Origin of the sequence: Rhodococcus sp. NPDC059969, from assembly GCF_042738325.1 — a bacterium.
Classification (GTDB): Bacteria; Actinomycetota; Actinomycetes; order Mycobacteriales; family Mycobacteriaceae; genus Rhodococcus_F.
The window spans coordinates 1-56,496 of the sequence record NZ_JBHWUF010000005.1 but is presented as its reverse complement, the minus strand read 5'-3'; the positions used below and the strand labels follow the sequence as shown (position 1 = coordinate 56,496).

54 protein-coding genes (1 of these 54 only partly in view) are annotated in these 56,496 nt (G+C 63.0%); 24 read left to right on the top strand and 30 right to left on the bottom strand.

Annotation, left to right across the window (positions count from 1 at the left end):
• Together ACFWAD_RS16050 and ACFWAD_RS16045 are read right to left on the bottom strand one after the other, a co-directional pair.
• Nucleotides 1–159, bottom strand: the start of a protein-coding gene (locus ACFWAD_RS16050) for a carboxymuconolactone decarboxylase family protein (RefSeq protein WP_003942122.1). Its footprint begins 381 nt before the window's first position; only the first 159 of its 540 coding nucleotides appear in the window; its start codon is at nt 157–159; its stop codon lies off the left edge, out of view.
• 2 nt (nt 160–161) lie between these two features.
• On the bottom strand, nt 162–749 hold the full coding sequence (locus tag ACFWAD_RS16045) for a peroxiredoxin (protein WP_003942119.1): 588 nt from the start codon (nt 747–749) through the stop codon (nt 162–164).
• Nucleotides 750–977: 228 nt separating this feature from the next.
• Between ACFWAD_RS16045 and ACFWAD_RS16040 the strand changes: the two genes are divergently transcribed.
• Nucleotides 978–1,937 carry a hydrogen peroxide-inducible genes activator gene (locus ACFWAD_RS16040; protein WP_378445800.1) on the top strand — a complete coding sequence of 320 codons (960 nt, stop codon included), beginning with the start codon at nt 978–980 and terminating at the stop codon, nt 1,935–1,937.
• A gap of 49 nt (nt 1,938–1,986) precedes the next feature.
• Here ACFWAD_RS16040 and ACFWAD_RS16035 read toward each other — a convergent pair whose 3' ends face one another.
• Nucleotides 1,987–2,829 (bottom strand): NAD-dependent epimerase/dehydratase family protein, encoded by an 843-nt coding sequence (locus ACFWAD_RS16035; RefSeq protein ID WP_378545455.1) that lies wholly within the window; start codon nt 2,827–2,829, stop codon nt 1,987–1,989.
• 86 nt (nt 2,830–2,915) lie between these two features.
• Between ACFWAD_RS16035 and ACFWAD_RS16030 the strand changes: the two genes are divergently transcribed.
• Entirely contained in the window at nt 2,916–3,560 is a 645-nt protein-coding gene (locus ACFWAD_RS16030) for a ScbR family autoregulator-binding transcription factor (RefSeq protein ID WP_378545452.1), read from the top strand.
• A gap of 41 nt (nt 3,561–3,601) precedes the next feature.
• Here the strand turns inward: ACFWAD_RS16030 and ACFWAD_RS16025 are convergent, their stop codons facing one another.
• The 7 genes from ACFWAD_RS16025 to ACFWAD_RS15995 all read right to left on the bottom strand — a co-directional run bounded on the left by ACFWAD_RS16025 (nt 3,602) and on the right by ACFWAD_RS15995 (nt 11,523).
• Complete coding sequence (locus ACFWAD_RS16025) at nt 3,602–4,486, bottom strand: ScbA/BarX family gamma-butyrolactone biosynthesis protein (protein ID WP_378545449.1); 885 nt, start codon at nt 4,484–4,486, stop codon at nt 3,602–3,604.
• A gap of 181 nt (nt 4,487–4,667) precedes the next feature.
• The gene (locus ACFWAD_RS16020; protein WP_378545446.1) at nt 4,668–5,213 is read right to left on the bottom strand and encodes a response regulator transcription factor; all 546 of its coding nucleotides are present in this window, start codon (nt 5,211–5,213) and stop codon (nt 4,668–4,670) included.
• A gap of 389 nt (nt 5,214–5,602) precedes the next feature.
• Nucleotides 5,603–6,964, bottom strand: a complete 1,362-nt coding sequence (locus ACFWAD_RS16015; protein ID WP_378545443.1) for an FAD-binding oxidoreductase — start codon at nt 6,962–6,964, stop codon at nt 5,603–5,605.
• A 101-nt stretch (nt 6,965–7,065) separates the two neighbouring features.
• Nucleotides 7,066–7,893 carry a hypothetical protein gene (locus ACFWAD_RS16010; RefSeq protein WP_378545440.1) on the bottom strand — a complete coding sequence of 276 codons (828 nt, stop codon included), beginning with the start codon at nt 7,891–7,893 and terminating at the stop codon, nt 7,066–7,068.
• The gene (locus ACFWAD_RS16005) at nt 7,883–10,249 is read right to left on the bottom strand and encodes a hypothetical protein (RefSeq protein WP_378545437.1); all 2,367 of its coding nucleotides are present in this window, start codon (nt 10,247–10,249) and stop codon (nt 7,883–7,885) included. The genes ACFWAD_RS16010 and ACFWAD_RS16005 overlap by 11 nt, the downstream gene beginning before the upstream one ends.
• A complete protein-coding gene (locus ACFWAD_RS16000; RefSeq protein ID WP_378545434.1) occupies nt 10,246–10,554 on the bottom strand; it encodes a hypothetical protein in 309 nt (102 codons plus the stop codon). Before ACFWAD_RS16000 ends, ACFWAD_RS16005 begins: the two co-directional genes overlap by 4 nt.
• A 120-nt stretch (nt 10,555–10,674) precedes the next feature.
• The gene (locus ACFWAD_RS15995) at nt 10,675–11,523 is read right to left on the bottom strand and encodes a LysR substrate-binding domain-containing protein (RefSeq protein ID WP_378545431.1); all 849 of its coding nucleotides are present in this window, start codon (nt 11,521–11,523) and stop codon (nt 10,675–10,677) included.
• Nucleotides 11,524–11,579: 56 nt separating this feature from the next.
• Between ACFWAD_RS15995 and ACFWAD_RS15990 the strand changes: the two genes are divergently transcribed.
• The gene (locus ACFWAD_RS15990; RefSeq protein ID WP_317553060.1) at nt 11,580–11,987 is read left to right on the top strand and encodes a DUF5997 family protein; all 408 of its coding nucleotides are present in this window, start codon (nt 11,580–11,582) and stop codon (nt 11,985–11,987) included.
• 52 nt (nt 11,988–12,039) lie between these two features.
• On the opposite strand, the gene ACFWAD_RS15985 is transcribed toward ACFWAD_RS15990, so the two are convergent.
• From ACFWAD_RS15985 to ACFWAD_RS15975, 3 genes are all read right to left on the bottom strand, one after another.
• The gene (locus ACFWAD_RS15985; RefSeq protein WP_378545428.1) at nt 12,040–14,544 is read right to left on the bottom strand and encodes a DEAD/DEAH box helicase; all 2,505 of its coding nucleotides are present in this window, start codon (nt 14,542–14,544) and stop codon (nt 12,040–12,042) included.
• Between the two features lie 26 nt (nt 14,545–14,570).
• Entirely contained in the window at nt 14,571–15,608 is a 1,038-nt protein-coding gene (locus ACFWAD_RS15980) for an alpha/beta fold hydrolase (protein ID WP_019748230.1), read from the bottom strand.
• 181 nt (nt 15,609–15,789) lie between these two features.
• On the bottom strand, nt 15,790–16,749 hold the full coding sequence (locus ACFWAD_RS15975; RefSeq protein ID WP_378445810.1) for a proteasome assembly chaperone family protein: 960 nt from the start codon (nt 16,747–16,749) through the stop codon (nt 15,790–15,792).
• 361 nt (nt 16,750–17,110) lie between these two features.
• On the opposite strand from ACFWAD_RS15975, the gene ACFWAD_RS15970 reads away from it, so the two are divergent.
• Together ACFWAD_RS15970 and ACFWAD_RS15965 are read left to right on the top strand one after the other, a co-directional pair.
• Nucleotides 17,111–17,866, top strand: coding sequence for a sensor domain-containing protein (locus ACFWAD_RS15970; protein WP_378533389.1), 756 nt, complete (start codon nt 17,111–17,113; stop codon nt 17,864–17,866).
• Nucleotides 17,867–18,021: 155 nt separating this feature from the next.
• Entirely contained in the window at nt 18,022–19,152 is a 1,131-nt protein-coding gene (locus tag ACFWAD_RS15965; RefSeq protein WP_378545425.1) for a DUF4192 domain-containing protein, read from the top strand.
• Here the strand turns inward: ACFWAD_RS15965 and galE are convergent.
• Together galE and ACFWAD_RS15955 are read right to left on the bottom strand one after the other, a co-directional pair.
• A complete protein-coding gene (gene galE / locus ACFWAD_RS15960) occupies nt 19,149–20,138 on the bottom strand; it encodes a UDP-glucose 4-epimerase GalE (protein WP_378533385.1) in 990 nt (329 codons plus the stop codon). The two genes, ACFWAD_RS15965 and galE, sit on opposite strands and share 4 nt — an antisense overlap.
• Nucleotides 20,139–20,150: 12 nt before the next feature.
• The gene (locus tag ACFWAD_RS15955) at nt 20,151–20,837 is read right to left on the bottom strand and encodes a metal-dependent transcriptional regulator (protein WP_003942150.1); all 687 of its coding nucleotides are present in this window, start codon (nt 20,835–20,837) and stop codon (nt 20,151–20,153) included.
• A gap of 176 nt (nt 20,838–21,013) precedes the next feature.
• On the opposite strand from ACFWAD_RS15955, the gene ACFWAD_RS15950 reads away from it, so the two are divergent.
• Nucleotides 21,014–22,285, top strand: a complete 1,272-nt coding sequence (locus ACFWAD_RS15950; RefSeq protein WP_230817180.1) for an acetoin utilization protein AcuC — start codon at nt 21,014–21,016, stop codon at nt 22,283–22,285.
• Nucleotides 22,278–24,989, top strand: a complete 2,712-nt coding sequence (locus ACFWAD_RS15945) for a GNAT family N-acetyltransferase (RefSeq protein WP_378545422.1) — start codon at nt 22,278–22,280, stop codon at nt 24,987–24,989. The genes ACFWAD_RS15950 and ACFWAD_RS15945 overlap by 8 nt, the downstream gene beginning before the upstream one ends.
• A 140-nt stretch (nt 24,990–25,129) precedes the next feature.
• Here the strand turns inward: ACFWAD_RS15945 and ACFWAD_RS15940 are convergent, their stop codons facing one another.
• The 3 genes from ACFWAD_RS15940 to ACFWAD_RS15930 all read right to left on the bottom strand — a co-directional run bounded on the left by ACFWAD_RS15940 (nt 25,130) and on the right by ACFWAD_RS15930 (nt 28,146).
• On the bottom strand, nt 25,130–26,101 hold the full coding sequence (locus ACFWAD_RS15940; RefSeq protein WP_003942639.1) for a sigma-70 family RNA polymerase sigma factor: 972 nt from the start codon (nt 26,099–26,101) through the stop codon (nt 25,130–25,132).
• Between the two features lie 159 nt (nt 26,102–26,260).
• Nucleotides 26,261–27,760, bottom strand: a complete 1,500-nt coding sequence (locus ACFWAD_RS15935; RefSeq protein WP_378545419.1) for a methyltransferase — start codon at nt 27,758–27,760, stop codon at nt 26,261–26,263.
• A gap of 26 nt (nt 27,761–27,786) precedes the next feature.
• Nucleotides 27,787–28,146, bottom strand: coding sequence for a DUF3099 domain-containing protein (locus ACFWAD_RS15930; protein WP_019748237.1), 360 nt, complete (start codon nt 28,144–28,146; stop codon nt 27,787–27,789).
• 83 nt (nt 28,147–28,229) lie between these two features.
• On the opposite strand from ACFWAD_RS15930, the gene ACFWAD_RS15925 reads away from it, so the two are divergent.
• Nucleotides 28,230–28,466, top strand: a complete 237-nt coding sequence (locus ACFWAD_RS15925) for a DUF3039 domain-containing protein (protein WP_003942602.1) — start codon at nt 28,230–28,232, stop codon at nt 28,464–28,466.
• Here ACFWAD_RS15925 and ACFWAD_RS15920 read toward each other — a convergent pair.
• Complete coding sequence (locus ACFWAD_RS15920) at nt 28,439–29,701, bottom strand: YihY/virulence factor BrkB family protein (protein ID WP_378545412.1); 1,263 nt, start codon at nt 29,699–29,701, stop codon at nt 28,439–28,441. The genes ACFWAD_RS15925 and ACFWAD_RS15920 overlap by 28 nt on opposite strands.
• A gap of 256 nt (nt 29,702–29,957) precedes the next feature.
• On the opposite strand from ACFWAD_RS15920, the gene ACFWAD_RS15915 reads away from it, so the two are divergent.
• On the top strand, nt 29,958–31,736 hold the full coding sequence (locus ACFWAD_RS15915) for a DEAD/DEAH box helicase (protein ID WP_378545409.1): 1,779 nt from the start codon (nt 29,958–29,960) through the stop codon (nt 31,734–31,736).
• A 108-nt stretch (nt 31,737–31,844) separates the two neighbouring features.
• Here the strand turns inward: ACFWAD_RS15915 and ACFWAD_RS15910 are convergent, their stop codons facing one another.
• On the bottom strand, nt 31,845–32,036 hold the full coding sequence (locus ACFWAD_RS15910; protein WP_378533373.1) for a hypothetical protein: 192 nt from the start codon (nt 32,034–32,036) through the stop codon (nt 31,845–31,847).
• A 234-nt stretch (nt 32,037–32,270) separates the two neighbouring features.
• Here ACFWAD_RS15910 and ACFWAD_RS15905 point away from each other — a divergent pair, with 234 nt between their 5' ends.
• The 4 genes from ACFWAD_RS15905 (at nt 32,271) to ACFWAD_RS15890 (ending at nt 35,228) form a co-directional block, all read left to right on the top strand.
• Nucleotides 32,271–32,648: a DUF952 domain-containing protein gene (locus tag ACFWAD_RS15905; protein WP_378545405.1), complete on the top strand. Its 378-nt coding sequence runs from the start codon at nt 32,271–32,273 to the stop codon at nt 32,646–32,648.
• An 86-nt stretch (nt 32,649–32,734) separates the two neighbouring features.
• A complete protein-coding gene (locus ACFWAD_RS15900) occupies nt 32,735–33,217 on the top strand; it encodes a cation:proton antiporter regulatory subunit (protein WP_021344116.1) in 483 nt (160 codons plus the stop codon).
• A gap of 7 nt (nt 33,218–33,224) precedes the next feature.
• Nucleotides 33,225–34,397 (top strand): cation:proton antiporter, encoded by a 1,173-nt coding sequence (locus tag ACFWAD_RS15895; RefSeq protein ID WP_378445818.1) that lies wholly within the window; start codon nt 33,225–33,227, stop codon nt 34,395–34,397.
• Between the two features lie 21 nt (nt 34,398–34,418).
• Complete coding sequence (locus ACFWAD_RS15890; RefSeq protein ID WP_378545402.1) at nt 34,419–35,228, top strand: tyrosine-protein phosphatase; 810 nt, start codon at nt 34,419–34,421, stop codon at nt 35,226–35,228.
• A gap of 67 nt (nt 35,229–35,295) precedes the next feature.
• Here ACFWAD_RS15890 and ACFWAD_RS15885 read toward each other — a convergent pair whose 3' ends face one another.
• Nucleotides 35,296–36,654, bottom strand: a complete 1,359-nt coding sequence (locus ACFWAD_RS15885; protein WP_378545399.1) for an RNA polymerase sigma factor — start codon at nt 36,652–36,654, stop codon at nt 35,296–35,298.
• 178 nt (nt 36,655–36,832) lie between these two features.
• On the bottom strand, nt 36,833–37,600 hold the full coding sequence (gene ppgK, locus ACFWAD_RS15880) for a polyphosphate--glucose phosphotransferase (protein WP_378545396.1): 768 nt from the start codon (nt 37,598–37,600) through the stop codon (nt 36,833–36,835).
• A 170-nt stretch (nt 37,601–37,770) separates the two neighbouring features.
• Between ppgK and ACFWAD_RS15875 the strand changes: the two genes are divergently transcribed.
• Nucleotides 37,771–38,649, top strand: a complete 879-nt coding sequence (locus tag ACFWAD_RS15875) for an inositol monophosphatase family protein (RefSeq protein ID WP_378533364.1) — start codon at nt 37,771–37,773, stop codon at nt 38,647–38,649.
• Nucleotides 38,650–38,666: 17 nt separating this feature from the next.
• Here ACFWAD_RS15875 and cei read toward each other — a convergent pair whose 3' ends face one another.
• Nucleotides 38,667–39,350 carry an envelope integrity protein Cei gene (gene cei / locus ACFWAD_RS15870; RefSeq protein WP_378445822.1) on the bottom strand — a complete coding sequence of 228 codons (684 nt, stop codon included), beginning with the start codon at nt 39,348–39,350 and terminating at the stop codon, nt 38,667–38,669.
• A 533-nt stretch (nt 39,351–39,883) separates the two neighbouring features.
• On the opposite strand from cei, the gene ACFWAD_RS15865 reads away from it, so the two are divergent.
• Nucleotides 39,884–40,186 (top strand): DUF4193 domain-containing protein, encoded by a 303-nt coding sequence (locus ACFWAD_RS15865; RefSeq protein WP_003942593.1) that lies wholly within the window; start codon nt 39,884–39,886, stop codon nt 40,184–40,186.
• 80 nt (nt 40,187–40,266) lie between these two features.
• Here ACFWAD_RS15865 and ACFWAD_RS15860 read toward each other — a convergent pair whose 3' ends face one another.
• On the bottom strand, nt 40,267–40,764 hold the full coding sequence (locus ACFWAD_RS15860; protein WP_075833062.1) for a DUF3093 domain-containing protein: 498 nt from the start codon (nt 40,762–40,764) through the stop codon (nt 40,267–40,269).
• Between the two features lie 41 nt (nt 40,765–40,805).
• Between ACFWAD_RS15860 and dut the strand changes: the two genes are divergently transcribed.
• Both dut and ACFWAD_RS15850 read left to right on the top strand, forming a co-directional pair.
• Nucleotides 40,806–41,300 carry a dUTP diphosphatase gene (dut, locus tag ACFWAD_RS15855; RefSeq protein ID WP_003942635.1) on the top strand — a complete coding sequence of 165 codons (495 nt, stop codon included), beginning with the start codon at nt 40,806–40,808 and terminating at the stop codon, nt 41,298–41,300.
• 3 nt (nt 41,301–41,303) lie between these two features.
• Nucleotides 41,304–42,140 (top strand): DUF3710 domain-containing protein, encoded by an 837-nt coding sequence (locus tag ACFWAD_RS15850; protein ID WP_378545393.1) that lies wholly within the window; start codon nt 41,304–41,306, stop codon nt 42,138–42,140.
• A gap of 20 nt (nt 42,141–42,160) precedes the next feature.
• On the opposite strand, the gene ACFWAD_RS15845 is transcribed toward ACFWAD_RS15850, so the two are convergent.
• A complete protein-coding gene (locus ACFWAD_RS15845; RefSeq protein WP_378533360.1) occupies nt 42,161–42,886 on the bottom strand; it encodes an alpha/beta hydrolase in 726 nt (241 codons plus the stop codon).
• Nucleotides 42,887–43,024: 138 nt separating this feature from the next.
• Here ACFWAD_RS15845 and ACFWAD_RS15840 point away from each other — a divergent pair, with 138 nt between their 5' ends.
• On the top strand, nt 43,025–43,399 hold the full coding sequence (locus ACFWAD_RS15840) for an OB-fold nucleic acid binding domain-containing protein (protein WP_003942613.1): 375 nt from the start codon (nt 43,025–43,027) through the stop codon (nt 43,397–43,399).
• Nucleotides 43,400–43,451: 52 nt separating this feature from the next.
• A complete protein-coding gene (locus ACFWAD_RS15835) occupies nt 43,452–44,165 on the top strand; it encodes a DUF3159 domain-containing protein (protein ID WP_378533358.1) in 714 nt (237 codons plus the stop codon).
• On the opposite strand, the gene ACFWAD_RS15830 is transcribed toward ACFWAD_RS15835, so the two are convergent.
• The 3 genes from ACFWAD_RS15830 to ACFWAD_RS15820 all read right to left on the bottom strand — a co-directional run bounded on the left by ACFWAD_RS15830 (nt 44,158) and on the right by ACFWAD_RS15820 (nt 45,896).
• Nucleotides 44,158–44,451, bottom strand: coding sequence for a GNAT family N-acetyltransferase (locus tag ACFWAD_RS15830; protein ID WP_378533356.1), 294 nt, complete (start codon nt 44,449–44,451; stop codon nt 44,158–44,160). The two genes, ACFWAD_RS15835 and ACFWAD_RS15830, sit on opposite strands and share 8 nt — an antisense overlap.
• 30 nt (nt 44,452–44,481) lie before the next feature.
• Nucleotides 44,482–45,144, bottom strand: a complete 663-nt coding sequence (locus ACFWAD_RS15825; RefSeq protein ID WP_003942632.1) for a TrkA family potassium uptake protein — start codon at nt 45,142–45,144, stop codon at nt 44,482–44,484.
• Between the two features lie 86 nt (nt 45,145–45,230).
• Complete coding sequence (locus ACFWAD_RS15820) at nt 45,231–45,896, bottom strand: TrkA family potassium uptake protein (RefSeq protein WP_283304515.1); 666 nt, start codon at nt 45,894–45,896, stop codon at nt 45,231–45,233.
• A gap of 171 nt (nt 45,897–46,067) precedes the next feature.
• Here ACFWAD_RS15820 and ACFWAD_RS15815 point away from each other — a divergent pair, with 171 nt between their 5' ends.
• From ACFWAD_RS15815 to ACFWAD_RS15800, 4 genes are all read left to right on the top strand, one after another.
• Nucleotides 46,068–48,062, top strand: coding sequence for an APC family permease (locus ACFWAD_RS15815; protein WP_378533354.1), 1,995 nt, complete (start codon nt 46,068–46,070; stop codon nt 48,060–48,062).
• 65 nt (nt 48,063–48,127) lie between these two features.
• The gene (locus ACFWAD_RS15810) at nt 48,128–49,396 is read left to right on the top strand and encodes a class I SAM-dependent RNA methyltransferase (RefSeq protein WP_378545390.1); all 1,269 of its coding nucleotides are present in this window, start codon (nt 48,128–48,130) and stop codon (nt 49,394–49,396) included.
• A gap of 153 nt (nt 49,397–49,549) precedes the next feature.
• A complete protein-coding gene (locus ACFWAD_RS15805; protein ID WP_378533350.1) occupies nt 49,550–50,038 on the top strand; it encodes a MarR family winged helix-turn-helix transcriptional regulator in 489 nt (162 codons plus the stop codon).
• A 5-nt stretch (nt 50,039–50,043) separates the two neighbouring features.
• Nucleotides 50,044–51,690: an MDR family MFS transporter gene (locus ACFWAD_RS15800; protein ID WP_378545387.1), complete on the top strand. Its 1,647-nt coding sequence runs from the start codon at nt 50,044–50,046 to the stop codon at nt 51,688–51,690.
• Nucleotides 51,691–51,740: 50 nt separating this feature from the next.
• Here the strand turns inward: ACFWAD_RS15800 and ACFWAD_RS15795 are convergent, their stop codons facing one another.
• Both ACFWAD_RS15795 and glsA read right to left on the bottom strand, forming a co-directional pair.
• On the bottom strand, nt 51,741–52,406 hold the full coding sequence (locus tag ACFWAD_RS15795; RefSeq protein ID WP_378545384.1) for an SIMPL domain-containing protein: 666 nt from the start codon (nt 52,404–52,406) through the stop codon (nt 51,741–51,743).
• 9 nt (nt 52,407–52,415) lie between these two features.
• Nucleotides 52,416–54,242, bottom strand: a complete 1,827-nt coding sequence (gene glsA, locus ACFWAD_RS15790) for a glutaminase A (protein WP_378533344.1) — start codon at nt 54,240–54,242, stop codon at nt 52,416–52,418.
• A 252-nt stretch (nt 54,243–54,494) separates the two neighbouring features.
• Here glsA and dxs point away from each other — a divergent pair, with 252 nt between their 5' ends.
• Entirely contained in the window at nt 54,495–56,441 is a 1,947-nt protein-coding gene (dxs, locus tag ACFWAD_RS15785) for a 1-deoxy-D-xylulose-5-phosphate synthase (protein WP_378545381.1), read from the top strand.
• Nucleotides 56,442–56,496: the final 55 nt, after the last annotated feature.

Here is a 56,496-nt window from a genome sequence, read left to right as displayed (position 1 = left end):
CTTGAGCGTGGACGCAGACTTGGTGGCTGCGGCCGTTGCGAGGAGTGTTCCCCACAACTGCTGCTCGTTCAGGACCGTCGTGCGCGCAATGGAACTCAGGTTGAGCTTGAGGTCCTTCGCGTACTCGGGAAGCGAGTTCTTGAGGTTCTCGACGCTCATACTCAGACGCTCGCAGTCAGGAGCTCGCCGGCGTTGATGGTCGGGTCGCCCTTCTTCCAGTTGCATGCGCACAGCTCGTCGCTCTGGAGAGCGTCGAGGACGCGGAGAACCTCGTCGACGTTACGGCCGACGGAACCGGCTGTGACGGAGACGAACTGGATCTCGTTGTTGGGGTCGACGATGAACGTCGCGCGGTCTGCAACGCCGTCAGCGTTGAGGACGCCGGTGGCCTCGGCAAGCTCGCGCTTGAGGTCCGAGAGCATCGGGAAGGGGAGGGTCTTGAGCTCCTCGTGCTGTGCGCGCCACTGGAAGTGCACGAACTCGTTGTCGACGGAAGCGCCGAGGACCTGAGCGTCACGGTCTGCGAACTCTTCGTTGAGCTTGCCGAATGCAGCAATCTCGGTGGGGCACACGAAGGTGAAGTCCTTGGGCCAGAAGAAGACGATGCGCCACTTGCCTGCGTAGTCGTCACTGGTGACGGTGGTGAAGTAGTCATCGGGCTGCTGGGCATCGACCTTGGACAGGTCGCCGCCGATGACAGCCGTGAGGTTGTAAGCGGGGAACTGGTCGCCGATTGTGAGCAGAGCCATGTGTCTCATTCTCCTACGTGTCTCGTGAACAGGAATTTCTTCGCACACGATCTGGCTGTTCGGATTGTGACGGCCGAACGTGCTGGATCGAGAGGGTTTGTCACCGTCAGCGGGTCGGACGGTTTCGACTGAAATGCCGAGGTTGTGACCGGCGCTTTTTGGTATGAGTCCATTCTGCATCAAACCGTTCAAAAGGTAAAGGTGATGGGTGGCACTACACTGATAGGCATGTCTGATCAGACTTATCAACCTTCCTTGTCACAGCTGCGTGCCTTTGTGTCGGTGGCGGAGTATCGGCACTTCGGTACTGCCGCAGCACGTTCCGGTGTGAGCCAACCCACACTGTCGCAGGCGCTGGCGGCTCTCGAGGCGGGGTTGGGAGTCAAACTGATCGAGCGCAGTACCCGACGCGTGCTCGTGACCGCGGACGGCCAGCGCCTACTCGGTCAGGCCAAGCAGATTCTCGAAGCTGCCGATGGATTTGTCGCGAGCGCCGCCGGCTCCGGCGACTCTCTGACCGGTCCGCTACGCATCGGGCTGATCCCCACCGTTGCGCCCTACATCCTTCCGGGGTTGCTGCCCGAGCTACGCGAGAAGTTGCCGTCGTTGGCGCCGCAAATAGTCGAGGATCAAACGGCGCGCTTGCTTGATGCACTGCGATCGGGAGCGCTCGATGTCGCTGTGTTGGCGTTACCCGCCGGAACACCCGGCCTGGTGGAAGTTCCTGTGTACGAAGAGGATTTTGTGATGGTCGTGCCGAACGATCATTCCTTGGCCGGACGCGTCGATCTCACGGCGGACGTGCTCGACGCGCTGCCGTTGCTCTTGCTCGACGACGGCCACTGCCTGCGTGATCAGACGTTGGATCTGTGCCGTTCCGTAGACGCTCATCCTCTTGCCGGTGACACGCGGGCGACCTCCCTCGCAACGGTCGTGCAGTGTGTGGCCGGGGGACTTGGGGTGACTTTGGTCCCGGAATCTGCTGTTGCAGTGGAGGTTCGACGCGGGGATTTGTCGACGGCGCGCTTCGCGTCGCCGGCTCCAGGTCGCACGATCGGCGTCGTGTTCCGCTCTTCGAGTGGTCGAGCAGAAGGATTCCGCCAGCTGGCTGAGCTGGTGAAATCTGTTGCGCCGGGTAAGAAGTGCCTCGATCGCACCGCGATTGTCGCCGGGGCAGATTCTGTTTGATCCAGTCGGATCGATATTTTCCGGGTTGGGCTCCGGAGACGCCGCAGGATCAATACAGTCTCGACCGGAACCAGTGATCGAGGCTGATCATGTCTATCTGGTGCATGTCGAGACCCAGCTGGGCAGCTGCGTTCACTGCGTCGGCGCGGGGGATAGAGTTCTGAGGCAGAGTCCAGTTGGTCTCCCGCGCATGGTGCTCGAGAACGTCGATGACTGTCCGTGGGGCAGGTTCGTTGACGTGAAGTGTTGAGCCGTAGCGAAATTGCTGTTCTGTCGACAGTGTGTGGATAGATCGCGCGAGTAGGTCTACGTCGACTACTGACAGGACCGCATTACCGTCGTCGATGATCGAGTCGAGTCGAGAGACAATTCGCGTCAGTGTCGGCAGAAACCATCTGTCACCGGTTCCGTACACAAGATGGGGCCGGATGACCAGGCCTCCGGCGTCGCGCACGAACTGCTCGGCGAGAGCGCGCGTGCGACTGGCAGGTGAGTGTGGTTTGAGAGGTGCGCCGTCGACCGGCAAGTCTCGAAAGGGGCCTGGCCCGTAGACGGCCGCGGTGCTGACGTAGAGCAGCCGTTCGACGCCGACGGCGGCGGCGACCGACGCAACGTTCCGTATGCCGTGTTGGTTGACGTGAACGCACTGTTGTTCGTCGTCGCCCACGTACGACACGCAACAGATGACGGTAGACGCCTGACTCATTGCACCTCGTAGAGAAGCGCTGTCGTTGATGTCGCCGATCGCGGCGGCAATACCGTAGCGGCTGAGTTGTTCGGCTGCGTTCTCCGTGCGAACGAAACCGATTGCAGCGTTTCCGTCCCGGGAAATTAGCTGGTTCATCACCGCCGAGCCGATGAAACCAGTGGCCCCGAGTACCAAAGTCGTCACGGTGTGTCCGTGTCGAGAGCGTTGCTGCCGGGCCTTTCGACGTATCGTTGAGATACATTCCGTTGGCAACGAGAGCTGGGTTGATCATGCAGGAGCGTGCGGTCCTCACGCGCCAGGCCGTCATTTTGGGTGCTGCGAAGAGCTTCGAGAAGTTCGGGTACTCCGCCAGTCTGGGCACGATCTTGCAGCATGGGGGTGTGTCCAAAGGCGCGATGTATTTTCATTTCGCGTCGAAGGAGGAGCTTGCGCACGCGGTCATTGCTGCCCAGCACGGTATGGCGATGGAGGGTACCCGGCGGGTTGCTGCGCATTCCGACATCGCGGTCGAAACCTTGGTGCTCGTCTCGCAGGAGATGGCTCGGCAGCTTGTGACCGAGCCCATCGCGCGAGGTGGCATGCGTTTGACGATGGAGATCGGCAGTATTCAGGGTCCCATCGAACAGCCGTACCTCGACTGGATCGAGGCTATCAAGCAGGTGGCAACCCAAGCGGCCGAAGCCGGCGATATCGTCCCGGGCACCGACATCGACGCGTTGGCTCGGTTTGTCGTGGGATCGTTCACGGGAGTGCAGATTCTCTCGGAAATGCTGACGGGCCGAACCGACCTGTACGAGCGGTTGAATCAGATGTGGAACTTGGTGTTGCCAACTATCGTCCGCGAGGACAAGTTGGCGCATGTCATGCAGCTGGCGTCGCTTGCACCGCGAGAGTGGGAAGCTCCGAGCGTGTGACGTGGACGACGCGACGAAAAGAACGTGTTCACCCTCTCTCATCATTGGTTCGCAACTGTAAGTTCAAGTTCCGCGGTGGTTTCCCGTTCTTGAGTGAACCGAACGCGGTGCACATGGCCTGAGGTGTCAAGGGGGGTCGTTGACACCTCGCACGGCGTTTCCCATTCGGTGAACCTTGGAAAGACCGCCGAGAGTGAGGCGATACTTGTTGCGGGGTTGCCGATGCGGTATCGCACGGCTTGTCGAGCGGCCTCGAAAAGGATCATTCCTGGGATGTGGTCGACGGGGTGGTCGAAAAGGGAGTGGTTGCGCGGATCTGGAGAGCAGAACATCGTGTGCCGAGCAGGATCAGTGCTGATGAGCACATCTCCATCGGTTAAGCGTCCGACTCGGTCCGATCCGACCACCGCGGTTCCGGTGGGAAGGATGCGTTGGCTTTGGCGGTGATCTTCGCGTCCCCGCCGAATTCGGCGGTATCCCTCGGGGCTGACTCCTCGCGCGACAGCGTTGCACTTGGCGACGTGCCGAGCGCCTTCTCGGAGGATTCCGGATACATCGACGCCCGAGACCGCTCCGTCGCGGTGGGTGAGGTTGTCCACTGTCATCGAGAAACTCAACGGCTCCGCTACTGGTTGCACGTCGAGTGCATCCAACATCTCGAAGCTGAATGTTTCCATGAGGAACTTGTAGTGCAGTGGAATGTCGTATCGGGTGTGGCAGAGAAGCACCACTGCCTGTCGAAATGCTTCTGCCACCCCGAGCGGATCGTGTTGCTCGCTCGATGCGTCGAATATCCGGTGCGAGACCGGGAGTTGAACAGCAACCTGGTACCCCGAGTTCGATTCGGGCCGGTAGTCCGTCAAGAAAACCTCGGCAACAGCATGTCTGTGGACGAGATGGCGCGGCACTGTGCGTGTGTATTCCATTGATTGAATGCACCTTTCGATGTTCACTCGAGGCTTCGGTGTCGTGGTGGACCTAATGTTCGACGTTCGGGGACGTCGTCGAATCGTCAAAATTGACGATCTTTGCGAAGGTCGAACTCGATCGGGATGAGCGTCCGTCTCAATGAGCGCCCGTCTCGATGAGTGGCTGGGGCACTTCCTGCTAGAAGCGTCCGATCCGAAGTTCCAGTGGTTGTCTGCGTGCGTCGTGACCGGAGCGGTGGAACATCCCGCAGGCCTCTATCTGGGAGTGCGCCCCCAGCTTCTGCAAGATGCTTCGGATGTGGGCGCGAACCGTGGTCGGGGCAATGTGGGCGGTTCGGGCAATCGAGTCGATATTCGAACCGCCGTGGAGGAGTCCCACGATTTCGAACTCGCGATCGGTGAGACTGCCGATTCGTGCGGTTTCTTCGGTGCGCAACCGGATGCGTTGTACGAGAGCGGACTTGTCGTGTGCAGTCTGAGTGGAATTGGGGTCGAGAGCGGCCTGCAGCTCATCGAGCAGCGATGCGAACGGTAGTTGAGAGTTGAGCGCGGTGTGGGCGCCCGCCGCGAGCCCCCGAACCATGGAGTGGCCGCCACTGAGATCGCCGACCAGGATCGATCCCTCGAGTGCGGCGAGCTCCTTCACCTGCCAATCGACGCCCCCGAATGGTAGGAGAACAAGCGCTCTACCGTGATCGCTGGTGTGGTGCTCTAGCAGACTCATGTCTGCGGTGTGTGGCCCGTAATCAGTCCTGGCGCTGATTCCGGCAGCGATTGCACTGGCGAACCCTAGATCGCTATGAGTGGTGTACACGGTGACTGTGTTGGTGTGCGTCATAGCGACTACACCACCGGTGGAAGTCCAGTCCGCTGCGTTCTCGTCATGGCGCAACCAAAACCGTTGGTTTCAGCGTGGTTTCGTCGGCGGGCTACCCCTGCGCGACGCCGGTAACAGCGATATCGGACGTGCCCGTCCGCCCAGAGAAACTCGCGCGTTCGACGGAGTGCCGGCCTGGGCCTTGGGCGGATTTCACGAGTCGTTGCACCACAGGGCTTCTGAGTCGCGGCGAATTGATTCCGCGGCGTCCCGGAAGTTGGAATCGAGGAGTTTTGTTACTTTGCGGCGATCACTGCTCCGGGATTGAGTATTCCCAGCGGGTCGAGGGCATCCTTGACCTTGCGATTGAGGGCCATGACGTCTTCACCCAACTGGGACGGCAGCCAGTCGCGCTTGAGCCGGCCGACCCCGTGTTCGCCGGTGATCGTGCCACCGAGGGCAATGGCGAGATCCATCACCCGTCCGAAAGCGATCTGTGCGCGTTCCGTCATATCCGGGTCGGCGGGGTCGAACACGATGAGCGGGTGTGTGTTTCCGTCCCCGGCATGCGCGACCGTGCAGATCAGGACGTCGAGGTCGTCGGCGATGGCTTCGACGCCGGTCACCAACTGGGGGAGTGCGCGCATGGGAACGCCCACGTCTTCGAGAAGCAGACTCCCCATCGCGAGCACTGCGGGGAACACGGCTCGCCGAGCCGCCGCAAACGCGTCACCTTCGGCCTGGTCGTCGGTCGCGAATACCTCGGTGGCTCCGTTGTTTTCGCATGCCTGAACGATGGTCTCGATTTCCAGCACGCCTGCCGCGCCGGGTGCGTCGGACTGCGCGAGCAGCAATGCGTGAGCCTTGCGGTTCAGACCCATGCGCACCGAATCCTCGACGGCATTGATGCTGGCATGATCCATGAACTCGAGCATCGCCGGACGCATGTTGCTGGTGATCGCCAAGACTGCGTCGGCAGCTTCTTGCACCGAGTCGAACGAGGCCACGACGGTCGATGTGGGCGGCTGTGCCGGAATCAGACGCAACGTGATTTCCGTGATGATGCCGAGAGTGCCCTCACTGCCCACGAACAGTTTGGTGAGTGAGAGTCCGGCAACGTCTTTGAGAAGTGGGCCACCGAGGCTGACCGCTGTCCCGTCTGCCAGGACGACCCGAAGTCCGAGAACGTAGTCGGTGGTAACTCCGTACTTGACGCAGCAGAGCCCACCGGCGTTGGTAGCTGCATTGCCCCCGATGGAACAGATTTCGAAGGATGACGGGTCGGGTGGGTACCAGAGTCCGTGCTCTGAGGCGGCTTTCTTGACCTCGGCGTTCATCAAGCCGGGCTGAGTAACCGCCACCCGGGCGACCGGGTCGATCGTGATCTTTCGCATTCGCTCGGTGCTGACAACGATGCAACCGTCGACGGCGCTGGATCCACCGGACAGGCCCGAGCCTGCGCCTCTGGGAACCACCGGAACGCGGTGGGCGGTTGCCCATCGCATCACGGTTTGGATGTCTTCAGTGCACGTTGCGCGAACCACGGCAGCGGGGTGGCCCGCGGCCGGGTCGGCGGCCCAGTCCTGGCGGTAGCCCGCGGTCACGTCCGGATCCAGCAGGACGGCTCCCTCGGGGAGCGCTGCTACAAGTTCGTCCATGGCGTGAGAATTTTCAACCGTCATCACTCCATCATGCGTCCCGCAGCGCCGCTGAGGTCCTGACTTGGTCAGATTTGGGCGCGGCACCGTTGCCCTGGCCCCTACCGGGCCGCACCTTCTGGCCAGCCGGGGTAGTTGGGGAGGACGAGGGGTGGGGTGAAGTCGGTGCTCAATCTGGAATATCGTTGGTCGTGACGGGACTCGAACCAGTCGTAGCACTCGTCCTTGTGTTCGCGGTTGCTGGTGGAGCTGGTGAATTGGTCAAAGACCCAGCCGCCGAAGATGTCGCTTGCGGGGGCATCGCGCGGTCCTTCGAACCGGGGGTAGGCGGCGTCTGTCGGAGTGGGCGCCGTGTTGTGCATCCGTATCTCGTAGCTGGCGCTCATTGGTCGGAACCAATCCGGTTGTCGGCCGTCGAAGTCGGTGTCGTAGGCGTCGGCACAGACGTAGGCGACGACAGTGGAATCGCCCGGATACCCAGCGGTGATTGTTTGAATACTCAGTATTCGGTTGAAACTTGTACCTCGGTAGGTGCGGGGTGGTACGTCTGGAGCGCTCACGTAGCGGCGATCGCTCGAGACCGTTCCGCGGGTGTCTTCGGTAGCTCGCGCGAAACCGGGGTAAGCCTGTGCTGTATCGCCGCTGCTGTTGACTATGTTGTCGGATTCTACGAATGCTCGGACGACGGTGCCTTCTTCACTGAAGAGATCGGTGCCGGGATCTGCGATCCATTGGTTGCGGTAGTCGGTCATGTAGCTCGGCAGCGTGTAGACACTTGGTGCTGCTGGTGTGGTTGCGGCTGTGAGTGTTTCGCCACTTTCCGACGGCGAGCAACCTGCGATGCCGAGCCCGAGGATGAATGTCAATGCGAGAACCGTTGCACGGTAGCTGTTTCGGCGCCGTGCATTGATGAGCAACTTATCCGACATCGTCTAGTCCGTCCCTCAAATTGGTCATGAAGGTGTCGCGATTGAAACCGCGGTATCTCAAATAGTCTTGTAGAGCACCGTCGAGTCTTGTGCTGGTGCTCGTGGATTCCGGGTCCAATGGACTGAGTGGCCGGCTCGGATCACCATCGACACGATATTCGTTCAGGGCGCGGAAATCCGAAGTCCCGTAGGCGTTGTCGAGTGCCTGAACCAATCGGTAATCGAGAAGGGTCGTCGAAGCCGAACTCTGGTCTGTGAAGTTGAGTTGTGCCGGAGGAACTTCGACCGGGGAGCCCAGGACGTGATCTTTGAGTTCGACTCCCAGCATGCTGACTGCAACGCTGGTCGGTGGTCCGAAGCCTGGGATCATGGCAACACCGCCGGAAATCAGCCAACCGAGTTCGTCGTATGTTTTCCCACGTCTGCTGATGATGTCCTGTTGCGCCGCCGCAGCGTCACCGGTTCGGTTGAGGGCTTCTTCCTCGAGAGCACCGTCCATCAGTGCCTGGACGCGTCCCGCATATATTGCATATTGCGAAGAACCCGCGGCGAGGTCTCCGCTCATGCTGGTTTCGACGAAGGTCCCTTGGAGTTGGCCCGCGGCTCCGAGCATGTTCGCATTGAAACGTGCGGCTGCGTGGGGGTCGCTGTCGATGATCGCGATCACCGATTTTGCATTGGCGAATCTGTCGTCGTAGGCATCGAGATTTTCGAAACCGAGGGTACCGGTTTGATCGGGTTCCAATCCGACGAGATTCCCGATGTACGGGGTCACCGCGGAACCGATGGTTTGCGTCAACGCGGGATTCACTTCTCCGACGGATCTGTTGTCCAGGCCGGCGATGTCGAGGTAGGCACCTTTGTTGTCGGCGAGATTGTGGGCGAGTGCAAGGGCAGAGGCGCCGGCCCGTTCGGCAACAGCTGGGTTGGAGTTGGTGGCGTCGGGCCCGATCCAATCGGTGAGGCCGCTGACGGCTCGTCCGTCATCGTTCCATTCGCGGGTGAACAGATTCACCACGTCGTCCTGATGAGCGGGGGTGGTGAGGAAGTTGGCGTTCGAAGGTATGTCCCGAGTGGCAACGTCGAGGGCTTTGGTGAGGCTGGAGTCGAGCTCATCGTTGCTGACGGGCCGGCCGTCGTCGTCGAAGACCAATCGCATCGGGGCGCTCGATGAAGTTTGCGATTGGAGAGGGGCGAGATCTGCGCTGCGATCGAGCAGTGCAGAACTCAAAGCGCTGCCGGATTGTGTCGCCGGGTCTGCATTTCGAAGTATGTCCGTGAGGGCATTCGAATCGTCGAAATGGTTGACGTTCACGGTGGTGGAGTACCCGCCGGGTTGGAGTTGCGAGCTGTACGCGGGGTCGCTGAAGATTTTGCGGACGTCTGGCGGAAGGTTGTCGAGGCTGCCCCCGTTGCCGATGTTGCCGTTGCCGTTGCCGTCGGTGACGTTGGGATTGGAGACGATGAACATGCCCGAGGCGAGAGCGCTGGTGATTCGCGCGTCGGCGGGGACATTCGCATCGGGGAAGTTGACCGTGCGGAATCCTTCGGCTCCTGCACCGATATCCTTCAGCTCGTCGAGGTCGGTATCGGCGTAGAACTCACGTAGGTAGGCGAGTTGTTCTGGGTCGACGACCACGGGCCCGCCGGCAGCAAGTTGCGCTTGTTGTTCCGGAGTGAAGGTCGTCGCGGCGATCAACCGTTGCTTGGCCGCCTCGCTCTCGGGTGTTGCGCCTGGGGACTGCGCGAGAATGTCGGAGTCGTGGGCTCCCTGACCATCGAACCGAACGTGATGTGAAGGAGTGGTCGACGCTGCATCGGGGATCCCGAAATCGGCCTTGCGGTCGATGAGCGAGGTGCCTGCGGCGGTGATCTCCTTGAGGATTCTGCCGGCGCTCGCGTCGGTCTCGTCGACGTCCGTGAGTGCCGTGCCGATGCGCCACGAGTGATATTCGAGGCGGGCTTCTACCTTGCGCGGATCCGTGCTCGCCAGAGTTGCGGGCGTCGCGGTGACTGAACCGTCGTCAGAGACGGTGAAACCGTCGGCGCTCGCGTCGTCGACGCGGCTGACCAGTGTTTCGCGGGCGTACCGGAGGTTTGCCGATTGCGCTGCGACACAGCGCCCGGCGTCCCCGACTATCGCGACGGCGTCTCGCCCGAAGGCATGCTGCTGCGTTGCCGAATCCCACGCTGCAGTCGCCGCGCTGCCGCTCCAATTGCTGGTTGCGGTGTCCATGATTCGGTGCGCGATGTCGACGTTGCTGTCGAATACGTCATGCCCGCGGCCCAGGGAGCCGGCATAGTTGTCGAGGGCGTCCAGATTCCAGGATCGGATCTGCGAGATCGACAGTGTCATCGCACGTCTCCCGAATCCTCGATCCGTGCGCCGTTGGCGATGTCGACCCGGGCGAACTCTCGTGCGGAGTTTTCCAGTTTCGTGCGGGTAGCAGTGATCCCCGCTCCGATTGCGCGGCCGAGTTCGTCGACGGTGACGACGTTGTCGGCTATGGCTGCAGCGAACGCCGACCCGGCGGCTCCGGCCGATGCGGCGGTAGCGGCCGCCGAAGCCGAGAATCCACCGAGTTCCTCGGCAGATGCCGTCAGCCCCTCCGCAGCACTTGCCAATTCGGCTGGATCAGCTGAAAAAGTATCCACACCCATGAACGAATCCCCCCGAATTCATCTGCGAGATCACAGTGAATCGAGGATAGAGCATGCCAGATGACCCGACCTCGAAGGGTGCGTCATCGTCCTCGCGGTCGAGGGGGTTGTGTGAAAGCCCTAACGGCCCTTCTGCTTTCCGGAGAACCGGCCACCCGAACTCTTGGTCCCGCCGGACTTGCCGCTACCCGATTTGCCACCGGCCTTGGCTTTGCCGGAACCGGCGTTGCGGCCGGAAATGTTCTTTGCGGTGCCGGCGCCCTTTGCTTTCTGACCGTTCTTCGCAGCTTCTGCGCGACGCTCGCGGGCCGCGATCTTTGCTTTGACAGAGCCCTTGATCTTTTCGGCCGGCTCACCGTTCCGGCCGCGGGAACTCTGTGCCGTGCGCCCACGCACGATGCCGATCAGTTCCTCCACCAGATCTGTGGTCTTGGACTCCAACCATGCCAAAGCCACAGGAGCTTCGGGTGCACCGTCCACCGGACGGAATGTCAGGTCCTTGCGATGGTGGAACCGCGCCAGCGAATGGGGAACAACGACTACGCCGACGCCCGCGGCTACCAATTCGATGGCATCGGCGATACTCGCGGGTCTTTCGGCGGCGGCCTTGCCTGGACGTGTCGGCCAGTCGAGTCTGTCGTCGAGCGGATCGAGCACTATTTCGTCTGCCAAGTCGTCGACGGAGATTTGTTCGACAGCGGTGAATACGTGATCTTTCGGTACCACCACCACTGGGGTTTCCGCGTACAGGGAGATCGCGTTGATACCGGTCCGGTCGATCGGCAAGCGAACCAAACCTGCATCTGCTTCACCTGCGCGAAGCGCCGCTTCGAGTCCGAGAACGGGGAACTGAACAAGCTCCAGACGCACCTCGGGGAGTCGCTCGTGCCACACCCGGACCCACTTGGTGGGCGTCACCCCCGGGGCGTACGCGAGTCGAAAAATTGCCTGACTATCCGCGTCTGTCACCAGGCAAGGCTACCGCCTTGGTAAAAGCACCCGTATCGGCTGGTTACTCTTGTTGCATGACGTCGAACAAAACTCCCCAGACGATGAAGCCGACGACGGCTGCCAAGAAGCTGGGTGTGTACCTGGAAGCAACACCTGCGCAGTTCCAGGAAGGCGACGTGACTCGTGACGAGCTGACCGCTCTGCAGACCGATCCGCCGGAGTGGCTGCTGGAGCTGCGACGCACCGGACCGCACCCGCGCCCGGTCATCGCCGCCAAGCTGGGCATTTCGATCGCCGGCCTCGCTCGCGGTGGCGTCGAAGAAGCACTCACCACGGATCAGATCGCCGCTCTCCTCGAAGAGAAGCCCGAGTGGCTCGAGAAGGAACGCGCTGTTCAGGCCGACGTGCGGGCCGAGAACGTTCGGATCAAGGAAAAGCACGCAGCCCGTCGCAACCAGCCGCGAAAAGCAAAGAGGGGCTAACGCCCCTGTGCGCCTTTTCGGTAGCGCCGACTACCGAAAAGGCGCACAGGCGCTAGCCTTCTACGACGCTGAGCTCGTCGAACACAATTTCGCCCGCAGCATCCGATTCCGGGATGTCGACAACGGCGAGCAGCGCCCAGCCGTGATCACCCTCCGGATCCTCGAGCACCTGCCGCACCCGCCAGAACTCGCCTTCTTCAGTGACCTGGAAGAGCGCCGGCCCGCGCGCTGACGGCCCGGTTCCGATAGTTGCGTACTCCTCGAAGTACGGAAGTAGTTGCTCTTCCCACTCGGCGGCGTCGATACCGTCTTCGAGGTTTTCCAGCTCGTTCCACTGCCGACGCGACGCGAGGTCGATGCGTCGGAACATCGCATTGCGCACCATGACGCGAAATGCGCGTGGGTTCGCCGAGATGGGACGGGGAATGTCGGCGCCGAACGCAACCTCTTCCGTGTCTGCCTCGGCTCCGGGGTCGGTGAGTGACTCCCATTCGTCGAGCAGGCTCGAGTCGACCTGGCGGATCAGCTCGCCCAACCACTCGATGATGTCTTCGAGTTCCTCGGTGCGCGCTTCCGTCGGGACGGTCTGTCGCAGCGCGCGGTAAGCGTCGGCGAGGTAGCGCAGGACGAGACCCTCGGACCGGGTGAGTCCGTAATGGCTGATCAACTCGGCAAACGTCATGGCGCGTTCGATCATGTCGCGTACCACGGACTTGGGCGAGAGGGCGAACTCGGTGATCCACGGATGGCCACCGCGGTACATCTCGAAAGCCGGGAACAGCAAGTCCGACAACGGTTTCGGCCAGGTCACCTCTTCGAGGAGTTCCATGCGCTCCTCGTACTCGATGCCGTCGGCCTTCATCTGTGCCACCGCTTCACCGCGGGCGAAATGCTGCTGCGCCATCAGAACCTGACGCGGATCGTCGAGCGTCGATTCGATGATCGAGACGACATCGAGTGCGTAACTGTCGGATTCGACGTCGAGAAGCTCGAATGCCGCCAATGCGAATGGTGAGAGCGGCTGGTTGAGCGCGAAGTCGCGCTGCAAGTCCATCGTCAGCCGAGCCATCCGGCCGTACTGGTCCGGTTCGTCGAGGCGTTCCACGATACCGGCGCTGAGCAATCCGCGATACAGCGAGATCGCTTTGAGGATGTGCTTTCGTTGCGCCGGACGCGATTCGTGGTTGTCCTCCAACAGATGTCGCATCGCGTCGAAGCAGTTGCCCGGTCGGGCAATGACATTGAGCAGCATCGAGTTGCTGACCGAGAATCGCGACACCAACGGCTCGGGCGATGCAGCGACCAAACGGTCGAACGTCGCCTCGCTCCAGGACACAAACCCCTCGGGAGCCTTCTTGCGTTGAATCTTCTTGATCTTCTTCGGATCGTCGCCGGCTTTGGCGACGGCTCGCAGATTCTCCACCTCGTGTTCGGGTGCCTGGACGACGACGGTGCCCATGGTGTCGTAGCCCGCACGACCCGCACGGCCGGCGATCTGATGGAATTCGCGGGCTTTCAGATGGCGGGTGCGGACGCCGTCGTATTTGGCCAGACCGGTGAGCAGGACCGTGCGGATCGGGACGTTGATGCCGACGCCGAGGGTGTCGGTACCGCAGATGACCTTGAGAAGTCCGTCCTGCGCGAGGACTTCGATGAGCCGTCGATACTTGGGCAACATGCCGGCATGGTGAACGCCGATGCCGTGCCGGACCAGGCGGGAGAGTGTCTTTCCGAAACCGGTGGTGAAGCGGAAACCGCCCAGCGCCTCGGCGATCGCTTCCTTCTCTTCCTTTGAACAGAAGTTGACGCTCGTCAGTGCCTGGGCGCGTTCGAGCGCGGCGGCCTGCGTGAAATGCACGATGTAGACGGGGGACTGGTTGGTGGTGACCAGATCTTCGATGGTTTCGCCGACCGGTGTGGTCGCGTACGAGAACATCAGGGGCACGGGGCGTTCCGTACCGGAGACGACCGTGGTGGGCTTGCCGGTACGGCGCGTCAGATCCTCGGAGAAGAAGTCGACCTCGCCGAGAGTTGCCGACATTAACAGGAACTGCGCATGCGGCAACTCGATGAGCGGAACCTGCCACGCCCAACCGCGATCGGGTTCGGAGTAAAAGTGGAACTCGTCCATCACGACCTGGCCGATATCGGAGTTCGGGCCCTCGCGTAGAGCAAGATTCGCGACGATCTCGGCCGTCGCACAAATGATCGGCGCCGACGAGTTCACGGCGGCGTCGCCGGTCATCATGCCGACGTTCTCGGCACCGAAGACCTCACAGAGCGCAAAGAACTTCTCGCTCACCAGCGCCTTGATCGGCGCCGTGTAATACGTACGCTTGCCGAGCGACATCGCGTAGAAATGCGCGCCGATCGCCACCATCGACTTGCCGGACCCGGTCGGCGTCGCGAGGATCACGTTTGCACCCGAGACCAACTCCATGACGGCCTCTTCCTGGGCAGGATAGAGCGTCAAACCTCGTTCGAGGGTCCACGAGGAGAAAGCGTCGAAAACGGAATCAGGATCCGCGTTGTCGGGGAGAAGTTCCGTCAGCAGCACTCGTACAGGCTAGCCGCAACCGCGGATCAGGTTGCGCTTCGCTCGTCCGAGCCCATGGCGTCGAGCACTGCCATGCGGGTGGACGACGTTCCGGTGATGGTGTTCTCGCCGACGCCGGAGATCAGCATGTGACGCCAGCGCGCCTCGTCGAAGACGAGCGGCGCTGTGCTGGAAAGGAAATCTTCGACGATCTGCAGGAAACGCATCGGATCGTCGCGGAACGGGAAGTGTCCCGAGCCGCGGAAGATTTCGAGACGTGAGTTCGGCATCGCCGCGTGCGCGAGGTGAGCGTGGGAGACGGGAATGACGGAGTCGTCGTCGCCCCAGATCAGTTGAACCGGCAGATTCTCGGTCAGGTAACAGCGGTCGAGCATCGTGACGACCTGGCCGCGCCAGTCCACGACTGCCCGCAGAGTACGAAGATAGGCCTCGTAGGCAGTGGGGTCGGGGAGATCAGCGAGCACTCGAATCAGGTCCGGCGTGTCGTGCAGCATGGTGCCGGGGCGCAGATTCGAACCGTGGACGACTCCGGCAAGGTTTCCGGCCATCCGGACGAGCGGCATCGCGCCGGGAATCCGAAGCAGTTTGACGACCTCGTTGACCACCGGAACGGACATGAGCCGCAGCAGCGGGTGAACATCCTTGGTGACACCACCGGCCGAGACCAGCACGAGGCGATCGACCATGTGCGGGAACTGGTACGAGAACTGCATCGCTACGCCGCCACCGAGCGAATGCCCGATGACGGTGACGTGCTCGATACCGAGCGTCGACAGAAGATCACGCATGCCGTTGGCGTACGCGGCTACCGAATAGTCGGCGCGCGGCTTGTCGGAGCGGCCGTGACCCAACAGGTCAGGCGCGATGACGGTGTACTTCTTGGCGAGGTGGGGAATGATCTCGGTCCACGTCGACGAGTTGTCGCCGATTCCGTGCAGGAGCAGTACTGCCGGGCCCTCTCCGGCTATCCGAAATGCGCGTCGGTAGCCGTGAATGGTCCGGAACATCATCCGCGGTTCCTCGTCGGGGACCGGTCGGAGCTGACGGTTCCGTGGTCTGCTCATGTCGCCTCCTGGCTCAGCGTGAGACCACGTTGACTGTCTGCTCCAGTTGTTGAGCCGTCAACGAAAATCTCACAGAGTTCGAGGCTATCCGACGGATGTGTCCTGAACAACAGCCCAGGTAACGGAGGGGTTGCGGAATGCGCACAATGTCGAATTATGCGCTCCACCCGTCACGTTTTGGTCAGTTGTCGCCCCGATCGGCGTCTCCAGCTGAGCCGAAATCGTCGTTTCCGGCCTGTTCGGCCAGGAACTTTTCGAACTCTGCGCCGATCTCGTCGCCGCTGGGCAGGTCGGCTTCGCCGGCCAGAAGTGACGACTGTTGTTCCTGAGCGGCGACAAAAGTGTCGTATTGCCGCTCCAAAGCGTGGACTACAGTCTGAACTTCTTCGTTCCCGGCTATGTGCTCGTTAACCTGTTCCCGAACGCGTGCTGCGGCCTCACCCAAAGCCGCCAGGGGAAGTTCCAGATCCGAAACCTCGGAAACGTTTTCGAGCAAAGTCTCTGCTGCGCCCGGGTAGTCGGTCTGCGCGAGGTAGTGGGGCACGTGAACCGAGAAGCCCATCGCCTCGTGGCCGTGCTGAGACATGCGAAGCTCGAGCAGGGACGACGCACTACCGGGAACCTGCAGTTCACCGGACCAGCGCTGATGGTCCTGGATGAGGTCCTTGTTGGTCGAATGTGCTGTCACGCCCAGCGGCCGGGTGTGGGGAATCGCCATCGGAATGGCATTGAGGCCGATGGTTCGACGTACGCCGAGCTGTTCGGACAGCAAGCGAACGGCCGTGGTGAAGCGCTCCCACTTGAGATCCGGTTCCATGCCGGCGAGCAGCAGAAACGGCGTGCCGGTCGTATCGCGCAATGCGTACAGATTGAGGGCCGGTGCGTCGTAGTCGGAGAAATGATCGGCCTTGAAAGTCATCGTCGGTCGACGCGAGCGGTAGTCGATCAGCTCGTCGACAGCAAACGACGCGACAAGTTCGGTTTCCAGGCTTTCCCGCAGATGAGTTGTTGCCAGTTTCACGGCATGGCCTGCGTCGGAGTAACCCTCGAGTCCGTGAATCAGGATCGGTCCCTGGCCGTCGGCAGCCGCCAGTTGGGGCGCCGGGAATTCCAGCTCGTACATCCTCGACTGTTCGTCCATCGCAGTCCCCTTCGCTCTTCGGTCTTGATCTCAAGTGTCCACTATCGGCGCACGCTCGACAGCATCGGAGTCAGGTGCCCGACAGCACTGGATCAGACGTTCATCGGTAAGAACACCGAGTCGGTGACCGATCATTCCCGATCGGGCGAGACGGGCGTTCGCCGAGAGCGAAGCTGAGCGGTATCTTTCGACACTTGGCCTGGGCCTTCGGCAGATGTCCGGCGCGCGGCTTCGGGCATGGCAGAGTGGAACACAAGGTCGGCGCGGCCGATTTGTCCGAAATGGACCGGTCAATTGTCCGGATCGGTCGAGGTCGAGTGCGGAGGCTTACATGCGAGTGTGTCCACGATCGTCCAGGCGAGTGGCAGCATGTTCGTTTGCAGCCGTGGCCGCCGCCGCACTGCTCGCGGGCTGCTCCGGATCGGTTCAAGGCGCACCCGTCCCGGACTCCGCGCCCGCAACAGTCGGTGCGACCGACAGCGGCTCCGAGGGGCCGAGTACGACGGCCGCGCCCAAGACATCGGCCCCCAAATCTTCTACTCCGAAAACAGCGGCATCGTTGTCGGAATTGCTTCTCACTCCGGCCGAATTTCCCACACCGTTCGATGCCGTCGTGCTGCCGCCGCAGGCTGTTCCGATGGCAGCGCCGGATCTTGTCGGCGTCCCGCGCGGTGCCACCGTCGATCCATCCGAATGTGAGCCACCGGAACAGGACTACGGCCCGAACGGGACCGTGATGGCGGTCGGGACCGACAACGCGACGAGGGCGACCATTTCGGTCGAACTCACGAAGGTCGACGCACCACTGGGCGAGTTGGAAGCGCAAACTCGGCAGTGCCCGTCCATGACCGTTACAGCGAACGGTGTCACCACAACTGTGACTACGGAAATTCTTCCGCCCTCGCCGATTGATGCCGACAAGACGATGTCACTTCGCCGCACAGTCGTTTCCCCCAAGGCCGCAGCCGGCGATCAGACGATGCTGACCTTGATCGCGCAGGTCGGCGACGTACGGGTGGCGACAACACTGATGACGTTCGGTTCTGCGACACCGTCGACGGCACCGTTGGATCAAGCGTTCACGGCAGCGGTACAGAAGGTCAAAGCAGGTAAGTGATTTCGCAGCACACAGGTCCGACAAGGAGCGGAACTGTTCGGTGCGGCGCGGTACTCGGTCCCCAACAAAAGCGGTAATCCACAGATAACTTCGAGGCAGCTGTTTTCCCTGGTCGAGCAGAGCGCCGGGTCGGGGTGATCAGCGACGGTCTGTGCATGACAACATCACCTCTTCCGGGAGAATTCGAATTCTCCGACAACGATCTTGCCGCCCTTCTCGGATGTGTCGAACGCGTCTCCGATCCAGGGGAATTGATCGCGGCAATACCCGCACTCCTGGGATTTCATCCGTCCAACTCTGTTGTTGCGCTGTCGCTGATGGGCAACTCCGCGTCGACGCTCGGCCCGGTGATGCGACACGACTACTTTCCCAGCGCCGGGGGGAAGCCTGCGCGGCAGATGAGTGCGGCGCTGCGGCAGTTCGCCGCCGTGTGTGACGGGGAGGGTGCGCGTGCAGTCGTCCTCGTGGTGATCACCGATCGTTCGACCGGTGAAACTCTTCTCGACGAAACCATCGAGCTGGCCGAGGTATTCGAAGACATACTCGCCGGAACCTGTGTCGAGCTGGCCGACGTATTATGCACGGCCGCAATAGAATCCGGTCGACCATGGGCGAGCGTCATGCGTTCGATTCACCGTGGCACCGTGCCTGACCCGGCATCCTCGCCGGTCGCGGCGGCACAGGTGTTGGGAGGGAGGGTCATTCGCAGTTCGCGTGAGGAACTGGTCCACTGGGTACACGGTGCCGGCCGCAATCACGAGACGATTGCGCGACTGATCACGAGCGGAAGAGAATCGAGTGCGTATGGCGGGGGATCAGGCGGTGATGCCGCAGTCCAGCGCCGGGTCGACCTGGTGTTGGAACATGTCCGCCGTGCGGAGGCAGGCTCTTACCCGGACCCGCAGGAATGCGCAGATCTGATGGTGGCTTTGACGGATGTTCACGTGCGTGACGTGGTGTTGGGTCTGGCGATCACGTCAGTTGCGGCAGCCGCCGAGCAATTGTGGCTCGTACTCACTCATGAAGTACCTTCTCCCGAACGATCCTGGCCGGCAACACTTCTCGGATTCTTCGCATACGTGCGCGGAGACGGTCCACTGGCAGGTGTTGCACTGTCGGCCGCACTTTCGGCCGATTCGGAACACACCTTGGCCGGATTGCTGGATTTATCCCTTCAATCCGGCGTGCGCCCCGACGGGATCCGAGACCTCGCGGCCGTCGGATTGTCCATCGGGGAATCGCTCGGAATCGGCGACTTACCGCCGGCACTGCCGAGTGGAGGCTAGCGAGCTGCGTGCGAGCGGTCGCCCAGATCCTGGAGGAACTGCCATGCATCGGCGACGATGACATCGAGATCGGTACGCGTGGGCGTCCAACCCAACTCGGCAATCGCCTTGTCGCTCGACGCGATCAGTACGGCCGGATCACCCAGGCGTCGTGACGCGTCTTCGACGTTGATCGGCAGGCCGGTGACCCGCGCACAGGCAGCGATCACCTCGCGCACGCTGAAGCCCGCACCACTTCCGAGGTTGTAGATGCGGTGCTCGCCGGGAATCGAGGATTCGAGAGCCAGGAGATGCGCTTCGGCGAGGTCCAGCACGTGGATGTAGTCGCGTACTGCGGTTCCGTCCGGCGTGGGCCAGTCGGTTCCGAAGACCGAGATCTTGTCTCGCTGCTCGAGCGCGACCTGCAGGACGAGCGGAATCAGGTGGGTTTCGATCACCCGGTTCTCGCCGGCGGACTTGTATGCGCCCGCGACGTTGAAGTAGCGCAAGCTGGTCGCGCCGAGGCCGTGAGCGATCGAGTACGAGGTGATCGCATGATCGATCGCGAGCTTTGTCGCGCCGTACGGATTGGTAGGGCGGGTCGGAGCGGTCTCCACGATCGGGGACTGCTCCGGTTCGCCGTACGTTGCGGCGGTGGAGGAGAACACGAGGCGGGGAGTACCGGAGATACGGATCGCCTCGAGCAACTCGATGGTCGTGACGACGTTTCCGCGCCAGTACTTTTCGGGGTGCAGCACCGATTCGCCGACCAGCGACTGCGCCGCGAAGTGAAGCACGCCGTCGAAAACCGGTGAACCCGCACTACCGAGGACCTCGGTGGCAAGTGCCCCCACGTCCCCTTCGATGAACTCGGCACCGGCAGGCACCGCGTCGGCATTTCCGGTGGAGAGGTCGTCGATGACGACAACCTCGTGTCCACGCTCGAGCAACACAGTGCTGCACACACTGCCGACGTAACCGGCGCCGCCGGTGACCAGGAGTTTCATCTACTACTTTCCTCAGACCTGCTTGACCTGAACGGCGTGAGCCATTTCCTCGGACAGGTCGAATCCGCTGTGACCCGGCACGATGATGGTCACCGAGCCCGGACGGGTTTCGACCGTCACCCTGGCGTCGGGAACGACGCCGGCGTCACGCAGCTGCGCGATCACCTCGGGATCGGACTGCACGTGCTCGGCGAGTCGCCGAACGACCACAGCTGTCTGTGCGCCGTGCGGAATATCGGTCAGGCGCACCAACGTTTCGGTGGTGGCAACCGGGCCGTCGAGTCCCAACTGGTCCAACCCCGGAATCGGGTTGCCGTAGGGCGACGTCGTGGGGTTGTTCAAAACGACGACGAGCCGACGCTCGACCTCCTCGCTCATCACGTGCTCCCAACGGCATGCCTCGGCATGTACGTCTTCCCATTTGAGACCGATGACGTCCACCAGCAGGCGCTCTGCCAACCGGTGCTTACGCATGACAGAGATCGCGAGATCGCGACCCTTGTCGGTGAGTTCCAGATGTCGATCGCCGGCGACCATCAGCAAGCCGTCGCGCTCCATACGCGCAACTGTCTGGCTGACGGTGGGTCCGCTCTGTTCGAGCCGTTCGGCGATCCGCGCCCGGAGTGGGACTACGCCCTCTTCTTCCAAGTCGTAGATCGTCCGGAGATACATCTCCGTGGTGTCGACTAGATCCTTCACACTCAACCCCTTCGTCAGTTGATCATTCTACCGTTCAGTTCGTGGTTCCGGTGCCGCCTCCACTGCGGCGAGTCCAGCGCATGCTCGAAATGGATTCGTGTCACTCGATCTCGGTCTCCATAGCGGGCCACGAGTGTGGTGTGCGGCACGAAACGAGAAGGAAGTAGCGTGATCCCATGACCGCGTCGATCAGATCTGACGGGGACCCCGCGGCGTCTCGAGCGAATCGAGTCGTGGTGTGGAGTCCGGAGTACCTGAGCTATCGGTGGAGCGCCGATCACCCGATGAATCCCACCCGTCTGGATCTCACGATGGCGCTCTCGCGAAGCCTCGGACTTCTCGAGGGCATCGAGTTTCTCGAACCGAGCGCCGCGTCCGATGCCGACCTCCTCCGAATCCACACACCGGCATATCTTGCAGCGGTCAAAGACGCGGGTAACTCTGCGAACAACGGTGTGAGCGGCCAGGATGTTCCCCACGGGTTGGGTACCGAGGACAACCCCGTGTTCCCGCACATGCACGAAGCGAGTGCGATCCTTGCCGGCGGATCGTTGGCCGCAGCGCAGGAAATCGCTTCGGGACGTACGCGCCGCGCGGTCAGCATCGGCGGCGGCATGCACCATGCGATGGCCGATTGGGCTTCGGGATTCTGCGTCTACAACGATGCGGCTGTGGCGATTTCGTGGCTGCTCGACAACGGTTACGACCGCATCGCCTACATCGACGTCGACGCTCACCACGGCGACGGTGTGCAACATGCGTTCCTCGGGGACCCCCGAGTACTCACGGTCTCGCTGCACCAGCATCCGGCAACGTTGTGGCCCAACACCGGGTGGTCGAGCGAAGTCGGCGACGGCGCGGCCGAAGGTACAGCGGTGAACATCCCGGTGCTGCCCGGGACCGTCGACGCGTTGTGGCTGCGCGCTTTTCACGCCGTCGTCCCGGGTGCCATTGCAGCCTTCCGCCCGCAGATCATCATCAGCCAGTGCGGGGTGGATTCGCATCGCGAGGACCCGCTCGCGGACCTCGCCCTCACCGTCGACGGTCAGCGTGCCGCGTTCCTGGCGATGCGCGACCTCGCCGACCGCTACTCCGAGGGACGGTGGCTGGCGGTCGGCGGCGGGGGATACGGACTGGTTCGCGTCGTGCCGAGAGCCTGGACCCACCTGATCGCGGCCGCGCTCGATCGCGAGATCGACGTCGACACAGCTGTCCCCGAGGACTGGAAGGACTCGACGAAACTTCGTGCGCCGAGCGTCGACCTCCCGCCGACCATGGGTGACGGCGGCGATGTCGCTTACACGCCGTGGGACGGCCCGGGTGGTACACCGGAGACAGGTGTCGCCTCGGTGGACCGTGCGCTCACCCGCATCGACTCGGCGATCATCGCGACGCGCCGCGCTTCGTTCCCGCTACTCGGACTCGACCCGGAGGATCCCCGTGACTGAACAGTCCGATACCGAAGCAGCAGGAGCCGGAACGAGCGGTGAGGTTCCCGCGACCGATCCCGCCCACACCTATCCGCATTCGTGGGTAGTCGACGTCCTCGCCTCCGACGGAGGTGCTGTGGCGCTGCGACCCATCGTTCCCGAGGACGCGGACAAGCTCGTCGAATTCCACGCCAAACTCTCCGAGCGCACGCGATACCTGCGGTACTTCGGCCCGTACCCCACGATGTCGGCGCGCGACGTCAAGAATTTCACGACCGTCGACCACCACAATCGCGTCGCGTTCGTGATGATGCTCGGCGACGAGATCATTGCGGTGGGACGATACGAGCGACTCCTCGATGTTGGGGACGGCAAGTCTGCCGAGGTCGCCTTTGTCGTCGCCGACGCACACCAGGGGCGCGGCCTCGGACCGATCCTGCTCGAATACCTGGCAGCAGCAGCGGCCGAGAACGGCCTGACGATGTTCGTCGCCGAAGTCCTCTCCGAGAACCGCAACATGGTGACGGTCTTCCGTGAGGCCGGGTACCAGGTGAGTCGCTCGTTCGACGGCGGTGTGCTGCGACTCGAATTTGCGATCGACCCGACGGAAGCGCTTGTTTCGGTACGTAATTCGCGGGAGCGGGCAGCCGAAGCACGCAGCATGGGTAACGTACTCAGCCCACGATCGGTGGCCGTGATCGGCGCATCGGCGGACCCTGCCAAGGTGGGCAACGCGGTGTTGACCAACCTGCTGCGCGGCGGATTCACCGGACCTGTTTACCCCGTCAATGCCGAGCATCGGTCGGTGCACGGGGTGCGGGCGTACCCGACGGTTCGTGACATCCCCGACGACGTCGACCTGGCTGTCGTGGCGGTTCCTGCGGAATCGATCAATTCGGTACTCGACGACTGCCTCGACAAGGGCGTCAAAGCGCTGGTGGTCGTCTCGTCCGGCTTCAGTGAGAGTGGTCCGGACGGGCGCTCGTCCGAACGCAAACTGGTCCACGCGGCCCGCGCCCACGGAATGCGGCTCATCGGCCCGAATGCGCTGGGCGTCGCGAACAACGACCCGGCGATTTCGTTGAATGCGACGCTCGCGCCGGTTTTGCCGGTGGCAGGCAACGTAGGCTTCTTCTGTCAGTCCGGCGCGCTCGGCATCGCCATTCTCGACGAAGCCGCGCGCAGCCGAATCGGATTGTCCGCCTTCGTTTCCGCCGGTAACCGTGCGGATGTCTCGGGCAACGACCTTCTGCAGTACTGGGATTCCGACCAGTCCACCGAAGTGGTACTTCTCTACCTGGAGAGCTTCGGCAACCCCCGAAAGTTCTCCCGCATCGCCCGTCGAGTTGCGCGGAAGAAGCCGATCGTCGCGGTCAAGAGTGGTCGGCACGCGGTTCCGCCAGTGCTTGCGGCCACCGGAGTCGAGATCGACGATTCGATCGTCCGCGCCCTCTTCGAACAGGCCGGCGTCATCCAGGTCGGCTCCATCTCACAGTTGTTCGACTGTGCGCTGCTCTTCGGATATCAGCCGTTGCCGGCCGGTCCACGGCTTGCCGTCATCGGCAACTCGACCGCGCTCGGTGTCCTTGCTGCGGACGCCGCCCGCAGTGAAGGTTTGCAAGTCAGCGACCCCGTCGACCTCGGCGCACAGGCGAGCCCGGAACTGTTCGCCACGGCCGTGCGCGACGCGTTGGCGTCGTTCGACGTCGATGCCGTCATCGCCGTCTTCGTTCCCCCCGTTGCCATACCGGTCGAGCCGTTCGCGAAAGCACTCAAAGACGCGGTGGCCGGCTCGGACAAGCCGATTCTCACGACGTTTCTTGCAGCGGAGGGTGTGCCGGACGTCCTGGCGGTCCGTGACGAAGTCGGTAACCCGACCCGCGGTTCGGTGCCGTCCTACCCGGGGCCGGAGCGTGCCGCACTGGCGTTGGCGAGGGCTTGGCGTTACGCGGAGTGGCGCAGCAAGCCTGCGTCGAAGGTCGTCCGCCCCGTGGGAATCGACTCCGAACGAGCCCAGAAGATGGTGGCCGATTGGCTCGAAAACTCGCCTGGGCGTTGGCTTTCGGACGTGGAAGCGGCGGCTCTCCTCGAGTGCTACGGCGTCGCCGTCGTCGAATTCCGTTCGGTCCTGAGCGAAGACGAAGCTGTAGAGGCAGCGGATGCGGTCGGCTATCCGGTCGCGGTCAAGGCAACCGGCGAAATGTGGCGTCACCGACCGGATCTGGGCGGCGTCAGGCTGGATCTGAGTGGACCGGAATCGGTGCGCCTCGCATACCGCGACCTTGCGGCCGCGTCCGGTGAACCGCTGCTGCACGTGCAGAAAATGGCGACCAAGGGCATCGGATGTGTGGTCGGTGTCCAGGACGACCCGTCCTTCGGCTCGCTGATCTCGTTCGGGCTCGCCGGTGTGATCTCGGACCTCCTCGGCGACCGTGCCTATCGCGTGCTGCCACTCACCGAGGACGCGGCAACCGAATTGATCGACGCACCCAAGGCAGCACCGCTTCTGTCCGGATATCGCAACGCCGTTCCGGTCAACAAGGGTGCGTTGGTGGATCTGGTTCAGCGCATCTCGGCGCTGGCCGACGACCTTCCCGAAGTCCGCGAACTGGCCTGCGAGCCGGTACTCGCTTCGGCCACGGGAGCAGAGATCACCGATTCACGCGTCCGAATCGGACCTGAACCGAGCGCAATCGACCTTGGGCCCAGGCGGTTGCGGTAGATACAGCGGTTGGGGTGGATACAGCGAACAACACCGGCCACCGCACATTTCCCGAGGGGGAGGGAAATAGCGGTGGCCGGTGCTCTGTGCGGTGCGTCAGCGCGAGTGGTGTGGCGCGCCGACGCACGTGCTGTGTTCGATCAGCTGGCGTATGACCGCAGTTTCTCGGCGCGATCACCGACACGGAGCTTGCCCATGACCTCACGCTCGATCTGACGAACCCGCTCGCGCGAGAGACCGAAGAGCTTGCCGATCTGATCGAGGGTGCGGGGCTGGCCGTCGTCGAGACCGTAGCGAAGTCGGATGACCTGCTGTTCACGCTCGTCGAGAGTCCCGAGCACGCTGCGCACATCGCTGTGAAGCAGACCGGCGATGACGGCGTTCTCAGCCGAGGTCGCCTCGGAATCTTCGATGAAATCGCCCAAGGGCGCTTCTTCGTCGTTGCCGACCGGCATGTCCAGGCTTACCGGGTCGCGGCTGTGGTCGAGCAGATCGGCGATCTTGTGCGCCGGGATACCCGACTCTTCGGCCAACTCGTCGTCCGTCGCTTCGCGCCCGAGCTGCTGGTGCAGTTCGCGCTTGATGCGGGCGAGCTTGTTGACCTGCTCCACGAGGTGGACTGGGAGCCGGATGGTGCGGCTCTGATCAGCCATTCCACGGGTGATCGCCTGACGGATCCACCAGGTGGCGTACGTCGAGAACTTGAAGCCCTTGGCGTAGTCGAACTTCTCCATGGCACGGATGAGTCCGAGGTTGCCTTCTTGAATGAGATCGAGGAGCGGCATGCCGCGGCCGGTATAGCGCTTGGCCAGCGAGACGACGAGTCGCAGGTTCGCTTCCAGGAGGTGGCTGCGCGCCGACTGTCCCTCGCGAACGATCGTTGCGAGATCCCTCTTCTTGGCGACTGTCAGGCGCTTTCCCGTGGCAAGAACGTGGCTGGCGTACAGCCCCGCTTCGATTCGCTTCGCCAGTTCGACCTCGTCTGCTGCTGTCAGCAGTGCGGTACGACCGATCCCGTTCAGGTAGACGCGGACCAGATCTGCGGCCGGGCTCTGGGCGTCCAGATCTGCGGCGCTCGGACGAATGCGAGTAGTGGTGCTGGGGCTTGTCATGACTTGCCTCCCTATCGGCGGTCTCTCACACAGTTCAACGTGTGAGAGTTCCGGGAAAGTTCCCGCGCCGATTTCCGCTAAATCGCCGTGACCTGCAGTTATTTCCCAGTCGTCCTGAGAAGTTGCTGAGAACACAAAAATCTGCAACTCGCCGGGAACTCAATTCGTGACGGGAAGCACCAACCCGTGACGGACCAGCGAGACCAGCAGTGTGACGACGGCCTCACGTAGTTGGTCAGGGTCTTCGCCGTTCGCAGCGGCGAGAAGTTCCACCAGTTCGTCGACCACCAATCCGTCCGCTCTGAGCCCGGCGAGCAGCGCAGCACCGAGCTCGTCGATCTCGTGCTGCCAGTGCGGTCCGTTGCCACGGTGCACACGCGTGACCACTTGCTGCCATCCCTCGTCACCGGGGAGGTAGACGCGTTCGAGAGCCGTGTCCGGATCGAGGACGAAGCGTTCCTCGAGGACGTCGTGTTCACGCAACCAGGCAAGACGATCGAAGTACGCCGACGACTCGGCCCCGAGTGGGTCCGAGAATCCGTGCATGAGGTCCTCGGCCATCAGATCGGTGGGGAAGTCGGTGCGGCGGAGGAAGACGAACCCGAATCCGACGCCTTCGACGTCCGCTTCTTCGAGGTGGTCAAGCCAGGCGTTCGCCCTGGACGCCGTTTCCGGGTCCCGTGGATCCTGCCCGCCGTCCTTGAGCCACGTGCCGACGTACAGAGCTGGGTCCGCCACGTCGCGCTGGACCACCCAGGCATCGACGCCGTGCGCCGGCAGCCACGACGCGATCCGCGAACGCCAGTCCTGCCCTTCGATGTGCACCCACGACGCCAACAGTGCTGCCGTGCCGCCGGGGTTCAGGTAGTCGATCGAGCGGGAGATCATCAATTCGCTCGCACCGTCGAGATCGAGGCCGGAATCGCGGTACGTGTGATGCACGCGTGCCTCGCCGACGACAAACGGGGGATTGGCGACCACCTGGTCGAAGGTTCGACCCTCGACAGGTTCGAACCAGGACCCTTGAAGCAGTTCGACGTCGAGTCCGTTGAGCGCCATGGTCGCGGCCGTCAGATCGACCGCGCGTTGATTGATGTCGGTTGCGGTGACCGAATCGGCATACGTGTTCGCGTGCAGGGCTTGGATGCCGCATCCCGTGCCGAGGTCGAGCACGCTGCCGACCCTCGCGGTGGGCGTGGCCTGCAACAAGGACAGCGATGCATGGCCGACACCGAGCACGTGATCGGCTGTGGCCTTCTTCGGGCGGATTCCGCCGTCGAGATCCGAGATCACCCAACGATCACCGTCGCCGACGTCGATGGGGCGAAGATCGACCGCGGCCCGCACCAGTGGGTTCTCACTGTCGAAGTTCTCACCTTCGAGAAGACCGGCGTCGACGCACTGCGCCATTGTCAACGGAGCCAGCGCTGCAGCGACATCGGCGGCCGGGCAGTCATCGGCGAGAAGGAACAGTCTGATGAGAACGCCCAGATCCCCGTGTTCGAGGCTGGCGCGGCGGACAGGGACCGGCTCACTACGGCCGAGAGCGGCGTGAACTTCGGGCCCCAGTGCGTCGAGCATGGTTCCGGTGTCGAATCGATTGCGAAGCAGAGCCTCACGCAGCGCAGGGGTGATGGACAGGAGCGTTTCGCTTCTCACCCGGTCATTCTCGCAGGCGGAACTTGTCAGCCTTCGATGGTGTGGTGCGTCGCGGATTCGATCTCGCCTGCGGTCTTCTTTCGCCCGTCGTATCGACTCGGCTCGTCCTTGGTGCGCGGTGGTCGGTCGTTGGCGATCAGGACGGCGATCCAGGGAAGCGGAATGGATGCACCGATGATGAGCATCGAGATCCAGGCGTTGGCCCAGATGCCGTACGCGATCGCCGCGAGGATCAACGCCGGGAACCGGAAGGACATGATGATCATGTACTTGCGCACTCGGGCTTTGTGCTGTTCTTCGACGGACTTCTGCGCTTCGGTGATCAGTACGGGATTGTCGGGAGTCCCGGCCTCGTCGGACCTGCCGAACGCGCCATTTCGTGCCATGACTCCACTGTTCCACTCTCGGCAGACAATTGCACACGACCCGTAGGTCGCACCGCTGTGACGGAGACGGCATTATTGGAGGGGTGAGCACTCAAACCAAGGAACGTCCCGACGTCTCCACCGACGAAACGACCGACGACGACACCCCGAAGTTCTTCCACTACGTGAAGAAGAACAAGATCGCCGAGAGCGCCGTCATGGGCACCCATGTCGTCGCACTGTGCGGCGAGGTGTTTCCCGTGACGAAGTCCGCCAAGCCCGGATCACCGGTGTGCCCGGACTGCAAGAAGATTTACGAAGGACTCCGTAAGGGCGACTGACCTCGGGTCACGCGAGCGGCGGTACTTCCAGAGCTCGGTGGATCGACAGCCTCGACGCAGTCGGACGCCGGGCTCTTCGCGTCTGTGTCCGGCTTGCCGACAGGATCTTGGTCGTTGCAGGAGTTCCGGCGCGACTCCGTTTGGTTGCTCGCCGTTTGTCTGCTGCGCGGCCGTCCGTACGAGGGAACCGCGGCTGGATCCGCTTTGTCGCCCGAGATGCGGATCGGGCTGGTGGCCAGGTGCCAGGTCAGGTTGGTGACCGGGCCCGTGGCGTCGTCGGTGTTCTGAGAAGCGAGCCACTCTCGCATCTGCTCCATCCGGGTGGCACGAGCCGGCCAGAATTCCTGCACCGTCGCGTTGAACTCGGCGCCGAGCACGACGGCAAAACCGAGGAAGAAGGTGAAGAGCAGAAATGCGATCGGCGTTGCCAGCGCGCCGTACGTGTAGCCGGTGCTGGTGACAAATCCCAGGTACCAGCGTAATCCGGTGCTGGCGGCCATGAAGAACACACCGGCGACCAGAGCGCCGGCGAGGAGTCGATGCCACGGCAGCGACTTCGGCAGAGCGACCTTGTAGAGCGTCGTGAGGCCGATGATCACCAGTAGGCCGACCGCGGGGTAGTAGAAGGTGTCGACCAGATTCGATCCGACTTCGTACCAGGAGGCGGGCAGTGCTCGCCCGACGAGCGTCGGTCCGAGAGCCACCAACGGCAGGATGAACACCGCCATCACCAGGAACATCACGTAGAGCAGCAGGGCGAAGATGCGCTGCCAGATGGGATTGCGTGCGTCTTGCTGACCGTGTGCTTCCACGATCGAGTCGACGAACGTACTGATCGCCGACGATCCCGCCCACAGGGAGAGCAGGAAGCCGACCGAGATGATTTCCGGCCGTCCGCGCTGCAAAACGTCCGTGACGGTCGGACGGATGATCTGGTCGACGACGCTTTCGCTGAAGATCGTTCCGCTGAACGTGACGATCTTGGATTCGATGATCTCGACGGTGTTGGGTCCGAACCATCCACCGATGTAGCCGATCATCCCGAGAAGGCCGAGCAGCAGGGGAGCGAGTGACAGCGTTTGCCAGAACGCGGCCGTAGCCGCCTTTCCGAAGATGGAATCGTCCCAGGCCTTGCTCAGCGTTCGACCGATCAACTGCCCGGTGCGGCGTAGCGGATGCCATCTGCGGTGGTGCAGATCACTTCCGCTCGACTTCTCGCCTCGCGCTTCACTCATGATGTCTCCAGCATCCCTGACGACACACCCGGTTGCCCAACCATGGCGCCGACGTGTCGCACATTTCTGAGACAATTCGCGTGCAGGTCGGCAGGATGCGAGGGCAGCGAAAGCTCGCCGGCCGGAGTGAGAACGGCCATGAGTACGCGCTTCGAGTGCGGCTTTCGTCGGTGGCGGCGTCTAGGCTCGTCGCCGGACATTGATGAAAATTCGAGGAGCGCGAGACAACAGTGCGATTCCAGTGGAGGCGCGGCCTATGACGTCTGAGACCGTGGCAGCCGAACTCGGCAATTCGACCGAACCCGCCGGAGCCCAATCCGCGGGAACCCAGCCTGGCGCCCCTACCGGTTCCCTTCGTGCATGGCAGCGCCGTGCACTGACCAAATACCTTTCCAGCAGCCCCCGTGACTTCCTGGCGGTCGCAACGCCAGGAGCAGGTAAGACCACCTTCGCTCTGCGAGTAGCTTCGGAATTGCTCCGCGACCGGACGGTCGACCAGGTCACCGTCGTCGCTCCGACCGAGCACCTCAAGCACCAGTGGGCCGAGTCCGCTCAGCGCTCCGGCCTGGCATTGGACTCGCGGTTCTCCAACTCGACCGGCCAGACCTCGAGTGACTATCACGGAGTCGTGCTGACCTACGCCCAGGTTGCTTCGCACCCGTCGAAGCACCGTGTGCGCACCGAAGGCCGCAAGACGCTGGTCATCCTCGACGAGATCCACCACGGCGGCGACGCGAAAAGCTGGGGCGACGCCATTCGTGAGGCTTTCGGCGACGCGACCAGGCGGCTCGCGCTGACCGGAACTCCGTTCCGCAGTGACGACAGCGCCATTCCTTTTGTCGAGTACGAGCCGGACAAGGAAGGTCTGCTCCGCTCGAAAGCCGATCACTCCTACGGATATTCGGATGCGCTCAAGGACGGCGTGGTGCGACCCGTCGTGTTTCTCGCCTACTCGGGCGAAGCGCGGTGGCGCAACAACGCGGGTGAGGAATTCACCGCCAGGCTCGGCGAGCCGCTGAGCGCCGAGCAGACGACTCGGGCCTGGCGGACGGCCTTGGACCCTGCCGGGGACTGGATTCCTGCCGTGCTGCACGCAGCAGACACCCGTTTGGCGCAGCTGCGCAGTACCGGTATGCCCGATGCGGGTGGACTTGTCATCGCGACCGACCAGACAGTGGCCCGCGAGTATGCGAAGGCGCTCGCCGCGATCACCGGCGAACAGCCGGCCGTCGTGCTGTCCGACGACCCCACCGCTTCCAAGCGAATCGCCGAATTCGGTGCAAGCGACCAGAAATGGATGGTCGCGGTCCGGATGGTGTCCGAGGGCGTCGACGTTCCCCGTCTGGCTGTCGGTGTGTACGCGACCAGCGCGTCGACCCCGCTGTACTTCGCTCAGGCGATCGGGCGCTTCGTGCGTTCGCGTCGCAAGGGCGAGACTGCCAGCGTCTTCCTGCCTTCGGTACCGGTGCTCCTCGACCTTGCCGCGCAGCTCGAGGCTCAGCGTGACCACGTCCTCGGGAAGCCGCATCGTGAGAAGGACGGCCTCGAAGACGACCTGCTCGCCGATGCGAACAAGCAGAAGGACGAACTGGGCGAGGAGGAGAAGGCGTTCACGTCCCTGGGCGCCGACGCCGAGCTCGACCAGGTGATCTACGACGGATCATCCTTCGGTACCGCGACGTTCGCCGGAAGCGACGAGGAAGCCGACTACCTCGGACTCCCCGGCCTACTCGACGCCGATCAGATGCGGGCGCTGCTGCGTCAACGTCAGCAAACGCAGGTCGAGGCCAACTCGGCCAAGGCCGCCGCCCCGCAACCCACTGCGGCAGTGGTATCCGATCGAGCGGCGACGGCAGATCAACTCGGTGCGCTCCGCAAGGAGCTCAACGGGTTGGTGGCGATGAACGTTCACCGCACCGGTAAGCCCCACGGCATCATTCACGCGGAACTGCGCCGGGTGTGCGGCGGCCCGCCGACGGCCATCGCGACCGTCGATCAATTGACCGAGCGCATCGCGATCCTACGCAGCTGGTAGCAGCTGATACCGGCTCCGGAACGGCAGAACGGGCGATCACAGTGATTGTGATCGCCCGTTCTGGCGTTCATGGCGCGCCTCGTGAAGAGGCCACCCCCGGCTGACAGGTCAGAGTGCGGGTTCGCTTTCGGAGACGACGGCATTCATCTCGCGAAGTCGATCCGCGTGTTCGGTTGCGTGGTGTCCGCAGAAGAGAAGCTCGCCGCCGGTGGGAAGCACGGCGCGTACGCGTGCTCCGGCACCGCACCGGTCGCACCGGTCGGCAGCGGTCAACTGTGGGCTGGTCAGTGTTCCGGGCATGACTCCTCCGTACTGGCTTTGCGGCATTCGGGCCGCGTGCCTGGGGCCTGGTCCGCCGCGTCGGAATGGCGCGGTAGATCCACTCTTACAGACGTTTGGGGTTTACGGGTTGTTCCCGAACCCGTTTCTTAGTGTTGTGTCTCACTGGAAATGCGCTGGGCAGGCATTCTTCGGTGAAGATTGTTCGCTGACAGCTGATTCGAATCGTCGACGTCAGCCCGATATTCTGGGCTGATGAACCCGGGACGCGAACCACGTATCGACGAGAGCGTCGAGTTGCTCCACATGTGCACGCGCGAGGAATGGGCGCGGGCACAACAGTTCGGTGAACGCATCCCCGACGGATTCGAGGCCGAGGGATTTGTTCACATGTCGACTCCGGCGCAGGTTCATCTCCCGGCGAATCGGATCTTCGCCGGCCGCGACGACATTGTTCTTCTCGCGATCGATCCGGCCTTGCTCAATGGTCAGGTGAAGTACGAACCCGGTGTTCCCTCGGACCCGGAATCGATGCGATTCCCGCATCTGTACGCCCCGATTCCGGTCGCTGCCGTCACCGCTGTCGTCGAGTATTTTCCGGACGAGAACGGCGTATTTCCGCCGGTTCGGTAGGTCGCCGGTACGCCCACCGCGAACGGCGCCAAGCGGATTACGGCCCTCACGCGATGCAGGTCGCCGATCGGCGCTACCGTTGGTATATGAACGTAGAAGTCACCCCACTACCGGGGATCGGGACGCGCAAGGATTTTGTTCTGTCTTCCGGTCGTCGCGTGGGTGTCGTCACCCATCGGGACGGTCATACCGATCTCATCGTGTCCAAGGCAGACGACCCTGACGCGTGTGCTGCCTCGTTGCCTCTGACCACCGAGGAAGCGGCAGCGCTCAGCAATCTCCTGGGTGCCCCACAGCTCGTTGCCCAGCTCGAAGAAGAGCACCGCGACCTTCCGGGAATACGAACCAAACAGCTCTACATCAAGGACGGCTCGCGCTACGACGGGCAGACCCTCGGGGACACCGGCATGCGCACGCGAACCGGAGTCTCCATCGTCGCCGTCATGCGTGCAGGACAGGTGAGCCCGTCCCCGAACCCCGACTTCACCTTCACCGGGGGAGATCTTCTCGTCGCCGTCGGAACGCCGGACGGTTTGGCTGCAGCGGCAAAAATCTTGGCCAACGGCTGACTGGCGCGTGGACACAACCACCCTTGCACTGATCGAACTCGGCGCGGTCTTCTTCGCGCTCGGACTGCTCGGACGGCTGGCTGCTCGCGTCGGGATGTCGCCGATCCCGTTCTACCTGATCGGCGGCCTGTGCTTCGGGCAGGGCGGTTTCATCCAGCTCGGGGACATCGGCGAGTTCTCTCATCTGGCCAGTGAGATCGGGATCGTCCTGCTGTTGTTGCTGTTGGGGCTCGAGTACACCGCAGCCGAACTCGTGACCGGCCTCAAACGCTCGCGAGTAGCGGGCATCGTCGACATCGTTCTCAACGCGACTCCCGGCGCGGTCGTCGGCTTGATTCTCGGTTGGGGCATTGTGGGGGCGACGGTCATGGCCGGCGTCACCTACATCTCGTCTTCGGGCATCATCGCCAAGGTGCTCAGCGACCTGGGTCGCCTCGGTAACCGCGAAACGCCGGTCGTCCTGTCGATTCTGGTGTTCGAAGATCTGGCAATGGCGCTGTACTTGCCGATTCTGACCGCAATGCTCGCGGGCGTCAGCTTCCTTGGTGGACTCGAAGCGGTCGGCATCTCGTTGTTGGTCATCACCGTGGTTCTGGTTGTGGCACTGCGATACGGACGGTACGTTTCGGCGCTCCTCGACAGCCCGGACAGTGAGACGCTGCTGCTCAAACTGCTCGGTGCCGCGCTGTTGGTTGCCGGCATCAGCTCGGCGATGCAGGTGTCGGCGGCTGTGGGTGCGTTTCTCCTCGGAATCGCGATCTCCGGTTCGACCGCACACAACGCCAGTCGCGTGCTCGAGCCACTGCGGGATCTGTTCGCCGCGATGTTCTTCGTGGTCTTCGGTCTCAACACCGATCCCAGTTCCATTCCGCCGGTCCTCGGGTGGGCAGCGATCCTGGCCGTCGTCACCGCGATCACGAAGCTGATCACCGGGGCATGGGCAGCCAGACGTCAGGGTGTCGCGCGAATGGGCCAGGCGCGCGCCGGTGCTGCTCTGATCGCCCGCGGTGAGTTCTCCATCATCATCGCCGGGCTCGCAGTGTCCGCCGGTGCGGTCGACGCCGAATTGGCGGCATTGGCAACGGCTTACGTACTCCTGATGGCAGTGATCGGTCCGGTGGCGGCAAGAGTTATCGAACCGGTTGCCTCGTTGTACATCAAGGTTCGTACGAAGTCCTGATTGCGGTCCTATCCTGTCCGGATGTCGAACAGAATCTCCCGCTCGGCCGCGACACTCCTGTGTGCGGCGATCCTCGCGTGTGCTCCGGTCCCGGCGCTCGCCGGTGGAATTCCCGCACTCGAACAGGCCGGACCCGCAGCTGCGCAGGCTACCGCGGACCGATCACTGCACCTCGAGGGAGCGTCGAACGCGCGGGACATCGGCGGCTACGTCACCGAGGACGGGCACACGGTTCGGTGGGGGAAAGTGTTTCGCTCGAACGCCCTCGACAAGCTGACACCGTCGGATCTGTCGTCGTTGAGCGAACGCGGAGTGGAATCGGTGGACGACTTCCGCACCGTCGTCGAACGTACGCTCTCGCAGGACCGCATTCCGGAGGGGGCACGAAGCAACTGGTTCGACGTCATCGGAACCAATCCGGCCAACCTCCCGGCTCTGGTGGACATGCCCACGATGTACGCGTTGATGGTGACCGATCCGGGGGCGAGCCGCGCATTCCACGACGCTCTCGCGAACGTCGCGAACACCGACGGTGCAGTCCTCTACCACTGCTCGGCGGGCAAGGACCGGACCGGCTGGATGACCGCGGTACTCCTGACACTCCTCGGTGTGAGCCGCACGGACGTGAACGCCGACTACATGCTCAGCAACCAGTACCTCACCGGACCTCGAACGGGGAGCGCGTTCATCGACGGCGTCGAACAGTCTTGGCTGGACACGTCTTTCGCCACGGTGGATCGGGTGTACGGCAACTTCGACAACTACGTCCGGGACGGCTTGCACTTGAGTGAGGGCGATATCGCACAACTCAGGGACACACTCTTGGCCTGAGGCGGGGCGCGCAAAGAGCCGTTCTCCGGAAACCCGGAGAACGGCTCTTTTCTCTAGACCGGTGTGACTAGTCGAGGTAGTCGCGCAGAACCTGCGAACGCGACGGGTGGCGCAGCTTCGACATCGTCTTCGATTCGATCTGGCGGATACGCTCACGCGTGACGCCGTAGACCTGTCCGATTTCGTCTAAAGTCCTCGGCTGACCGTCGGTGAGGCCGAAGCGCAGGCGAACCACGCCTGCTTCACGCTCGGACAGTGTCTCGAGGACCGACTGCAGCTGATCCTGCAGCAAGGTGAACGAGACGGCGTCGACTGCGACAACAGCTTCGGAGTCTTCGATGAAGTCACCGAGTTGGCTGTCGCCCTCGTCGCCGATGGTCTGGTCGAGCGAGATGGGCTCACGCGCGTACTGCTGGATTTCCAGCACCTTCTCCGGCGTGATGTCCATTTCCTTGGCGAGTTCCTCGGGCGTGGGCTCGCGGCCCAGGTCCTGGAGCAGCTCACGCTGGATACGGCCGAGCTTGTTGATGACCTCGACCATGTGCACCGGGATACGGATGGTGCGGGCCTGGTCGGCCATGGCGCGGGTAATGGCCTGACGGATCCACCACGTGGCGTAGGTCGAGAACTTGTAGCCCTTGGTGTAGTCGAACTTCTCGACTGCACGGATCAGGCCCAGGTTGCCTTCCTGGATGAGGTCGAGGAAGGCCATGCCGCGGCCCGTGTATCGCTTTGCGAGCGAGACGACGAGTCGGAGGTTGGCTTCGAGGAGGTGGTTCTTGGCGCGGTTTCCGTCGCGGCAGATCCAGCTCATGTCGCGTCGCTGAGCCGCAGGCAGCTTCTCGCCCTTGTCGGCAAGATCCTGCATGATCTGGACTGCGTAGAGGCCGGCCTCGATGCGCTTGGCCAGTTCGACTTCCTCTTCGGCGTTGAGGAGTGCGACCTTGCCGATCTGCTTGAGGTAGGCGCGAACCGAGTCGGCGGACGCCGTCAGTTCGGCGTCCTTGCGTGCCTGACGGAGGGCCTCGGACTCTTCTTCGTCCCAGACGAAGTCGCCGGAAGCCTTGTCCTTCTCGGACGGTTCCGCAGTGGTTTCTTCGTCTTCGCCGACTGCTACGACCTCGACGACATCGGACTCGACCTCGGCAAGGTCGCCGTCCGTGATGTCGATGTCTTCCAACTCGACATCGCCGTCTTCGGCGTCAGGATCGCCGGCCTTCTTGGGGCTGGCCTTCTTTGCTGCTGCCTTCTTGGCGGGAGCTTTCTTGGCCGGAGCCTTCTTTGCTGCTGCCTTCTTGGCGGGGGCCTTTTTCGCCGGAGCCTTCTTGGCTGCCGGAGCGGTGACGGTGGCCGCCTCCACGGCTGGAGATTGTGGCTCTGACTCTGATGGAGAATCAGCAGTCTGACGTGTATCGGTGGCTGCCACGTACGCCCTTTCGTGACGGTGTCGTGCGGCGTCACGCCAGAGTGGTAATCCGGCGGAGAGGTCAATGGTTGTTGGCCGGCGCGCAGCCGGACTTCACCATTGTAACGACTCTCAGGAAACTCTTACGTCACGGCGGGCCGTAACAGGTAGATTTTCACCTTTTCACGTGCGGGTTTTCTCATCCGGCGACGGGCGCCGGCCTGGTCAGTCCGACCGACGCGAGCGCAGCTCCGGCAATTCCCGCAGTGTTGAGAAGGGTGGCAGGGACGACCTTCGTGCGGTTGGTCAGATGCGGAATCCACTTCTCGTGCTTGCGGCTGATTCCGCCGCCGGCGATGAAGAGGTCGGGCCAGAGCAGGTTCTCGAAGGTGGTCAGAACTCGCGAGACCTCGACGGCCCACTCCTTGTAGCTCCAGTCCTTCTTTTCCTTCACCGACGACGCCGCTCGGTGCTCGGCTTCCTTGCCGTCGACTTCGAGGTGACCGAACTCCGTGTTGGGCAACAGAACTCCGTTGTGCAGCACGGCCGATCCGATTCCGGTGCCGAAGGTCAACAAGATCACGACGCCGGAGGTATCCTTGCCCGCTCCGAACGAGTCCTCGGCGATTCCGGCAGCGTCGGCGTCGTTGAGGACGGTGACGTCGCGCCCTCCCAGTGCCTTGCCGAAGAGCGCTGCCGCGTCTGTGTCGATCCACGACTTGTCGATGTTCGCAGCGCTGCGCGCGACGCCGCCGGTCACAACCGCGGGCAAGGTGATGCCGACCGGACCGGTCCACTTGGCCTGCTCGACGATTTCGGCGACAGTGCCCGCGATCGCGTCGGGCGTCGAAGGCTGCGGGGTCAGGATCTTGATGCGGTCACCGATCATTTCCCCGGTCCTCAGGTCGATTGTGCCGCCCTTGACGCCGCTGCCGCCGACATCGATCCCGAAACCTGTGGTTGTCATCGTCCTGCGCTCCTGAGTGTCGAATTCGAGGTCACGATCTACCGCTGCAAACACTAACCCGAACGGGCACCCGGGCGCGTGCTCTCGAACCTGTCCGACTCGAGGCGTTCGAGTGGTGCCCCTCGGTGCAGATGTGTTGCGATGGTCCGGTGCGCCCTTCAGAAAGAACGTTGCCCGACTTTTCCGCCGATTCGCTGGACCCCGCACAATTGCGGGCAGTTGCCGTAGCCGTCGCCGAACGCGCGGCCGAACACGTCCGCTTGCGTCGGCCCGAGGTATTCGGCCTGGTGGGTTCCGGTGCCGCCGAAGGTGGTTCGGTTGCCGCGAAGAGCACGCCCACCGATCCCGTCACGGTGGTCGATACCGAAACCGAACAGGTGATTCGCGACCTTTTGGCGCAATTGCGGCCTGCAGATTCGATCTTGGGTGAGGAAGGTGGGGGAGACACCGACGATGCCGCGGGAGTTCGATGGGTTGTCGACCCCATCGACGGCACCGTCAATTTTCTCTACGGAATCCCCGCGTTCGCCATCTCGGTGGCCGTACAGATCGACGGGGTCTCGGTAGCCGGGGCTGTCGTCGACGTGTCGTTGGAAACCACGTACGCCGCGCATCTGGGCGGCGGTGCAACCATGACCACGGCCGACGGCGTCGTCAGCGACCTGCAGGCCAATGCGGTGACCGAACTGTCAATGGCGCTGTTGGCCACCGGCTTCGGATACGGAGCGGATCGCCGGAAGGTGCAGGGCACGTTGATCGGGCAGATCTTGCCGCAGGTCCGCGACATCCGACGTATCGGTTCGGCTGCGTTGGATCTGTGCATGGTTGCCACCGGCCGGGTGGACGCTCACTTCGAACACGGACTGAGTCCGTGGGACTGGGCAGCGGGCTCCCTGATCGCTTCCGAAGCGGGCGCCGTGATCAACGTCCCGTCGCCCAATTCCACTTCGGCTGACGGCGAGGTCGTCTACGCCGTCGCTCCGGCAATCGCGGATCAGTTCGCGCAGATGCTCAGCGTGAGTGGCGCGGATCAGCCGATTCCGAGCTGAGGTCGAACCAGGATTTGTCAGCAGCGCGCGGTGCGGGCTGCTTTGAGCAGTGCGATGTCCATCGGGGCGACTTCGGCGTTCGCGGGCTGCTCGGCCAGAGCGTGCAGGATCGCGGTGGCGTCGGTGTTGGGCGTCAGGGCGCCCTTGTTGTAGGTGCCCAGAGCCAAGTCGACGGTGTCGTCGCCGCGGCCGTCCTGGACCAGTTCGGCACAGGGGGCGACCAGCCACACGGAACTGGCGGCGGCGAGGCCGTTCGCTCCGAAGCGGATCTGACCCTGGCACTCCATGTTCTGGTCGACGTAGACAGGGTCGTTTCCGACCTGGACGTCCGGCGCGCTGGCGAAGCCGAACTCGCTCAGTTGCGCTGCCACCTGGGCGGCCTGCCCGTGCTCACCGTTGGCGTTGAACACGCGAACCTTGGTGGCGGCCAGGGGAGCGGGATCGACGTCGAGCAGCTTCGACCGGTCCACGACGGTTCCCAGCGGTAGCGGCGCCGCTGCCGAAGGATCGGAGGAAGGCTGCGGAAGATTGCACGCCACGGTGTCACTGACTTCGGCCTCGGCGCTCAGGATTCGGACCCACAAGACACTGCCGATCAATGCGAGTACCGCGAACACGGCGATCACCGGCCACGCGCGCCGACGGCGGAACGGACGTCCCTGGTCGTCGGTAGAGCTGCCTTCGGTGATCAGAGAAACCACGGTATCCCTCGACTTTCTTGACGAAACTTGTACTTCGCCATCGGGCCGAGCGGTGCCGGCATGACGTTCGGTGCCTACCTTAGAGGGCCTGTGTGACGAGACAGCCGAAGCGAGGCTCGACGCGTCGAGTCCTTGTCGATTGCGAAACGGCAGTTGGCCGATTACCGGCCTGTTTCTACCCGGATTCGGCCCGAAAACATCGCCGAAAGGTCACAGCTTGCTCTTGCCTTGGTGACAATTCGTAGTCATTTTTCGGAAATTTCCGATTCGGTTACTACTTTCGTGCTCGCGTCGGCTACTGTCTGGCGGCCCAGGTCGTTCAACTGGGCATCGGCAGGACGCCGAAATGACAACCAAATGAGGCGCAGATCACGTTCTCGGAAGGAACTTCCGGGCACTAATTCCAGTCCTGCAGCGTTATGCAGCGACAGGGAATGATCTGGATGCCACGGCGGTTTCCATGCGCATCAAGGATCTACCGGATTCTCGGCGCACACGGGACCGGGATACACGAAGAGGATGGGGTAGACGAGATGGCAACTGACTACGACGCACCGAGGCGTACAGAGTCCGACGAGGTTTCGGAGGACTCGCTCGAAGAGCTGAAGGCGCGACGCAACGAAGCGCAGTCAGCCGTCGTCGACATCGACGAGACGGACACGGCGGAGTCCTTCGAGCTGCCGGGTGCCGACCTTTCCGGCGAGGAACTCTCGGTTCGAGTGGTTCCGAAGCAGGCAGACGAGTTCACATGTTCGAGCTGCTTCCTGGTCCATCACCGCAGCCGCCTGGCCAGTGATGCCAACGGACAGCTCGTATGCATGGACTGCGCTGCCTGATCTCCCTTCCCGGTGGTCGACCCGTCATCTCGAGGGTCGACCAAGGGTCGGGGAGTACTGCTTTGCTGTGACCGCGCTGGTCAGCGATCCAGCGCAGCCAGCAGATCAGCGGGACGACGTGTGCTCACCAACCAGTACGGTGTGGGATCCTCCGGATCGTCGAGCACGATCAACACCATTGTCTTGACCCATGGGCGATGTTGGACGAACGCCGACGGATCGAGTTGGCGCCCCATCGCCGCGCTCTTCGCGGATGCCGGCACTGCTGCCGCCCGTGAAATCAGTTCGACCGGCAGGTGGGCTCTACCCACGTGCAGTTCTTTCACCCCTGCTGTCTCCACCACCTCGACGCGCATCCGGCTGAGCCAGAACGCGGCCCAGATCGGGATGGGGAGCAGTACGACGTACGCCAGGTACGAGAGAAGCCCTGGGCGGCCCATGTGGACCTCGGCCGCGAGGAGTCCGGCTACGGCCAGTCCGGCGATCCACCACCAGATCGGCACCCACAGGCGCTCGGAGTACAGCGTCGTGGACGGGGGCGTTGTGGTGGCGACGTCAGGTCGAGATGTTTCGGGCACCTGTCAAGGATAGTCCGTCGCTACGAGTAGTCTTGGCCCACGTGAGCGACCATCTCTCCATCGCCTTGAAGCGACTGGATCCAGACCTGCCCGTTCCACAGCGTGCGCATCCCGGAGATGCGGGTGTGGATCTGTGCTCCACCAGCGACGTCACCATCGAACCCGGCCACCGAACACTGGTCGGAACGGGGATCGCGATCGCTTTGCCGGTGGGCACCGTCGGGTTGATCCATCCGCGTTCCGGACTCGCCGCCAAATCGGGACTGTCGATCGTGAATGCGCCCGGAACCGTGGACGCGGGATACCGGGGCGAACTCAAGGTCTGCTTGATCAATCTCGATCCGGCCACAGCCATCGACATCCGCCGCGGTGACCGAATCGCTCAGCTCGTGGTTCAACGAGTCGAACTTCCGGTTTTCGAGGAAGTCGAATCGCTGGACGACACGACCAGAGGAACCGGAGGCTACGGTTCCAGCGGCGGGCACGCGATACTCGATACCGATGCGCCTGGCGCGGTAGTCGGAGAGGGAGTCTGAATCATGTTCGGACGCAAGAAGAAGACAGACGTCGACGAGGAAACCACCAGCTTCTTCGGTGACGAGAACGACGAGTCGGTGGAGATCGACGAGGTCGAAGACGATCTCGAAGTCACCGGCGACGAGTTCGGTGACGAATCGGAAGGCCCTTACGACATCTCGGAGATCGATTCCGACGATCCGACGGCAGGCCGTGACGGTCAGCGTCTTGATCTCGGTTCCGTTCTGGTGCCGATGCCGACCGGCGGGCAGTTGCAGGTCGAGATGGCGCCCAACGGTTCGCCGCAGGCCGTGCACCTGGTCACCGAGCACGGCCGCATCACGGTTGCTGCCTACGCCGCCCCGAAATCGCCCGGTCAGTGGCGTGAGGTCGTTGCCGAGCTCGCGCAGTCGCTTCGCGACGACAATTCCGCGGTGAGCGTCGAGAACGGCCCGTGGGGCCGTGAACTGGCTGCGGTGACTGCCAACATGGACCTGCGGTTCATCGGCGTCGACGGTCCCCGGTGGATGGTGCGCTGCGTGGTCGCGGGTCCGAGTGGATCCACCGCCGCGAACGCCCCTCTGGTGGCAATCGCACGGGACATCTTGCGTGACACCGTCGTCAACCGAGGATCAGAGCCGCATCCGGTGCGGACACCGCTGCCCGTCGTGCTCCCGCAGGTACTTGCCGAGCAGTTGGCGGCCGCGCACGAGCAGCAGTTGGCGGCAGCGCAGCAGCAACAGGTCGCCGCCCAACAGCAGCAGTCAGCTCCTCCTGCTCCGCCGGCACCTCCGGCGCGGCCGACCCCGCCGCCGCGTAGCGGCGAATCCGGTTCTGCCATGCAGCAATTGGGTCAGTAACAGAGTTTTTCAGGTTTCTGTCAAGCGCTCGCGGTGGTATCGGAATCGATCGCCGCGAGCGCTTTGATGCAGGTGGACCCGAGAACGGCGGGGTCGCGCCCGATCATGTCGAGCGTCGTCGTGGCGACTGCGCCGCGGGGGAGTGCATCCGCCCAGGCCTGCGCCACCGACGCGGGATGAACCGGGTCGTCCACTGCCGAAGCGATGCCGACCGGAACGCCCACCGCCCGTAACGCGCTCTCGCTGAGCGAGTGGTACGACGCCGCCTCGTCGAGCGCGGCCGGGAGATCGGGCCACTGCGAGCGCCAGGAGCGCTCGAGTTCGGCTCCGAGCCACGCCGGACTCGACGCGAGCATCGCTGCGATCACCGCCTCCAGACCTTCGGAGCGCAGTTGCCCTGCGGTGAACCTCGCGCTCGCCGCTGCGGGTGCGTCGTCCGCCGACCCGATCCAGGCCGGAAGCGCTGCCAACACACTCACTGTTCGATCGGGGTTGGCGGCGGCCCACTGGAGCGCCACGGCTGCCCCGATCGAGACCCCTCCGACAATGATTCGGCCGTGCGTGTCCGCGGCTCTGTCCATCGCGTCCAGATAGCCGTCCACGACACGCCGAGGGTCCGGTTCAATTGCGACGATGCGCACACCCAGAGCCGCTAGCGGCGCCCGGAATGCGCGGTCTGCGAAGTGGGCGTCAGAGCCTGTACCTGGGAGAACGACGGCCACGGTCGCCGATTCTGAGATCTGCATCTTTTGATCTTGCCCGGTGCCCCCGAGGCGCGGACTGACCGGTGTGGTTACACGCTCGTAATGGGTCTACAGTGGCGATCACACAGCCCTTCACGTGACGCGAAACCCTTGCGTCACACATGTTCGCAGGAGCGCGCAATGGCACCCGCCGCCGCAGGATATTTTCGTCGACTGACCCAGCGTCTGACCGAGGACGTCGACCAGTTGGACGCCCAGGAAATGGCCGAGTCCAACAAGGCTTCCGGAGGTCAGAAGGCCTGCGATTGTCGTCGCGGTGAAGAGGTCACGATGGTGGGCCGACTCCGTAGCGTCGACGCGTGTCCCAAGTCCGGAAATGCAAGCATCGAGGCCGAATTCTTCGACGGCACCGAGGTGATCAATCTCGTCTGGATCGGGCGTCGCCGGATCCCGGGAATCGAGACCGGTAAGACCCTGCTGATCCGCGGTCGTGTGGGCGAGCGGGACGGTCGCAAGGCGATCTTCAACCCTTACTACGAACTGCGCGGCGAATAGGCGCGTTTCCCGCATTTACCGTGCAACTCGGTGACTGTGGCACCCTCGACAGGTGACTGAAACAGAACAGCGATCGGTAATCGACCAACTCGGCGGGCTGAGTGGTCTGATCTATTCGTCTTTACCGATTCTGATTTTTGTCCCGGTCAACAGCATCTGGAACCTCACCGCGGCAATCTGGGCCGCGTTGGGCGTCGCAGTCGCGATCGCGGCCTGGCGACTCTTCCGCAAGGATTCCCTCCAACCCGCCATTTCCGGGTTTCTCGGAGTCGGAGTATCCGCGTTCATTGCCTATCGCACCGGCGACGCCAAAGGATATTTCCTCTTCGGTATCTACACGAGCCTCGCTTACGGCGCTGTCTTCCTGATTTCCATCCTCGTCCGCTGGCCTCTCGTCGGTATCATCTGGGGCTACCTCAACGGGCACGGCAATCTTTGGCGCAAGCACCGCTCTGCCGTCCGCCTCTACGACATCGCGACGGCTGCATGGGCTCTGGTCTTCGGTGCGCGCTATCTCGTTCAGTCACAGCTCTACGACACCGACCACACCGGATGGCTCGCAGTCGCCCGCATCGGCATGGGGTGGCCGCTGACGGGTCTGGTCCTGCTGGTGACCATCTGGGCCGTGCGCAGGGCCGATCGGATCGTCGAGCCTGAACCGGTTGTGGGGCCTGAAAGCAGCGAGCCCACCGCAACGGACACGGGGTCCGAAGAGGTGGGCTCGGTGAATCTGACGAAGCCGCGCGAAGACCGCGATCTCAGCTGATCAGGTCCTGGTACTCAGGGTGCTTGTCGAGGAACTTCACGACGTACGGGCACACCGGGTGAACCTTGAGGCCGCGTGCTCGTAGGTCGTCCAGAGCCTGGCGAACGAGAACCCCGGCCAGCCCGAAACCTTCGAAGGCAGGGTAGATCTCGGTGTGGTTGAACGAGACGACGTCACCGGAGGTGGTGTAGTCCTCGATCCCGGCAAGGTCGCCGTCGGCATGGATCTCGTAGCGGCTCTGGCCTGGATTGTCGGTGACTACGGTGTTTTCGGGTGCCTGTGCCATGAGTTTCCCTTTCGTGTCAGTTTGCTCGTGTCAGTTTTCTAGACGGAGTGCTACGCGCAACTGATCCTCGGCGTCGACGGCCGCGACGAACAGGAGTTCGTCACCACCTTCGATGGGATCGTCCATCTGCGGAACGATCACACGACCCCCACGCAAGATGGTGACCAACGCGCAGTCTCGCGGTAGTTCGAGCTTCTTGACGGCTTTTCCGGCAAGAGGTGTGTTGTCGGGCAACGTGATTTCGACGAGGTTGGCCTGTCCCTGCCGCAGTGTCATCAGTTTGACCAGGTCACCGACGGAGACGGCCTCTTCGACGAGCGAAGCGAGCATCCGCGGTGTCGAGACGGCGACGTCGACGCCCCACGACTCGTCGAAGAGCCATTCGTTGCGGGGATCGTTGACGCGGGCGACAACTCGGCGAACTCCGAATTCGGTTTTCGCGAGCAGACTGAGGACCAGGTTTGCCTTGTCGTCTCCGGTCGCGGCAATCACGACCTCGTACGACTCCATCGACGCGTCCTCGAGTCGGCTGAGTTCGCAGGCGTCCGCGTGTACCCACTTCGCCTCGGGTACCGACTCCGGTTCGATGTGATCGAGTTTGCGTTCGATCAGCATGACGTCATGTGAGCTTCGAATCAGCTCTCGCGCAATGGAGCGGCCTACGGCGCCGGCTCCGGCGATGGCGACCTTCATCGAGAACTTCCAATCACGGTGTAGTGCAACACGGTCGCAGGTTTGTTGTGAGGGACGGCGTTCGGATCAGTCATCTGCAGCCTTCCTCAGTCGTCGCTCGGCGGCGGGTTGCCGGCCAGTGCGATCGCCTCGGCGACGGTTCCCGACACGGCGGCGATGTAGACCTGATCGTCGGCCTGGATGACGGTCTTGCGGTCGGGGAGGATGCCGGTCCCGAAGCGGATGATGAAGGCGACTCTCGAACTGGTCGCGCCCTCGAGGAGTGCGATCGGCTTGCCCGCCCAATCCTCGTGCAGGGCAAGTTCGGTGATGGCAACAGTGCCCGAAGGATCGCGCCACTTCGCTGTCTGACTTTCCTTGGTCAGCGTGTGCAGGAAACGATCGGTCGACCACGGCACGGTGGCGACGGTGGGAATGCCGAGCCGCTCGTAGACGGCGGCACGCTTGGCATCGTAAATACGTGCGACGACGCGTTCGACGCCGAAAGTCTCGCGTGCGACGCGTGCTGCGATGATGTTGGAATTGTCTCCCGAGGACACCGCGGCAAAGGCGTCGGCGCGCTCGATGCCGGCCCGGACCAGCACGTCACGGTCGAACCCCATTCCCAGAACCTTGGTTCCCGGGAAGTCGAGATCGAGACGCAGAAACGCACTCTGATCGCGGTCGATGACGGCGACCTCGTGTCCGATCCTGGTCAGAGACGCGGCGAGGGACGAACCCACCCGACCGCACCCCATGATGACGACATACACGCCCTACTCCGTTCATGGACCCTCGTGGCGCGATTGCACGCCGAATCGAACGGTACAGCCCCTCACGGGAAGAGCAAGTACAACGGTCGCCTGCGTGCCGGTTGTCACGACAAAAGGTGAAGTTGGGGCGCTGATGACTCCGAATCGGGTGCGACGGCTTACGCTTTGCACGTGTCTAAGCTCTCGACCGCTACCAAGCGGCTCCTGCTCGGTCGGCCGTTCCGAAGCGACAAACTCGGGCACACGCTGCTACCCAAGCGAATTGCACTACCGGTCTTCGCGTCCGACGCGATGTCGTCCGTCGCGTATGCCCCCGAAGAAATCTTCCTGGTCCTCTCTGTCGCCGGAATTTCCGCGTACGCGTACACGCCCTGGATCGGTTTGTCCGTGGCCATCGTCATGGCTGTGGTGGTGGCGAGTTACCGCCAGAACGTGCACGCTTACCCGTCCGGTGGCGGCGACTACGAGGTAGCAACGGTCAACTTGGGCCCGACCGCCGGTCTGACCGTCGGTAGCGCGCTGATGGTCGACTACGTGCTGACCGTCGCGGTGTCGATTTCGTCGGCGGCGTCGAACATCGGCTCGGCTCTGCCGTTCGTCGCGCAGCACAAGGTGTTGTTCGCGGTCGCGGCGATCGTGTTGCTGACGGCGGTCAACCTTCGCGGTATCCGTGAATCCGGCACCGCGTTCGCAATTCCGACGTACGCATTCATCGTCGGTATGTTCCTGATGCTCGGGTGGGGATTCTTCCGGATCTACGTCCTCGGTGAGGATGTGCACGCGGAATCGTCGTCGTTCACGCTGAACGCCGAGGATTCGCATCTGTACGGAATCGCCTTCGCGTTCCTGATCGCCCGCGCATTTTCCTCGGGCTGTGCGGCACTGACCGGCGTCGAGGCCATCAGCAACGGCGTACCGGCGTTCCAGAAGCCGAAGTCGCGCAACGCTGCCACTACCTTGCTGCTGCTCGGATCGATCGCCATCGTCTTGCTGATGGGCATCATCATCCTGGCTCAGAAGATCGGCATCGTCTACGCGCACAATCCCCAGGAACAGCTGGTCGGAGCGCCGGAGGGGTACCACCAGAAGACACTGATCGCGCAGATCGCCGAGGCCGTGTTCAGTGGTTTCCCGATCGGATTCTTCTTCATGGCGATCGTCACGGCACTGATCTTGGTTCTGGCCGCGAACACCGCCTTCAACGGATTCCCGGTACTCGGGTCGATCCTGGCGCAGGACCGGTACCTACCGCGTCAGCTGCACACGCGCGGCGACCGACTGGCTTTCAGCAACGGAATCCTCTTCCTGTCCGGTGCTGCCATCGCATTCGTGGTGGTGTTCGGCGCCGAGGTCACCAAGCTCATCCAGCTGTACATCGTCGGCGTCTTCGTCTCGTTCGTGCTCAGTCAGACGGGCATGATCAAGCACTGGACTCGGCATTTGAAGTCCGAGACCGACAAGGCACAGCGGGCCCGCATGCAGCGCTCGCGAGTGATCAATTCGATCGGTCTGGCCATGACCGCCACCGTCTTGATCATCGTTCTGATCACCAAGTTCGCCGCCGGCGCGTGGATCGCCATCGTCGCGATGGTCGCGATCTTCATCGTGATGAAGATGATCCGCAAGCACTACGACAGCGTGGCGGCCGAGCTCGAAGAGCAGGAGTGGGACGGCGTGCTGCCCAGTCGCACGCACTCGATCGTGCTCGTCTCGAAGCTGCACATGCCGACCATGCGAGCTCTCGCCTACGCGCGAGCCACGCGGCCGGACACCCTCGAAGCCATCACGGTCAACGTGGACGAGCCCGACACGCGCGCACTCGTGCGTGAGTGGGAGAAGAGCGACGTGACGGTCCCCCTGAAGGTGATCGAGTCGCCGTACCGCGAAATCACCAAGCCGGTTCTCGACTACGTCAAGCGTGTACGACGCGATGCTCCGCGTGACGTCGTCACCGTGTTCATCCCCGAGTACGTCGTCGGACACTGGTGGGAGCAGATCCTGCACAACCAAAGCGCACTTCGCCTCAAGAGTCGCCTGCTCTTCCAGCCAGGGGTGATGGTGACGAGCGTTCCGTGGCAGTTGAGTTCGTCGGCAAAGGCGAAGCCGCTCGACATCGAGAAGGCCGCAGGTGCGATACGTCGTGGGTACGACACCGGCGAGAAGTGATCAGCGGCGAGAAGTGATCAGCGGCGAAAAATGATCGGCAACATCGAAATGGCAGGCGTAGTTCGTTGAGTGAGAATTGGACCGGGCAGAGCTTCGAGGTCGATCTGGGCAACCCCGGCCACGGCGGGTTCGTGGTCGCCCGGCACGAGGGGCGCGTCGTCTTCGTCCGTCACGGTTTGCCGGGGGAGCGGGTGCTCGTCCGGGTGACCGAGGACAAAGGTGGGTCCTACTGCCGCGCCGACACGATCTCCGTTCTCGACGCGTCTCCGCATCGCATCGATCCGACGTGCCCTATCTCCGGGCCGGGCGGGGCAGGTTGCTGCGACTACTCGCATGCGGACCTGAGCGTCCAACGTGAGATGAAGACCTCGGTCGTGCGGGAACAGCTTCTACGACTCGCTCGCGTCGAATCGGACGTCGAGGTGGAGGAGCTGCCCGGAACCGGAGACGGAACGGGCTGGCGCACGCGAGTTCGGCTGGCAGTGGACGGGCACGGCGTCGCGGGATATCACGCCTACCGCAGCAACCGGATTGTCACCGATCTGCGGTGCACCCAGATCGATCAGAGCGCATACGACGGCCTGGGGGGCCCGCAATGGCAGCCTGGCAGTGAGCTGCAAATCGTTCTCGACGCTGCCGGTGAGCGGCACGTCGTGGAAATCGCCGCACCCGCGGTGTCCAAGACTGGTCGACGGACTCCAGGCCGTCGCGGCGCGATGGCACGCCGAGCGGCAAGCGGCGGTCCACGAAAGACCCGCGTCGCCATCGGATCGGAGACGGTGATCGAGCGCGTCGGCAATCGCGAATGGGCGTTGTCCGCGACCGGTTTCTGGCAGGCTCATCGCGGCGCTGCGGCCGCGTACTCACAGGTGGTCGGTGACTGGGCCGGAGCCGCTGCCGACGACACGGCCTGGGATCTCTACGGCGGCGTCGGCGTCTTCGCAGCTGTGCTCGCCGACCTTGTCGGTCCGTCCGGGGTCGTGGAGTCCGTGGAATCGTCGGCGCGCGCGGTTGCTGACGGGCGGGCAGCGCTCTCGGATCTCGGTCAGGTCCGCTTCCACAGTGCCCGGGTCGAGAACGTTCTCGCGGATCTGGAGCGGTCGCCTGCCGTCATCGTGCTGGATCCTCCACGGGCGGGGGCGGGCCGTCCAGTCGTGGAAGCGCTCGCCGCAACGGGCGCCCAACGCATCGTCCACATCGGGTGCGACCCGGCGTCTTTCGGTCGCGATATCGGTCTCTACCTGGAGCAGGGCTTCGCAGTCGGTGGACTTCGGGCGTTCGACGCCTTCCCGCAGACTCACCACATGGAGTGCATCGCCCTGCTGGAACGCTGACGCGTCCCTGAATCTTTCCCTGAACCGGTGTGACGCTTCTCGCGTTCCCAACAGTTGCTTGCAGTACGCAACTAATCGTATAGTTTCGTTCTGCAAGTAGTTTTCCGTTTTCAAGTCACGGCTCTTCGGGCCACTCGAATTCAGGGGTAGGCAATGTCGGTACAGCCGGAGACGGCCCAGGCGCTCGTCGACACGATCTTCATGTTCGGCAGATCGCTGCGAGCCGCGGTCACCACCGGCGCAGACAGTCTGCTGCCGCCCGCGCTGGTCAGCGTGTTGTTCATGCTGGCAGTGCGGGGGGAGTGCCGACAGAACGAATTGGCCGTCGATCTATGTGTCAGTCAGTCGTCGCTGAGCCGGCAAATGTCGGATCTGGTCGACGCGGGGTATGTCGAGAGAAATCCCGATCCGGCTGACAAACGGGCGTTCCGCATCCGAGTATCGGAAGAGGGGCACGAAGTTTTACGGAAAACCACGCAACGGCGTGCGGCGCGTTTGCGCAACATGCTCGAAGACTGGAGCCAGGAAGAGGCCATGGCCGCAGTGACATCGCTGCAACGTCTCAACGAGACGTTCGGCGCAACGAATCGCCAGGCCTCACCGGCAGTTCCGCACACGGGCGTAGAAAGTATTGGGAGATAAGGCACATGGCAGCAACAGTAGGAGAAACCCGGGCAAGTACCGGAGGTGACGGATCGGCTCGCGAAGCGGGCGCGATGACTCACCGCGAAATTCTCGAAGCACTCACCGGACTCATCGCAGCGCTGTTCACCGCGTTGCTCAGCAGCACCATCGTTTCGACCGCGCTTCCCACCATCATCGGTGAACTGCACGGAACGCAGACGCAGTACGCCTGGATCATCACCACGGCACTGCTCGCCACTGCGGCGTCGACGCCGATCTGGGGCAAGCTGGCCGACCTTTACAACAAGAAGGTCCTGGTCCAGACCGCGATCGTCATCTTCGTGATCGGCTCGGTCATTGCCGGCGCGGCACACAACGTTCCGTTGCTGCTCGGTGCTCGCGTCATCCAGGGCATCGGTATGGGCGGTCTGACCGCTCTCGTCGTAGCCATCATCGGCACGATCATCCCGCCGCGTGATCGCGGTCGTTACTCCGGATACATGGGTGCGGCCATGGCCGTCTCGATGTCCGGCGGACCGATCCTCGGTGGCGTCCTCGTGGACACTGCCGGCTGGCGCTGGTGCTTCTACGTGTGCGTTCCGTTGGCAGTCATCGCACTGTTCCTGCTTCAGCGCACTCTGCACGTCGAGACCGTGAAGAAGGACAACGTCTCCATCGACTGGATGGGCGCCACCCTGCTCACCGCCGGTGTCAGCGTCCTGCTGATCTGGGTTTCGTTTGCCGGCCAGGACGACTACTACGCCTGGTTCTCGAAAGAGTCGGCCTACTTCGTCATCGGTGGTCTGGCCCTGCTCGGCCTGACGATGTTCGTCGAATCCAAGGTCAAGGACCCGATTCTGCCGATCAAGATCATCACCGAGCGCACCACTGCTCTCGCGATCATCGCCTCGATTGCCGTTGGTGTCGGCCTCTTCGGTGCAACGACCTTCCTGACGCAGTACTTCCAGACCGCCCGTGGATTCGATCCCACCGAAGCCGGATTGCTCACCATCCCGATGGTGGCAGGCATGCTCGTCGCGTCCGTCGGCTCGGGACAGCTGATCACCAAGTTCGGTCAGTGGAAGCCCTTCATCGTCGCCGGCGCTGTTCTCCTGCTGGTCGGTTTCGGTCTTCTGTCGACGATCGACCACGCCACCAGCCTCTGGACCATCGGAATCTTCATTGCCATCGTCGGTCTGGGTACCGGCATGTTGATGCAGAACATCGTTCTTGCGGTGCAGAACACGGTCAGTGTCGAGAACATCGGCGCGGCCAGCAGTATCGTGGCGTTCTTCCGCACCTTCGGCGGCGCGATCGGTGTTTCGGTGCTCGGTTCGATACTCGCGACCCGGGTCAAGTCACTGACAGTCGATTCGGTTTCCACCTTGCCGCCCGAGCAGCAGGCGGTAGCCGGAAAGAGCCTGCAGGACGGACTCGACCTGAGCAACATGCCTGACTTCGTCTCGCAGATCGTCCGGTTCGCTTACGGCGACGCAACAGGACGGATCTTCCTGGTCGCAGCCGTCGTCGCGGTGGTCACGCTCGTATCGGTCATCTTCATCCCGAACCGTCCGCTGCGTACCACGATCGACATCGCGACTCCCGATGCAGAGCAGAAGTTCGAGGAGGAGCGCGAAGAGAAGAACGAGGAGAAGAACCTCACTCGCTGATCCTCACGCCCGGCTGATGTATTTTCAGGCCCCGTCTTCTGAAAGTTCGCTCACGCCATAGCCCATCGAACGCGGACCGAGATCGATTCCTCGATCTCTCCGCGTTCGACGGGTATCGGGGCCGAATCCGCTTTCATTGCCGCGACACGTCCGCGCGTCGGCACGACCTGGTCGAAGTCCTCGAGCACCTCGAGGACTTCGACCAGATCTTTGTCTGCCAGGTCTGCGAACTGCCTCGCCTTCGATTCGGCTGCCGTCCATGCCAACTCGCGTGCCTTTGTCGCCAGATCGCTGCGGTCGTCGAGATCGAACTCCAGTCCGTCGAGTCGGATGGCATCGCCGCCCACGGATACACACGCCGCGATGACGGCGGAGGGCGAGTTGGCCGCGTCCGGTTCCAATTCACGCAGTACGACGCGAAAAGTTGTCGATGCGGTGAAACCTGTTGTCTCCTGCCGACCTCCGTCACTCCAATGGATTTGTGGATGCACGCTCAGTCCGGCGGTGGTGAGGTCCGCTCCGAGTACACCGCGAGCGTGCAGGGTCTCGGTCAGAGCAGTGGACAGGCGGGCGACTGCATCGAACGCGTCGGAAACGGCTGTCTGCGTCACCGATACTCCGATCGTCAACCGAACGATGTCGGGAACAGCTGTTGCAGTGGCGGTTCCGGTCACCGTGACAGTGGACGACTCCGAGGTGAGGGCGGTGGTCGGCATGTGTACGTCCTATCCGATTCGTCCGGCGGAGATGACACTCCGCAACATCAGGTCCAATTGCTCGTAGGCTCCCGCTGCAAGTCGTTCGAGAAGCGCAAGTTTCAACTCGGGCGCCTGCGCGGTCAGTTCTGCATATCGCTCCGGGGTCAGGACGGCCACGGTGACCGTCGAATCGGCGCGAATGTCGTTGAGGAACGGGGTGTCGAGGAACATCGTCATCTCGCCGAACGTCATTCCGGCGGAAAGCGTAGTGATGCGATGCTCGACCCCGTGTGCGTCGGTGAACATGGTGCTGACCTGGCCACTGAGAATCAGATAGAACCCCGAGGCCGCTTCACCTCGGCGGGCGATCTTCTCGCCGCGGGCATACGTTCGCGTCTCCAATTCCGCCGAGAATCCCTCGATCTGTGCCGCGGAGAGAGCATCGAGAACGGGATGATCCTCGATCGAGATCGTCGACGCCTGTCGATCTGCCTCACAGTGCACCGCAAGCAACGTGTCCTCGCACCACTGCATCGCGGAATCGAGGTCTGCAAAAACTCGACCACTTCTTCTGGCGGGGTCGACGCTCGAACTTCGTTGTCCCAGTAGTCCTTGCGGATCGACGACCGCCACTGCGCAGGCTTGTTCGGCCAGTTGCACTTGAAGTGCAGTGATCATGCGGACCGCGACGTCACTGGCGTCGTCGACGCGGCGCACGTCGATGACGACAACTTCGAGGCCCTCGTCCACCGAGCCGATTTCGCGCACCGCCGATTCGGCGCCGGTGAAGAGGAGATCGCCGTGCAGTTCGTAGACCCGGCTGCGTTTGCCGACGTCGTCGAGCACAGCTTGTTCGGTGGGGGTGCGTCGCACTCGCGACGGCGCTTCGATGACGCTGTACCTTGCCCGGATCGAGGAGCGTGACGCCCGCGTCACGTGGAGGAAGTGCAGTTCGAGTTCCTTCGACAGAGCCCGGGCAGCAGCAACTCCACGAACGCTGTTTCCGTGAACGTCGAGTCTGGGGGAGTACACCGCGATTCCGATCTGGCCAGGCAGAACGGCCAGGACCCCGCCGCCGACGCCGCTCTTGGCCGGCAATCCGACCTCTACCAGCCACTTGCCGGCGCCGTCGTACATCCCGCAGGTGGCCATGACGCTGAGGACCTGCTCGACGCCCGCGGGAGCCAGCGCACGCTCGCGCGTGACGGGATTCAGGCCGTTGTTCGCGAGCGTCGCGGCCATCAGACTCAGATCACGGCAGGTCACGTCGATCGAGCATTGACGGAAGTACAGGTCGACGGCCTCGTCGGGATTGCCGGTGATGACGTCGAAGGATCGCAGCATGTGGCCGATCGCGCGGTTGCGGTGACCGGTACGGGCTTCCGAGGTGTAGACCGACTCGTTGAAACTCAACTCCCGGCCCGCATATCGCGAGTACGCCGAGCGAATCCGCTCGAAGCGGACCTCGGCATTGACGCCGGCGACCAGGGATGCAGCCGTGATCGCGCCGGCATTGATCATGGGGTTTCGCGGACGTTCGGTGAGCGGGTCGAGGCTGATTTCGTTGAACGGCTCGCCGGACGGTTCCACATCGATTTTCGCGGCAACCGCCTCACTTCCCCGATCGGCGAGAGCCAACGCATAGGTGAAGGGTTTCGAGATCGACTGAATGGTGAACGGGACTCGTGAGTCACCGATCTCGTATACGTAACCGTCGACTGTCGCGATGCAGATCCCGAACGAATCGGGAGCGACCGCCGCGAGTTCGGGGATGTAGTCGGCCAACTCGCCGTCGTCGAGTGATCGGACTTCGTCGAATACGCGCGCTATCAGGTCGTCGACCACAGTTCCCATACGTCGACCTTAAGCTGACACGGCGGTCGTTTTGTGGAACGAGAGTCGCCGAGTCGATTGGGGCCGATCCCATTTGTCTGTGATTGCGATCACGAGCGATCCGCGGGATTTCGCTGTTACTCGAAGTCACACCGGAATCGGGCCGAGTCCGCGTGTCGGTTCGCCGGAACGCTCCGTAGACTGGCAGCACTGTCGCGAAGACAGCCGCGGCGCGCACCGGTGCAGCTGTGAAGCACGGAGGGAGCGATCTCGTTGGGTGTTCTTGCCCGCATTCAGGGTCCTGACGATCTACGTCAGTTGAGCCACGCCGAGATGACGGAGTTGGCCGACGAGATTCGTGAGTTCCTCGTGCTGAAGGTCGCTGCGTCTGGTGGTCACCTCGGGCCCAACTTGGGCGTCGTGGAGTTGACCCTCGCACTGCACCGAATTTTCGACTCGCCGCAGGACGCGATCATCTTCGACACGGGCCATCAGGCCTATGTACACAAGATCCTCACCGGTCGTCAGGATCAGTTCGACACTCTGCGTAAGCAGGGCGGACTGTCCGGGTATCCGTGCCGCGCCGAGAGCGAACACGACTGGGTCGAGTCCTCTCATGCTTCCGCCGCGTTGTCCTACGCCGACGGCCTCGCGAAGGCCTTCGCGCTGACGGGTCAGAATCGCCACGTTGTTGCCGTTGTCGGCGACGGCGCCCTGACCGGCGGAATGTGTTGGGAAGCGCTCAACAACATCGCAGCCGGCAAAGATCGTTCGGTGGTGATCGTGGTCAACGACAACGGTCGCTCGTACGCACCGACCATCGGCGGCCTTGCCGATCATCTCTCGGCGCTGCGCACAGCACCGAGTTACGAGCGCGCCCTCGACAGCGGCCGACGCATGGTCAAGAGACTGCCCTGGGTCGGGCGCACTGCTTACTCCGTCCTGCATGGGATGAAGGCCGGTCTCAAGGACGCAGTCAGCCCTCAGGTGATGTTCACCGATCTCGGTATCAAGTACCTCGGACCGGTCGACGGTCACGACGAAGCTGCCATGGAATCGGCGTTGCGCAGGGCGAAGGCCTACGGCGGACCCGTCATCGTTCACGCCGTCACCCGCAAGGGCAACGGTTACGCACACGCGGAAAACGACGTGGCCGATCAGATGCATGCCACCGGCGTCATCGATCCCGTCACCGGTCGCGGGACCAAGTCGTCAGCGCCGGACTGGACGTCGGTCTTCTCGGCCGCACTGATCGAGCAGGCTTCGCGTCGTGAGGACATCGTCGCCATCACCGCGGCCATGGCCGGCCCCACCGGGCTCGCGGCATTCGGTGAGAAGTTCCCCGACCGCATGTTCGACGTCGGAATCGCCGAGCAGCACGCGATGACCTCGGCCGCCGGCCTTGCATTGGGCGGACTGCACCCCGTGGTCGCTATCTACTCGACCTTCCTCAATCGAGCGTTCGACCAGTTGTTGATGGACGTCGCACTGCTCAAGCAACCGGTGACAATCGTGCTCGACCGCGCCGGCGTCACCGGAGTGGACGGCGCCAGCCACAACGGCGTCTGGGATCTTTCGCTGCTCGGAATCATCCCCGGGATTCGCGTCGCGGCACCGCGTGACGCCGACACACTGCGTGAAGAACTGGACGAGGCACTCCTCGTCGACGACGGACCAACTGTCGTACGCTTCCCGAAGGGCGCTGTACCGGAAGCTATTCCGGCGGTGAAGCGACTCGACGGAATGGTCGACGTTCTCAAGGTCAGCGAGGGCGAGCGCGGCGACGTGCTGCTCGTCGCGGTGGGTCCGTTTGCCTCCTTGGCGCTCGAGATCGCCGATCGACTCGACAAGCAGGGCATCTCGGTTGCCGTCGTTGATCCGCGTTGGGTTCTGCCGGTAGCGGATTCGCTGGTGAAGATGGCGGACAAGTACGCGCTCGTTGTCACCATCGAGGACGGCGGCCTACACGGCGGTATCGGTTCGACGGTCTCCGCTGCGATGCGCGCCGCCGGAGTTCACACCTCGTGCCGCGACATGGGCGTTCCCCAGCAGTTCCTCGATCACGCCAGTCGCGAGGCCATCCACAAGGAGCTTGGCCTGACGGCTCAGGACCTCTCCCGCAAGATCACCGGCTGGGTGGCAGGAATGGGTAGCGTCGGAGTCCACGTCCAGGAGGACGCGTCTTCGGCCGCGGCTCAGGGTGAAGTCGCACAAGGCTGACAGGTCGTCTACCGACAAATCTCGAAAAGCGGTGGCCCTCGGATCAATCCGAGGG

Excerpts from the sequence above, each read along its gene's own strand:
- ACFWAD_RS16020 (WP_378545446.1), bottom strand. The coding sequence starts at position 5,213 with ATGAGTCTGCTAGAGCACCACACCAGCGATCACGGTAGAGCGCTTGTT.
- ACFWAD_RS15800 (WP_378545387.1), top strand. The coding sequence starts at position 50,044 with ATGGCAGCAACAGTAGGAGAAACCCGGGCAAGTACCGGAGGTGACGGA.
- ACFWAD_RS15915 (WP_378545409.1), top strand. The coding sequence starts at position 29,958 with ATGACGTCTGAGACCGTGGCAGCCGAACTCGGCAATTCGACCGAACCC.
- ACFWAD_RS15965 (WP_378545425.1), top strand. The coding sequence starts at position 18,022 with ATGACAACATCACCTCTTCCGGGAGAATTCGAATTCTCCGACAACGAT.
- ACFWAD_RS15930 (WP_019748237.1), bottom strand. The coding sequence starts at position 28,146 with ATGGCACGAAATGGCGCGTTCGGCAGGTCCGACGAGGCCGGGACTCCC.
- ACFWAD_RS15805 (WP_378533350.1), top strand. The coding sequence starts at position 49,550 with ATGTCGGTACAGCCGGAGACGGCCCAGGCGCTCGTCGACACGATCTTC.
- ACFWAD_RS16025 (WP_378545449.1), bottom strand. The coding sequence starts at position 4,486 with ATGGAATACACACGCACAGTGCCGCGCCATCTCGTCCACAGACATGCT.
- ACFWAD_RS15940 (WP_003942639.1), bottom strand. The coding sequence starts at position 26,101 with ATGACAAGCCCCAGCACCACTACTCGCATTCGTCCGAGCGCCGCAGAT.
- ACFWAD_RS16010 (WP_378545440.1), bottom strand. The coding sequence starts at position 7,893 with ATGTCGGATAAGTTGCTCATCAATGCACGGCGCCGAAACAGCTACCGT.
- ACFWAD_RS15830 (WP_378533356.1), bottom strand. The coding sequence starts at position 44,451 with ATGGCACAGGCACCCGAAAACACCGTAGTCACCGACAATCCAGGCCAG.
- glsA (WP_378533344.1), bottom strand. The coding sequence starts at position 54,242 with ATGGGAACTGTGGTCGACGACCTGATAGCGCGCGTATTCGACGAAGTC.
- ACFWAD_RS15975 (WP_378445810.1), bottom strand. The coding sequence starts at position 16,749 with ATGGACGAACAGTCGAGGATGTACGAGCTGGAATTCCCGGCGCCCCAA.
- ACFWAD_RS15825 (WP_003942632.1), bottom strand. The coding sequence starts at position 45,144 with ATGAAGGTCGCCATCGCCGGAGCCGGCGCCGTAGGCCGCTCCATTGCG.
- ACFWAD_RS15980 (WP_019748230.1), bottom strand. The coding sequence starts at position 15,608 with ATGAGCAGACCACGGAACCGTCAGCTCCGACCGGTCCCCGACGAGGAA.
- ACFWAD_RS15890 (WP_378545402.1), top strand. The coding sequence starts at position 34,419 with ATGTCGAACAGAATCTCCCGCTCGGCCGCGACACTCCTGTGTGCGGCG.
- ACFWAD_RS15920 (WP_378545412.1), bottom strand. The coding sequence starts at position 29,701 with ATGAGTGAAGCGCGAGGCGAGAAGTCGAGCGGAAGTGATCTGCACCAC.
- ACFWAD_RS15850 (WP_378545393.1), top strand. The coding sequence starts at position 41,304 with ATGTTCGGACGCAAGAAGAAGACAGACGTCGACGAGGAAACCACCAGC.
- ACFWAD_RS16040 (WP_378445800.1), top strand. The coding sequence starts at position 978 with ATGTCTGATCAGACTTATCAACCTTCCTTGTCACAGCTGCGTGCCTTT.
- ACFWAD_RS16005 (WP_378545437.1), bottom strand. The coding sequence starts at position 10,249 with ATGACACTGTCGATCTCGCAGATCCGATCCTGGAATCTGGACGCCCTC.
- ACFWAD_RS15900 (WP_021344116.1), top strand. The coding sequence starts at position 32,735 with ATGAACGTAGAAGTCACCCCACTACCGGGGATCGGGACGCGCAAGGAT.
- ACFWAD_RS15865 (WP_003942593.1), top strand. The coding sequence starts at position 39,884 with ATGGCAACTGACTACGACGCACCGAGGCGTACAGAGTCCGACGAGGTT.
- ACFWAD_RS16045 (WP_003942119.1), bottom strand. The coding sequence starts at position 749 with ATGGCTCTGCTCACAATCGGCGACCAGTTCCCCGCTTACAACCTCACG.
- ACFWAD_RS15905 (WP_378545405.1), top strand. The coding sequence starts at position 32,271 with ATGAACCCGGGACGCGAACCACGTATCGACGAGAGCGTCGAGTTGCTC.
- ACFWAD_RS16015 (WP_378545443.1), bottom strand. The coding sequence starts at position 6,964 with ATGGACGAACTTGTAGCAGCGCTCCCCGAGGGAGCCGTCCTGCTGGAT.
- ACFWAD_RS16030 (WP_378545452.1), top strand. The coding sequence starts at position 2,916 with ATGCAGGAGCGTGCGGTCCTCACGCGCCAGGCCGTCATTTTGGGTGCT.
- ppgK (WP_378545396.1), bottom strand. The coding sequence starts at position 37,600 with ATGACAACCACAGGTTTCGGGATCGATGTCGGCGGCAGCGGCGTCAAG.
- ACFWAD_RS16000 (WP_378545434.1), bottom strand. The coding sequence starts at position 10,554 with ATGGGTGTGGATACTTTTTCAGCTGATCCAGCCGAATTGGCAAGTGCT.
- ACFWAD_RS15910 (WP_378533373.1), bottom strand. The coding sequence starts at position 32,036 with ATGCCCGGAACACTGACCAGCCCACAGTTGACCGCTGCCGACCGGTGC.
- ACFWAD_RS15950 (WP_230817180.1), top strand. The coding sequence starts at position 21,014 with ATGACCGCGTCGATCAGATCTGACGGGGACCCCGCGGCGTCTCGAGCG.
- ACFWAD_RS15990 (WP_317553060.1), top strand. The coding sequence starts at position 11,580 with ATGACGTCGAACAAAACTCCCCAGACGATGAAGCCGACGACGGCTGCC.
- ACFWAD_RS15795 (WP_378545384.1), bottom strand. The coding sequence starts at position 52,406 with ATGCCGACCACCGCCCTCACCTCGGAGTCGTCCACTGTCACGGTGACC.
- ACFWAD_RS15840 (WP_003942613.1), top strand. The coding sequence starts at position 43,025 with ATGGCACCCGCCGCCGCAGGATATTTTCGTCGACTGACCCAGCGTCTG.
- ACFWAD_RS15845 (WP_378533360.1), bottom strand. The coding sequence starts at position 42,886 with ATGCAGATCTCAGAATCGGCGACCGTGGCCGTCGTTCTCCCAGGTACA.
- galE (WP_378533385.1), bottom strand. The coding sequence starts at position 20,138 with ATGAAACTCCTGGTCACCGGCGGCGCCGGTTACGTCGGCAGTGTGTGC.